Raw genomic sequence first — 57,671 nt, 5'->3', positions numbered from 1 at the left:
TCATCGTATCGGAAATCGCCGAGGCGATAAAATGAAAATCTTTTACATGATATGGGTGTGCGGTAATAGACTGTCCCTCCGTTACTTCTTTGATTACGTCAAGGGTATAAACATCTTTAATTTGAAATGTCCCCGGATCGCGATAGCGTTTCCCTTTTTTGTATGCAACGTAATAGCTCGAACCATAAATGGGGAATATGTGTGAGCGTTCACGATGAATTTGCGAACTAGGGCTGTTTTTCAAAATAGTCCCTTGCGAACAAAATACGTATTGACCTTCTAGTTCCAAAGGAAGATAGCCCCGGGTATTGTGTTCACGTTTTGTTTCAAGACGCGCGTTGCGTAAATACATCCACTGCACTCCCCAGGGAGAACCGCTGTTTTGGTGACATGTTAAGTTGTATAAGTACGCATCGCTACGCCAATTTAGACGATATCTAGTACTTGCATAATACGAATATTGTGTGTTCAGCGCCAGTGGGGAAATATTAAACGTCGTGGTATCCATGAGTGCATACTTGCGTTCACTACCTCTACGCCCTTTTTCTTCGAGAATCGTGACAAATGCCAAACGATCATTGTCTAACCCCATAACAATGTCGATAATTTTATGTGGAAAGTCTTTGTGTTTGTGAATTTTTTGCGTTAAGTAGTCATAAACGATGATTAAGTTATTGTTTTTTGAGTAGGCGATTAAGTAGCTTCCACCCGTAGCGAAAACAGATGAAACATCAGGCATCGCGATATCGTTGATAAATTTACGTTGAAGTAAACTGTATACTTTTAAACGCCGCGAATCTTGTAAACGCAGTACAACATATGCTCCACCAAAAGCAAGACGCGCATCGACGACTTCTGCGGGTAAATCAACAACTGTGCTTTTTGCCATCGCCAAATTACCCATTTGTTGTACGCGACGATAAACTTTTTTGCGTCTTTCTAAAAAGTGATCTGCGTGTAGTATGTTTACTTTACGCTTCACACTTTTTTTACCTTTGGGAGAGAATACTACCAATTCCACGAGTTGTCTACCAGAGTACGCAAATTTATAACGCACGCGTTTTCCACAACGCACATTGCCATCGGCAAATTTCCAGGTATAAAAAGTGTCGCTGAAATCTTCTGCAACACTAAATTCATAAAAGCCATTTTCTAGCTCTTTCATTTCCCATGTCACATCGACGTTCATCGTTCCTTGAACATTGTAATTACGCAGTACTTTTTCATAATAGTTGATACCATCATCGATATTGAGTTTTACAACGAATGTTCCCGGTTTGTAGTATGTGTGACTGGTATGCCACCCGGCTTTGGTTTCCCCATTGCCAAAATTCCACAATAGTTGGATGTTTTGTTGTAACTGTGGGGAAAAACTCGCTAAGAATGTGAGTTTTTTTCCAAGTTGTGCTTGCGGAGGTAGTGTGACATTAATCTGCGGAGCAGGCATATTTTTTAGTTGCGAACGATAGTGTGCTAAAAATAAATCTTGCTGTTCCTCGCCCATGCGCCAAAAAACACTGCGTAGCACTTGCCAATTTTTTTGGGCAATGGCTTTTTCTAATTGCTGCGCTTTTGAAGCAAACCTTTTGAGCATGTTGGACTTTTTGACCGGATCAAGCGCCTTTACTACCCCAGGGGAATGTTGAAAAGCTTTGAGATAAAAATCGGCCGCCTCTTCCCACTGGCGCTTTTCAATAGACTTTTGCGCCTCTTCAATATACTGCCATGCAAAACATTCCTCCATTTGGCGTTTTACATCTAGTTTGACCAATTTGTATTTGGGGTCTTCGAACATACTGCGTAAAATTACAATAGCTTGTTCCCAATTTCTTTGCTGTTTTTGGCGTAACGCTAGGTTCCATTTTTCATCTGTGGCCAAATGTATTTTTGTGAATTTGTGTTGTCGCTTGGGATCGATTTTATGGCGATTATGACGGTTTTTAGGCGTATTTTTTTTGTGAATATTTTGTGGCCGAGGATTATTTTTAACAACGATAACCTCTTTCTTTTCGTAACTGCTCGCAAGAATAAGCTTGCGATTGGCCTGTTCCTTTAATGATTTGTCTACGTCAAGTTTTTTTGCTTCGTTAAACATCGAGATTGCTTGTTCTATAGAGCCATCTTTTAGCAGCTTTTCTCCTTCGCTCATATAGGTTTCGTATATTGTCTGTTCTTTGATTTTATCTTTGCATTGTGCCAGTTGCTGATTGATAATTTCGCGTAAATGTCCCTCTAACATGTTACGCGTTTTTTCATAGATGAGCAGCGCCTGTTGTTGTTCACCGGCGATTTCTTTCTCATGTGCTGTACGCCACTGTTCGACGATGATTATTTTTTTATCAATGAGTTGGGCGTTGTTTTGGTCGAGTTGCCTTGCTTGTTCTAGAGTCCCTAAAGCTTTTCCCCACTCACGATTTGTAATATATGTATTGATGCGCTGTTCTGTGGATGACCAGTCGTATTCGGTTGGTGATGATAAAGAATTAAAAAGCAAAACGACGATAACCACGAAAATGCTCACATACGCAAATTGTTTTTTTAAACCTTGATTTTTTAGATGCCCCTCACAAATAGTTCGCAGATAGGCCACCTCGCGTTCTTCGGGAAGAACTTCTTGCATTTTATAGCAAAGGTCTATTGCTTCTTGCCAAGAATTACATTTCATTTTTTGATGGATGTCTTCAATCACTTTCTTGCGTAAAGCATCTACTTTTTCTAGGGCGGCTTTTGCAGTAGGTCTTTTCTCAAAAGCTTTTTGATATTCGAATATTGCTTCGCACAACGCGCCTTTTTTCTCTTGTTGTTGTCCATTTTTCATGTGTTGTGCAAAAAAATGATCTTCAAGGAGTACTTCGCGTTGTGTCGAACGATGAACACTGTCGAAACTTTCGTTCAGGTAAGTGCTTATTGCCGAAATGACATTTTGGGTGTCCCATCTTTTGTTGTGGTCACTTGTCAACATACCATTGACGATGGCCACCACATTGCGTGGAATTTCCGGTTTGATTTCTTCAATGGAAACCAATTGATTTTGAATATGTGCAGCTAATAGCTCCATCAAGTCGGAGCTGACAATTGGTAGCTGTCCGCTGAGCAATTGGTATAGAGTAACACCTAGCGAATAGATATCACTTTTGCCATCAACAACACCTCCTTGGATTTGCTCAGGTGACATGTAGGCGGGAGTACCAAGAATCATATTGGGTTGCGTTAATTGCACGTCATTGTTCACCGAAAGCATTTTTGCTAGACCAAAGTCCGTAACCTTTACGGTGTCACCACTGTCGATCATAATGTTACCAGGCTTAATGTCGCGATGGATAATTTGCACTTTATGGGCTTTTTGTAACGCGCGCGCCGCATCGCGAATAATGCGTAAGGCCTGTTCTACCTCAAGCACCTGCTCTTCACGTAAAATGTCGCCCAAAGTTTTTCCATCGATGTATTCCATTACCATGGCAAAATTATTTTCACCCAGTTCGACGATGTCGTAAAGACTAACAATGTTGGGATGATTTAGCTTTGCTGTTGTTTGGGCTTCGATGAGAAAACGATCGTTGTTGCTAATTCCCAATACCAATTTTATTGCCACAACGCGTTGTAGAGTATTGTCAAAAGCTTTAAATACAGCACCCATTCCTCCCATACCAATTTTTAATTGAATTTCGTAGCGTCCGATTTTGTCTCCTGGTTTGATATTTTTCCAGTCGATCGCTTCCGATGCTTTTTGGGCATAATCGCTTTGGCTGTGAATGAACTCCGTCGGATGATCTTGTCGCTCTACTTTACTATTGAGGGTAGCTTCTTCGTGTAGGATCGTTTGGTCATTACCGCTGATCACTGTTTGTGGACTGCTGTGATTTTCGACGATGGTCTGATCACTAACACCGTCCTTTTCGTTAATGGTCACAGGAGCAGAAGAACTATGTGCAGTCTTAGGAATAAACATTGTTGGATCGCTTGTTTGTTGCTGCGAAAACTCCACGGTTTTTTCATGGCTAGGTTCATCATCTTTTTTTCGTTCTTCTGTCATAGTAGACTCCCTTTTATATACAAAAGTAAATATAATGTTTTCTCATATATAAGTGTAAATAAAAGCAAATATAAAATCACCCAAAGTAGCAAAGGCAGTTTTTTCAAATTAGAGAAAGGGGTGACGCTCGCAAGGCATTGTTAAAACAAGTTGCATAGATAGGGCAGGTCGGAAGGTGTAAGTAGAATCAATAAATCTATCTTTTACAAAGTGCGTTGTCGGGACGGACACAAGGTCCGTCCCTTTCTGTTCATGGAGATGGATATTCGTTTACACAGTTATAAATCAAATGGATGATACACAGTGCATGACACGATTAATCCAAAGCCGTTTGTTGTTCAATAACACGCGAGTTGTTGAGAATGTCCTTCGGTACTTGTAGGCCAAGTTGCTTGGCACGCGTAGTATTGATCATTTGTTGTCCTTTACGAATTGTCTTAATCGCAAAGTCTCCGGCGTTTTTACTATTATCGACTATTTCTAAAGCTCTTTTGGCCGCTTGATAACCATGTTGGTAGCCAGAAACCGTAATGGCACAAAACGCTCCTTGGTTTATCGAAAAAGCCCAAAAGCTTCCTTCGGGGACTTTACTGTTTTTTAATGTCCACTCCATTACTTTTGGTGCAGGAATTGTTTCTCCTTCACTATCTTTAATCGTGTGGTAATGACCAATAATTAAACAATCACTTTGCGTTTGATATTTCTGCACCGCCTGCTGCCAAGTGGAGAAATTACTAATTCTCTCCACCGCGACAATTTCCATGGGTATGTGATCTTTTTGTTCAAGTACTCGTTGCTCTAAACCTTCTGTGGAAGGGCTCTTGTCAGCAATAAATGCAACTTTTTCAATGCGCGGATCATTTTCTTTTAATAAATTTGCTGTTTGAATAAAGTCTTCGTGTTCCAAAAAGCCCGTGACGTTTTTTGCGGGAAAACCATATTCGTGAGGTTCGCTATTTACTCCTAGAAAAACGAACTGGTATTTGCTGTTGCGCATTTGCCCGGCAATATAGTTTGTGGCGTTGTCGTCGGAGGTGATAATGATGTCGGGGTTGTTATCTTTGATTAATTCTCGCGCTTTTTGCGAAATTTCCGTTTTCCATTTATCGGTGGTTTTGCGCTTGGTGTCCATGTAAAAGTATTGCGTTTCGATGTCTGTTCCAATACGCTTACGCAGTGCTGTAGATATACCGTTGTTGATCTCTTGCACCCATTCCATTTCCTGATGATAGCTGTGAATAATGAGAATCTTTTTGGTAGCGGCATTTGAGGAGAATAGTTTTGGTTGTACGGTTTTTACAATGGTTTTTGTCTGCGCGGTGTCTTGTTTTTGTGGCGGTTCGGTGATTTCAACGCCTGCACAACCCATAAATAGTAAAGAAAATAGAAAAAAAGTTATGGCTCTCATATCTTGACTCACTTTTTTTTGTAGGACAACAATTGTAAACTATGTGGAGCGAGTTCCATAACTAGGCGAAATCCCGTCCACGGATTTTTTTTGTGGTATAGAGATTTGGAACGGTAACTACTGCGCATACCACCTTGATGATAGTTCCAACCACCACCGCGAATGGCCATGTATTTGCCTTTTTGGCGTTTGGTTTCTGTTCCATTGTATACAAAAGAATACATACTGGCGGTCCACTCCCAGACATTGCCGTGCATGTCGTGAATTCCCCATGAATTCGGAGGGTAACTGCCCACGGCCACGGTTCCATGGTCGCGCCAATTTGATACCCAGTCTTGCTCCCAGGTATAGTTTGCTAAATTTTTTGCGGCGTTCTCGCCCCACGAATAGGTGGTGTTTTGTCCCGCTTTGCACGCATACTCCCATTCTGCCTCTGAGGGAAGGCGCATGGTCATTTTGAGCTGCTTGCTTAGCCACGTACAATAATCGTGTGCGTCGTCCCAAGAAACGTTTGTGACCGGATGTTGTTTATCGGCAGTGTGTTTTTTGTAAACATTGTATTGTGCCGTGGTGACTTCATATTTGCCAATGTAAAACGCGTGGTGGATTACTACCTTGTGTGGGGTTTCTTCTTGGCGAAAATGTGGGCTTTCTTTTGCTGTTCCCATCACAAAACTTCCGCTGGGGACAAAGACAAACTCAATAATGTTGTTACCAATGGCGATTTTTTTCTTGGTAGGTAATATCTTGCTGTATAGTTCTTCGTACAACGAATTAAGTTTAGCACTAGGAAACTGTGATCTAAGTTTACCAAAACTTGTGATGGCTTGAGAATACTTCTTTTGCGCAAGGAGTTTTTTGGTTACCGCAATGCCGTTTTGCAGTTGATTTTGAATATTTTTCTGTTGTTGCAATTGACGTTCGAGCTGTTTTTTCGCTTTGCGTGCTGTAGCAGCAATAGTAGTTTGTGGGTAGCGCGAGATTAATTTTTGTAGTTGTTGTAAGGCATCTTTATAGTTCTTATTACTCATTTCGCGTTGTGCACGTGCCCAAATATTTTTTGCCGATTCGTTGTCGAGAATGTATTCGCGTATCACACGTTGCTTTTTTTGCGCTTTTTCAAGGTATAGCGGGTCGGGATATTCTTCAATGAGCTTTTTGAGAAATTTTTGGGCCTGTTGGTATTCTCGCTGATTAAATGCTTTGCTTGCACGTGCCCACAAATCTTTTGCCCATTCTCTACGCGAAAGTGTGGCGCTTATCGACTTGTAAAATCTTTGTGCTTCCTGGTTGTAGGATGACGTAGGATATTTGGTGGTAATTTCTAAAAATAAACGTTGCGCATCTTTATAGTTATTGTTTTTGTATAGTTCATTTGCCTTGTCCCATATTTGGGCAATTTTGCGTTTTTGTTGTTCTTCTTTCTTACGCCGCGCAATGATTTCCAAAACAACTTCGTTTTTTTCACATGCCTGCTGCTGGTAAGGCGAGTCAGGATAATTTTCGATGAGTTCTTGCAACTTTTGGTGCGCAAGGTCGTATTTTTGTTGTTGAACTAGAGTATTACTCTGTTCCCATAGCGCTTTAGATTTATCTTGTTTTGCGACAACATTGTTTGTGGATGGATTGTTTTTCGTTTGCTGTATGTTGTTCTTTGAATTTTTGCTGCTCTGTGGTAAAAAATGTACCACCCCCCAAACGACAATTCCCAGAGCGAAAAGTAAAATAATGGGTGAGAGGCGCTTCGTACGTCGTGGAACAAGCCACTGACTCGATCTCTTCATGGGAAAAGTATTGTCATCGATGACGTTTTCTATTTCTTCAATACGTGCAATTAACGCGTCCATATTGGCAATGCGTTTTCGCGGATCTTTTTCGCTAAGATCTTTTATCAGATTTTCCACAATTTCGGGAACGTGTTGCGCGGCATCTTGTAAAGGTGGCAAGGGTTCTGTGACGTGTTTGTAGGCAATTTGCATCGGTGTCTTACCGCGAAAGGGAATCTTACCCGACAACATTTCGTAAAATGAAATGCCAAGGGAGTAGATATCTGCACGAGTATCTATCGTTTCTTCTCCTGTAACAATCTCCGGTGCGATGTAGTAGGGTGTGCCCAAAAACTCTCCGGTTTTTGAAAGGTTGAAATCCTGATCCATGAACTTGGCCAATCCAAAATCAGTAATTTTTACCTCACCATGGTTTGTCAGCATGATATTTGCCGGCTTGATATCGCGGTGTAAAATATTCGCGTCATGTGCAAATTGCAAGCCAAATGCCACCTGTTTGAGGATGAAAAGTGCTTTGGGAACAGAAATGAACTTATCTTTTTGGATACGCTGTTTTAGGGTTTGCCCGTGAATGTACTCCATCTCCATGTAATGGTGACCATCCTGTTCTCCCACATTGCTAATAGAAACAATATTGGGATGATTTAAAACCGCTGCCGCTTTTGCTTCTTGAAAAAAGCGTTGAATGAGGTTCTTTTGATTACACAGGTCGCGATGTAGTATTTTCATCGCTACTTTTTTGTTCAAGGAGAGTTTTACGGCTTCAAATACAGTTCCCATTCCACCTTGGCCCAAAACTCTAACTAGTTTGCAACCACCTATCTCTTGACCAATTTTGATTGCATTACCCATATTTGTCACCTATAGAAGATTGTGTGAGAAGGATTGTCGAAGTTTATTATTACATACAAATTGCGTTTGTCAATATTTGTTTCACCTACAACAATTTATGACAGATTTTCGTTGTGAGAGTTAAAATATTCACACAAGGACATCGATACTAGTAGAGGAAAAACACTTTGTGGGAGGAATCCTTTTTCTAGAAATTTGTAACGAAGATAACTATCCCCATGATAAATACAAAAACAGAAAAGGCTTTTTTCAAGTGTTGTGAGGAGATAAATTTGACTAAATAAGTACTGGCGAAAATACCTATGGTGGCAAATAGTGTAAAAAGTAATGTGGCGTTCCATGAAATAGTTACTTTATCGATGTAGCCCAATACACCTGATGTGGAATTCATGCTCATGATGGCTAGAGATGTTCCTACAGCGGATTTGATAGGTAGTTTGGCAAAGAGAACTAACGTGGGCACTATCAAAAAACCTCCACCAACACCTACGAGTCCTGAGAGAGTACCTACAAATAGACCACTTACCAATAAAATGAATAGAGAACTCTTATGTTCGTCATCTGCTGGTGTTTTTCCTGTAGACATGAAGTATGAAGCGCAGAGAATGGTGATGGCGAACAGGGTAAGTTGTACGGTGTCACTCAGTAGTGCTGCCATCTTCGCCCCAGTATAAGCAGCGAGCATTGCCATCGTACCGAAAGTAAAGACGATGTGGAAGCGAATGAGGTCTAATCTCCAATAACGAATAGCACCTATGAAGCTGGTGATACCGACCACTACAAGGCTCATACATACAGCTGGTTTTACTTCAAAACCCATAATATATATAAAAACGGGAACAGCCATGATGGAGCCACCACCACCCATTAACCCAGGTAGAAACCCGATGAGAAAACCGAAGATGATACTGGAAATAACCATTGTTTGCTCCCACATTACTGCAAATAAAAAACGCAACCGTGTATGTGCATTATGGTAGAGAGAGAATGTCATCCTACAATGACGTGAGGATGACATTCTTGTGAAAATTTTACTCTCCATCAATGGCAGCGATACATCACAGTTGCGTTTAAAAATTTCCCACTTGTGGACGTGAATTAAATCGCGTCGATAATCGCATTTAGCGTTGCGCTTGGACGCATAGCGCTGCCTGCTTTTTGTGCATTTGGTAAGTAATAACCACCTAGGTCTACTGGTTGCCCTTGTGCAGCTAAAAGTTCAGAGTTGATTTGCTCTTCTTTTTCCTTTAGTTGCTTGGCAACGTCCACAAAGCGTGCTTGTATTTCCGCATCTTTGCTTTGCTCCGCGAGTGCTTCTGCCCAGTACATTGCTAGATAGAACGAACTACCACGGTTATCAATTTCATTTACCTTACGTGAAGGTGATTTACCGTTTTCTAGATACTTGCTAATCGCTTGGTCTAGAGTTTCGGCGAGAACACCTGCTTTAGCATTGCCGTCTTTTTCCGCAATGAGTTCCAATGAAGGAACTAGTGCGCAGTATTCACCCAATGAATCCCAACGTAAGTGACCTTCTTTTTCCAACTGTTCGACGTGCTTTGGAGCAGAACCACCCGCACCAGTTTCGAATAGGCCACCACCGTTCATCAGCGGTACAATAGATAGCATTCTTGCACTTGTTCCTAGTTCAAGTATGGGGAACAAGTCTGTTAGGTAATCGCGAAGAACGTTTCCTGTTACGGAAATAGTACTTTCGCCTTTGCGAATTCTCGCCAACGAAAATTCCATCGCTTTTTGAGGTTTCATGATTTGCAGATCAAGTCCTGTTGTATCGTGATCAGGAAGATACGCATTTACTTTTTTGATGATCTCGGCGTCATGAGCACGGTTTTCGTCTAACCAGAAAATCGCAGGATTTTGCGATGCTTTTGCTCTGCTTACGGCTAAACGCACCCAGTCGCGTATTGGTGCATCTTTGGTTTGACACATGCGATAAATGTCACCGGTTTCGACATTGTGCTCCAAGACAACTTCACCTTTGTCGTTGACTACGCAAATTTTACCATTCGCTGGTGCTTCAAATGTCTTGTCATGTGAACCATATTCTTCGGCTTTTTGTGCCATCAAACCAACGTTAGAAACACTTCCCATGGTCGATGGATCGAATTGGCCATGTTTTTTGCAGTCTTCAATAATTTCGCGATACATAGTTCCATAACTACGGTCAGGAACAATTGCTAAGGTGTCTTGTAGTTGGTCGTCTTTGTTCCACATTTTACCACCGTCGCGAACGACGTTTGGCATCGAGGCGTCGATAATGACATTGTTCGGAACGTGTAGATTTGTGATACCTTTGCGAGAATCTACCATTGCTAGCCCAGGGCGGCTTTCGTAAACTGCAGCGAGGTCCGCTTCAATTTCTGCTTTTTTTTCTGCAGGTAGACGGTCGAGTTTGGCATATACATCTGCGATACCATTGTTGAGGTTTGCACCAATTTCTTTTAGAGAATCAGCATGTTTTTCTAGCGCATCTTTGTAGTATACAGAGACACAGTGTCCAAACATGATTGGGTCAGAAACTTTCATCATCGTGGCTTTGAGGTGTAGAGATAGCAGAACTCCATCTTCTTTTGCCTTCTCGATTTGTTGTGCATAAAACTCACGTAGAGCTTTGACATTCATTGCCGCTGCGTCGATAACTTCGTCTTTTTGCAGAGCAACAGATTCTTTTAAAGTTGTCTTTGTGCCATCTTCAGCGACAAATTCTATTTTTACATTACATGCCTCGGGCATGGTTGCTGATTTTTCGCTGGAGAAAAAGTCTTTATCAGACATATGAGCTACAGATGCTTTTGACCCTTCACTTGGCCAATCTTTCATCATGCGGTGCGGATTTTTTTGTGCAAATTTTTTCACCGAACTCGCCGCACGTCTGTCAGAGTTTCCTTCGCGAAGTACGGGGTTTACGGCAGATCCTAGAACCTTCGCAAATCTTTGTTGTAGTTGTTTCTCTTCGTCGTTTTTTGGTTCTTCTGGATAATCAGGAATGTCGTAGCCGTGCTCTTGTAGTTCTTTTATGGCACTTTGCAACTGTGGAATGGAAGCACTAATATTTGGTAATTTGACAATGTTTGCTTCAGGAGTTTTTGCTAATTCGCCTAGTTGTGTTAAAAAATCGTCGATTTTTTGTTCATCAGTAAGGCGGTCTGGAAAATTGGCGATGATTCTACCAGCAAGGGAAATATCTTTTGTTTCTACATTTATATTACAACCTTTGGTGTATGCTTGCACAACAGGAAGGAGTGCGTAGGTTGCAAGAGCTGGTGCTTCATCAATTTTCGTCCAGATAATTTTTGATGTTGTCATGTTCTGTCCTTTTTTGAAAAGATTTATCTGAAGATGTGAAATCTTACTAGAAGTGATGGTAAAAAGCAACAAAAACGTTAGCGATATCGCAAATTACCACGAACCTTTGCTCGGCATACTTTTCCACGGTTCTTCAATAGGTAGTGCTTCGCCTTTTTGTAAAAGTTCTACCGAAACATTGTCGGGAGATTTTACAAAAGCCATACGACCATCTCGGGGAGGACGTAAGATGTCAACACCATTATCCATGAGTTTTTGACAGGTTTCGTAGATGTTGTCTACCGAATAGGCAAGATGCCCAAAGTTGCGCCCATAGCTATATTCTTCTTCCTGATCCCAGTTGTAGGTGAGTTCTAGTTCTGGTTCCCCAGGTGCAGTTGCTAAAAAGATAAGTGTAAAACGTCCGGCTTCTACCTCTTTGCGTCTTACCTCTACAAGCCCTAATTTATTGACAAAGAAGTCTAGTGCGCGGTCAATGTCTTTGACACGAACCATTGTATGTAAAAATTTCATTTTTTCCTCACGATACGAGAATTTGTTATACTGTCAGTAGTATACTGATACGTTTTGAATTTTTTTACGAGTGGTACTATGACAAAATTATTATATCAAACAGATAGCTATTTGAAAGAGTTTACCGCTACAATTACCGAAGTCACAGATGAAGGTGTTGTGTTATCGGAGTCGGGGTTTTATCCTGGTGGTGGAGGGCAACCTTGCGATTACGGTAGCATTGAAAACTCTCAAGGACAAGTTTATGCGGTAACGGGAATAAAAAAATACGATGGAAAAATGATACATGTTATCGAAGGTGATAAGCCAGGTATTGGTGAGGTAAAGAGTGCGATTGACTGGGAAAGACGTTACAAATTAATGCGTACTCATACAGCGATGCACATTCTTTGTGCTGTTATTTGGCGCGACTATGGTGCTGCGGTAACCGGAGGAAACATGGAGCCGCTACGCGGACGCATGGATTTTGAACTCGAAGGTATGCAGCGCGAAATGGTAAATGAAATAGAAAAGAAAATCAACGAAGAAGTTCAAATGGCGCGCTCTATAGTGATTAAGATACATCCACGTGAAGAGGCGTTGAAAATACCTGATTTGGTACGTACAAAAACGAATTTAATCCCTGAGGGAATTACGGAAATTCGCACCGTGGAAATTGAGGGACTGGATTTGCAAGCCGATGGTGGTACTCATGTGGCAAATACGAAAGAAGTGGGTAGCCTGAAGTTAATCAAATACAAAAGTAAGGGACGTATCAATAAAAGGTTGACGATGGCTGTGGAGGATTGATGGCCGCGAACGGTATTGATCTTAAATGTTAGATGCCCTCGATTTCGAGGGCATCTACTCTATTTTACCAATCGCCGTCTTCGAAATCACCTTCTTCTAAATCTCCGAATTCATCGTCAGATGAATCTCCAGAATCTCCAGCATCTTCAGAAGAGTCTGCGTCATCAAAAGATTCTTCGGTATCTTCAAAAGAATCTCCTGCATCGTCAAAAGTTTCCTCTTCCGAAGCAGAATCACCTGTGCCTTCATCAACGTCTTCAAAAGAATCCGATGATTCCATGTCTTCAAAAGAATCTTCTTCCGAAGCAGAGTCTCCAGAAGAGTCAACATCCTCTAAAGAGTCAGAAGAGTCAACATCTTCAAAAGAGTCCGATGATTCCATGTCTTCGAAAGAGTCTTCTTCAGAGGTAGAGTCTTCAAATGTTTCTTCCTCCGATGTGGAGTCTTCAGAGGTAGAACTCACTGTGGTTTCTTCTTCTACTTCTTCCATTACTGGTTCATTTGAAGAGGAAGCACTTGTATTGTCGGAGCTACCCATGTCTACCGTGCTATCTTCAAAGTCGTTCGCATCTTCATTCATGTCGTTGGTGTCGTTTGTTTCCCAGTTGGTGTCGTTGAGGCTTGTTGCCTCTTCGTCGTTTCCTAGTAAAGAATCGCCTTCGTTTTCAGGGGCTAATTCTTCGGATTCTTCGTTGCTATTCTCATCACTAGCATCGTTTACAGTGTTGTCATCAATAGTGCTGTTTGTATTGTTTTCTTCTTCGTTTATTTGTTGTGTATTGTTATTTTCATCGTTTGTTGGTGCTGTAGATGTGCATGAAATCATTACAGCGCACATAACGGTAAATAAAACGATTCGTATCATTTTCTATCCCTTCATTTAGATATATTTCGTAAAACCTTTGTTGCATAAGCGCGTGGGAAAAAACAAAGCATGCTTGTTTCCACGAACTAGTTATAGTAACTCGCAACACAAAATTTTGGCACAAAGTAAAAGTTACGCATAGAGTTTATCTTGATGGTAACTAGCTGTCAAACATTTTGTAAGTCATGATTGTTTATATATTATACAAAAAAAATTTCACGACCTTGTAATTGTTATGTCATCGTTTCAACATATTTTTATCATTGTTTTGCGGTGAAAAATCAAGTGTTGTATATTTTACTCTTTATGAAAATATTTAAGATTGTTTTGATAAGGCGCAAACAGACAGACGAATACAGTGATAATGTTATTTTTTATGAGTCTTGATATTTTAAAACTTTCATAGTACACTTATCGTTACGCAAGTAGCAAATCTTAGTACGAAACATTTCAATCTCGGATGAATAATATGGCAAAAATAGAACGACTAAATAAAAGAGTAAAAGAACTAGCATCGAAAATCATTTTATATCGTTTAAGTGATCCACGTATCAAGCGTATCACTGTATTAAGAGCAAAATTTTCTCCTGATCTTCGTTATTGCACGGTTTATGTGTCGATATTGGGATCTAAATCGCAAGTACGAACGGCACTACGTGGTTTACAACATGCGCGTGGTTACATACAAAGACAAATCGCTGAGCGCTTATCTTTACGCTACGCCCCGACGATTAAAATCGAGCACGACGAAGGATTAGAACAACAACAGGAAATGACAAATATTATCGACAAAGTCAGAGAAGAAGACAAAGAGTATAATCCTGATACAGAAGAAGTCGAAGAACCGATTTCCACAGAGGGAGAAAGCGAAGAGTCTCTTTCCGATGAACCTCAAGATTCTGGAGACGACCCAGAAAAAAGTTAATATTTGAACTTACATACTCTGCAACTCCAATATCTCTCTAGAGAGCATCCTTTTTCCAATAGTTTTTGCGAGTCTGTCAAATGAACACAATATTTATTCGTCGTAAGGTCGATGGTTCAATTAAAGGACCTATTGCGATAGATTTTGCTTTTGAGCAGCTAAAACAACAACAGTCTTTTTCTGCATATCAAGTTTCTGAAGATCAATCACAGTGGCATGAAGCACAGACTTTTTTCCAAATGTACATGCAGCAAATTTTGAAAGAAACAAAACGTCTTTCGATGTCGCAAAAAATGTCGGCAAATCGCATGGGAAAGTATATCTTAAAATCGGAACTGGGTCGTGGAGGGATGGGAGTTGTTTACCTCGCTTATGATCCGGAGTTTGATCGCAAGTGTGCTATTAAAGTACTTTTGAGTAGTACCAATGCTCGTGCAAATAAAAGATTCATGATAGAAGCACGCGCAATGGCGCGTTTACAGCATAAAAATATTGCCAATATCTACGATATACAAGAGCATCCAAAGCGTTACTTTGCGATGGAATATGTCGAAGGATCTACTCTAAAAGAAACATTGGAGAACAAGCACATAACCCTAAACAAAAAATTGCAAATTTTTTGTCAAATTTGCGATGGTGTGGCATACGCACATCGCAATAAGATCATTCATCGCGACTTGAAGCCCATCAACATTCTGCTTGATAAAAACAACGTCCCCAAGATTTTGGATTTTGGTATTGCGAAACAAGTGAGCAATGAAACCGAAATCACTAAAACAGGTGAGATTATCGGTACACCAAAATATTTGGCTCCCGAAGTCATAAAGGGCGGTAAAGCGTCTTTCAAAAGTGATTTGTACTCCCTAGCGGTTATTTTCTATGAAATACTAACGGGTAATAGCCCGTTTGTGGGAGACAGCGCTTTAGAAATCATGTACGCTATTTCGATCCAAACTCCCCCTGTCCCAAGTGAAGTCAATTCTAAAGTACCTATAGAACTAGATTTGTTGTGCATGAAATGTTTGGACAAAGATCCAGAACATCGTCTCCAAAGCGTTGCTTTTTTACGCAAAGAAATAGAACGCTTTCTAAACAATAAACCAATTTTGACAAAGAAGTTCTCTTATGTGTATCGTGCCAAAAAATGGGTGTTGCGTAACCCATACCAAACGGTCTTAGGTATTACTCTAATGGCGGTTTGTGTGATACTCAGTTTTGCTTGGGGTTACACGGAGATGATGTTGGGAATCGCTGAAGAAGAGCACCGACAAGCACATTACGAGTTGATGGATGCACGATTCGAAGCTGCGGAAAATCTAATTAAAAATTCGAATTTTTATGATGCGTTTCATAAACTAGGAGAAGTGTACAACGATCAACAAAAGTTTTCGCAGAGAGAATACATTCACAAGGCAAACTTTTTACTGAAATACTCTATCCTTCCGTCTTTACCTCAGGTGCGCGTGTATCCAAAATCTGAAATGCATATCCATATGTCTCCTTTAGAGATGTATTTTTATAGCTGTGTGAAAAACACTCTATATTTGTGGAAAAATGTGCGAGCAAAAACATCACTGCAAATAAACGATTGTTGGTGGAAAATACCAGTAAAAAATGCCGATGTCGTGATTTTATTCACGAGCGATGCGCGCTACTTAGTTGTTTATAACAAGAAATACATTGAGGTTTTTGACACATTTCATAAAAAAGAAATTTTTTCTTTACACCGACAACGGAATATTGGATATGTGCAAATCGCGAATAATGGTAAATACATTGCCTATGCACACACCAATACTTCAGGAACAAAAGAAGTTATTCTTTACGAAATAGAGTCGCGGAAAGCGCATGTGGTCAATAAAGGAGGCCTAAGGCCGCAAGGAGTGTTGTTTTCATCTGACAGCAAATGGCTATTGCGCCTGGGAGTTCACGAAAATGTAGGGACGAAGTATGAAATTACCATATACAATGTTAGAAATCATCGCTACGTAACAGAAGTGACATACACATCTCCCCGAATTAAATTTTCGCAAAACAATGACATTTTGTACGTAAACAATCGTAGGATCGCAGATCTTACCAAGGAAATACCCAGGATCATACCACCGGAAAAAACAGCTCTAAAACACTTGGAGACAGATAAAGATTACTTGGTTTTGGAAAATGTAAGAATTTACCAACAAAGTGGTAAGATTATCTATTATGACGAATTGAGCAATACGAAAACTCAATTTCCGTTGGAGATGCCCGAAGTACAGTTTGATTTTTCGCATTCGTTTTTGTTAGGGAAATCGCCAAAAGGTGTTGCGTTGTGGTCCACAGATAGTAATCAACTTTGCTATTACTATCGCGATGAAAAGCAACCGCACTTGAGCTTTATACCACGGTCAAATACATTTTATGTAAACTCTGGGGATCGTGTCAAAGTGTATGAGTTGTTTGGCGGCGTAAAAAATATCGATTTTCTTGAAAAAACAGTCAAGTCTCGCGACAAAACCTTGCGTATTCAGTTTGGAGAAAATAAAGAGCAACACGTTGTGGTCGATAGTTCAAATGCGGCTTTAAAACAAATAAAAAAGCAAGTGAAAAACAAGGAAAGTTTGCTATTCTCGACGATCAATATCTACAATGAACATCGGGCTTTATGTAACGAAAACTTCATCGCTGTATTGGCGAAAGGATCTATTATAATCTACGATCGCAAAACGGATAAACGGTTTTATTTCATTTTGCCAGGATCACGATTTATCACAGCAGGTATCGATGAAGAACAACTTTACTATATACGGCGCGATCATTTGGGACTACTTTTGGGAAAAATTAGTCTGCAACAACTACTAGTGAGCAGTAAAAGTGATATTGTTGGCCGGGAAAGACGTCTGGCACAAGATGGTTATACGAGTTCTAAACTCGTTTTTTATAAAGAAAACATAATTACAAACCGCAGGGATTCTTTGGTGATATTCGATAAGAATTTACAAAAGCGCAGTGAATTGAAAATGATGAGGTTTCAAGACTTCACTAGGCACAACGATCGCATATATTTAACGCGTGATAGCTCGATTCATGTTTGTCAAATTCAGGAAAATGAATTGGAGAAGGTTAAGAGTTACAATTTACCTGCTTCTGATATGAGACAAATAACAATAAGTTCTGGGGGAGATTACATTGCAATTGCAAACCGCAGGGGACAGCATATTCTACTTGGCCAAATAAAAAATGACCAAATCGTTCATCTAAAGAAAATCCATGGCGGTAATAATCGCCTTTTACTCTTTCATCCGCAAAGGCCCATTTTGGCCATATTTGATACAGATGAAATTACACTATACGACTGTGAAAAAGATTATCGTTGTCTATACCGCAAAGGATTGGCTCTTGGGAGAATTGTCACATTTGACCCTCAGTGGGAATTTCTTGTAACAGAAATGCCCCAAGGTTTGGGGGTAAATTTGTTCCCCATGAAAGCAAAGCAAGAAAATTATCAAGACTTCATAAACACATATAAAATTCCCACACAAGAAATTTTTGATTACTAGGCAAAAAACGCATGAAAAACATACGCAATAAACTTTCGGATATACCGCTGACACCGGGAGTATATCAATTTACCAACAAAGAAGGCAATACCATTTATATCGGTAAGTCTATTTGTTTACGTTCGCGCATTAATAGTTATATGCACAAATCAAAATCGCTAGATAGTGCGTATGAAAAACGTCGACAATTGCTGCGAAGAGAAATGCGCGATGTGCAAATTCATCCAACACCTACGGAATTATTGGCACTTTTACTCGAAGATAAGATGATTAAAGATTACCTGCCTCGTTACAATGTTCGCCAAAAGAAGTTTCGCAGCTACTGTTATTTGCAATTGAGTGAAGGTACTTTTCCAAAAATGGAAATTCTCGAAGATTATCGCGAAGGGTGTTTTGGTCCATTTAAAGATAAATTTTTTGTGGAAAACATCGAAAGATTTGCATGTGAACACTTTGCCTTTTGTCGTTGTGCACACACAAAACGCAAATGTTGCTATTACGATATGAAATATTGTAAAGCGCCACATAAGTATAAAACGGCAGCAAAAAAATACCCGCAAAGTATTGCCAAAACAATTCAATTTCTCCAAGGACAAGACCGCGAAATTGTCAAAAAATTGGAAAAAAACATGCACGAATATGCGCAAAATTTGCAGTTTGAAAAAGCGGAAAAAGTGAAGAACGATTATTTTCTGGCAAAGTATATGGTGGAAAGACATAAATTCTGTGGCGATTTTATGTATCGCTACTTGGTGATTTGGGAAAATAACGAATACACATATACTTTTTTCCAAGGGCACTTACTCGACTTTGCACGAAGACATATTGCACAAGAAGATCTTGTTTTTCCGAAAGCGAAACGCGCCGAACGCGATCGCTTTCATTTTGACCGCGCCGGAGTAATATTTGAGTGGATAAAACGTCAGACCAATGTCGAATATTGTTTTTTTACCGTAGAGTAACCAATGAATCTTGATCATAGCCAGAAATATATTTTTACGTTAAGTGACGTTTTCTCTGTCGAAGAGTGTAAAAAATATATTGATAAAATCAATGACAATAATCCTAAATTAGCGCCACTAAATACGCTACAGGGGAGTCGTTTTAAACCTCAGGTACGTAACAACGAACGCATTATTTTTGACGATGTACCGCTCGCCAAAGATTTGTTCGGACGTATTCAAGACAAAGTTCCCCGTGAAATTCACGGTGCAAAACTCTGTGGCGTGAACGAACGCTTTCGTGGTTATCGTTACAAAAAAGATATGCACTTCGCTCCACATGCCGATGGTGCATTTTTTCGCAATGATCACGAGCGAAGTTATTACACTTTTCTGATTTATCTCAATGAAAACTTCAAAGGCGGAAACACCACGTTTATTGTCGAACCCGAAGTTTCCATCCCACCACAAACCGGAATGGCACTGTTTTTCCAGCACCCACTCATCCACGAGGGGCAGGTAGTTGTTTCCGGTATCAAGTACGTGCTACGAAGCGATGTAATGTATTGCACTGTATAAAATCGCTACTCTTGACCATATTCTATATTTACCTCCATTTTTGTGGTTATCTTTACCTTGAGGCTTCCTTGCGGGAATTCGTCTTTTTCTAGTATGCTTAGTTTGGTAGGCAAGCCATTCTGTGTGTAGACATCACCTGTTTTGCGTGGAGCGTCGAAAGAAAAAACAGCATTTGGCGAAGGCGTGTTGTCATCCGTTCCTTCAAAAATTACTTTCGTAGGATTTTCTGCCAAAAAGATTTTGGCAATGTCAATATCAACTGGATCGCCTGTAGAAAAACTTTTTTCTGCAAGTAGTTGTTGTTTGTCTTCGGTGGCGTTAAACAAAATCCGCGGCATGGTTAAGTTACGAAGTAAACGTTGTTGACGTTGGCTCAAAGGATTGTCATTTTCATCTATCATAAGCGGTGGTTTTCTACCAAAAATGAATTTACTTTGTGGTGGAATACTATCCACTATTCTTTTTTCACCAGCACGTCGTGTGGTCGCTTCAAATTTGTGACATATTACCTGTAAATGCGTAATCACTCCCTGGTATTTACCCAGAACTACATAGGTGACATTGCCGTCGATGATTAGTTGATCGTCGTGTTCGACTTCCGGCGGAATAATGTCTATATCTGAAACTTTTTTTATTGTTTCTGTACAAGTAAAGTCTAGTTCAGGCATGGCATAGTCCATGGTGAATTGTTGTTGTGCGGTAAATGAAGTTTTCTTTTCTGGAGATGAGGTTTTCTTTTCTGGAGATGAGGTGTTCTTTTCTGGGAATGTTTGATTTTGCGTTGCGTCATACCCACTCAGTTTTTCTTCCATTTTCGAGAATGGGTCCTCAGGTGTTTCGGTAACGTTATTTTCTATTTGTTTTTGCGGCGCGGCTGTGCAGCCCAGTATCAAGATAATTATGCAAAGTGCAATGAGTTTGTTCATGAATGGATTCCTCGTTGTTGTTGATCATTGGTTATGCAAGCGCAGCAATACAATTACTACGCTTGTCTCATGAGCGCGTACCACCACCATTCCATTTGTATCTGTTATTGTTTAATGGATGGTAGTCCATGCATCGCGAAAGTTATTGTTCCGCATCGAAGATAAAATATACGAAACATCTTGTTTATCGAGCATGAATATTTTTCCGAATCGAGCGTTACTTCGACATTTCCTTCAGGATGTCGTTTGGTAAATGTAGCGTTTATTCTTCGCTAACGGCACTTTTTTCAAGGTTAGCACAGATGTTTTGTAGTGTTTTCATTTCCTGGAGAAAGTAAGAGATGATCGTGTGTGGATCACTAATAATCTTCCGATCGCTATTAATCGCTAAATTTAGCATATTGTTGTAGCTTGTAAAACTAAAAGCGAGTGAACAAAACGATATCGGGACCCAAAACGCAAATTCTTGCATGGGAATTTCCGCAACGGAGATTTGTTTTTCAAATCCCGTCATGTTGGTGATTAGGACACTGACTTTCTTTGATTGAAAAGCCTGGGTTTGACGACGTACACTTTTGGGAAACATACTCGAAACAGCGAATGCTGCTCCCATGAGCATTAACTGAGAGGAATCTTGAGGTTTGGAAATCAAGTTTTTGATTTTGTAGATTCTCTCTAAAGGGTTGGCTAAGTCGGTCGGTAAATCTATGGCAAAAAATCCAATACGATTTTTTATGCGACCATCTTGCTTTTTGCGAACATCTACCGCTTCGATGGAACGAATGGTTTTGTCCTGTATATTTTCTCCTTGTTCGAGTGAGTATTTCCGCAAAGCTCCGGCGATACAGGAAAGAGCGATGTGGTTAATGGTGCAATTGAGTAAACGCGTCATTTCTTTGGCTTCCGATAGCTGAATTGTCGGACTCCACACGCAGCATTTCTCGATACCCAATTTACCTTTTAATCGCCCGTGGTGATCTTCGGGTAAAGTCATCATATCTAGTAACGAATTGGCGAGTCCTAAACCTTTTTTCATGTAGTGAAAACTGTAAAAGGGAATATCTGCCAAGCTTTTTCCCCCACGTGTTAGATTTCCCACCGTGCTAAAAGCCTTTTGTACCAAGGTTTGTTTTAAAGATAAGTTTTTACCGGGAAGTTGCTTATGGGCTTTGTGTTTTTCGAGTTTACCAATCAGGGATAGCAATATTCTGCGTAAGGCAACACCATCGGCATAGGCATGATGAATACACGCGACAATTGCTTTCTGATTGTTGTAGTTTTCAATGAAATGAAATTTCCAGCGCGGTCGTTTTTCATCAAGAGGAGTGGCCATTACGTTACCAATATATTCTTCCAGTTCTGGCTTTAAAGCTGGTTCGGGAAGATGCGCATATTCAAAATGATTATTGAGACTGAATTCCGGGTCTTCTTCCCAGTATGCCGTGCCAACAGCATCGACAATGCGTCGTGAGAAATTACCAAAATGAATGAAGTAGTCACCTATTAGTCTTTCAAAATCTTCGAAGCGAAAGTTATCCTTGAAAACCATTAATATGACTACCTGCATAAGGCTATCGGGAAAATCGTATTTTAAAAATACGCGATCAAAGCCTTTTAATTGTTTACCTTTTTCGAATAAATTGAACATCGCTTCTCCTATCGTTTTCGAACTTTTCTAGACAAATTCCAAACGTTTTGCATCATTTTACTTATCTTATCTTGTACTTCTTTTACCATATTTGGCAATAAATTTGTATTTTGTGGAGATACATATAAACTGCTTTGCACCAGAAACTTTGCATAGGAGGTGGCAATAGCGGGATCATCGTTTTGCATTTCTTGCTTCAAGGTTTGCGCATTGCGCGTTTCACTAATAACAATAGATGAAATATGTGGGGCGTGGCGCGTTTTTTCCAGAAGGCGTACCAGTGAGAACGGGTCTCGATTGCTATCGTCAATAATAATTAAATCGGCGTTGTCGTCTATCGCTCTGTCCGTTTCTATTTCCGGAAATATTAGGTTGTGTGACGCACTAAGTAGGTGATATATTTCCTTTTGTAAGGCTGTGTCTTTCGTATAAATGTGGATATTAAATGATGGCATAAAGCCCAACAACATTTTTAAATCTTCTATGATACGAAAAAATACCGGAACATACACCAGTGTTAAAAATGTCGAAATAGCCAAGCCAAAAATAATTGCCCAGGCAAAACCTTCCCAATAAACACTACCAGAAAGTGCCAAGGGGAGTAAACTACAAATGGTAGTTATTGAGGTGGTGAATATAGGTTTTAAACGCTGCTCGGCAGCTTCGACTAAGATGGTGGTGTATTTTTCCCAATTCGATACTAGGCTTTGTTTATCTTTTCTTATTCTAGCATTGGAGAAATCCACCAAAATAATCGCATCGTTGACGACAATTCCCAGCAAGCTAATAAATCCAAGCATTGACATAAATGCTAGAGAGAAACCCATCGCCGCAAGTCCAAAAACCGCACCTGCAATGGCCAGCGGCAGAATCATGATGATGATAATCGGCTGAAATAAACTGTTGAATTCGGAAGAGAGAATGATGAATATGAGCAAAAAGGCAAATATCACCGCCAAATTGAGAGAGTTGGCGAGTTTTTCCATTTCTTTGCGTTCGCCTTCTATGGCGATTTTAATTCCTGTGGGCAATTGCCAATCCGCGATTATTTTTTCGAATTCTTTCACTATTTTCTCGGGTAAAACTCCACTTTGTGTATCGCAGAGAATGCTTGCTGACCAGCGCTGATTCCAACGATTGATGCGGCTTTTTTCCAATTTTAAGTCGATTTTGGCAATTTGATCAAAGGGAATTTTTTCGCTAGTTAAGCGCGAAGTAAAGTACAGTTCCTTGATGTTTGCGAAGTTCTTGCGATCTTCTTCTCGCAAACGAACAATGACATCTATTTCGTCGTCACCCGCGCGAAAACTCGTGGCTTTTTTCCCAGAAAAAGCGGTGTGAATATCCGTAGAGATGTCCACGTGTTTTAAGCCAATGCGATTTAAGCGATATGAGTCGGTGGATAGGCCAATTTTGTAGGTTGTGCTTCCCAAGTCGTCTCTGACACTACGTGTTCCGGGAATGTCTTCTAGTGTTTTTTTGACATCTTTGGTTACGCGCTTGATGACCGACAAGTTGTCACCTGTTACTCGAATAACAATTGGTGCAGGAAGAGGTTTTCCATAACGAAATGGTCGCACGCGCACATCGGCCTCAAAAATTTTGTCGTTAAGTTGTTGTTTGACGGCATCGATCATTTGCAGTGTAGAACGTGCTTTTCTATCTGGCAATGTGTGGTGTAAAGTAACGATGATTTCCAAAAAACTGGTGTCGGTGGGTTGTTTGTCTCCCACTTCGTTTACATAAAATTTCGGAGCACCATTGCCGAGAAATGACGAAAACTTTTCTATTTCGGGGTATTTTTGCCTGTTTAAAAGTACCTCCTCGATTCTCCGTGCGGTATTTTCACATTTTTCTAAAGTACCTCCTTCTGGGAGGTAGGCGTTGATAATGAATTGTGGACGATCAGACATGGGAAATAGTTCTTTGCCCATTTTTTCCGCAACCACCATGCTACCTGCAATTAAAACAAGTGCTAGGAAAGAGAAAAAGTAACGACTTTTTAAACAAAATTGAATAAAACTTTGGTATTTGCGCGACAAAAAGGGAGATTTGTTTGATTTTACTTTTCCCGCCTCGATATTTGCCTTTTGGCATAACCATAGATAGAGAATGGGGGTGAGAGTTAGTGCGGTAAAAAGTGAGCAAATAAGAGTGGTGATCACAACAATGGGAATAGAGCGTACGTAAGCTCCCGTGTCCCCGGGTAACAGCATTAATGGAATAAAAGCGGCGATTGTCGTTAAAGTCCCAGAGGTAATGGAGGGAGCAACTTCCGCAATTGCCGTGGCGAATGTTTCGAGCATCCCTTGGTTAGAAACTGTGAGGTGGTGGTGGATGTTTTCGATAACGACAATCGAGTTGTCGACTAGTAATCCCAATGCAATGACAAACGAAGCGATGGATATTTGTTGCAACTTTAGTCCAAAGGAGTAGATGAAAAACAATGCGACGATGACTGTGAAGGGGATAGACAACGAAACGGTAATGGATTCGCGAAAGCCAAGAAACAAAAATAAAATGACAATAACACACGCCATACCCATGAGTAAATTAACATAGAGATCATAAAGTTTAAAACGCACGTGTCGTCCTTGGTCTATGGACAAATGCATATTTATATTTTTGGGTAAATCTTTCTTGAAAGATTGCAGACTGTTTTTGATATTCTCTTGTAGTTTGAGCACGTTGTATCTATCTTTTATATTTATGGCTAAAGCGATACCAGGTGTACCGTTGTAACGCACTTTATACCTTTGGTCTTTGTGGCCGTATTTGATTTCGGCGATATCTTTCACATATATTGGATTTCCTTGTAGACTAAAGTCAATCACTACGTCCTCAATTTGGCGTATATTTTTAAATTCTCCTTGGGTTTGAATCAGAAAGTTTTCGCGGCGAATTTTGACTGTTCCGCCAGCGCCGAGATCGTTTTGTGCAGACAGCGCGTTGAACACTCTAGCTAATGGAATTTTGAATTTCGAAATTTTATCTAAGTCGAGAGAAACATACACGGCTTTGTCCAGCTCACCGCGGATTTCTGCGGAGGCAACCCCTGGTAAATCGAGGCAAATGTACTTAAATTTTTTGATAAAAATTTCCAAGTCGCGTAGGTTGTACTCATTGCTCGTTATCACCGCGACGATGGGATAGTTTTTCGCCATGTCGTCAAAAATAACGGGTTCTGTTGTTTCGGCAGGTAGTTGTGGGCGGATTTCGGCAATTTTTTCTTTAACGTCTTCAATACTTTCTGAAATATTTGAGTTATAATCAAACTGGATGTCAAACAGTGCAAAATCGTTTTTGGCAATACTGGTAACCTCTTCTACACTGTCTATTTCCAGCACCTCTTCTTCCACAACTTTGCACACCAGCTTATCTATTTTGGTAGGGTCAGCACCAGGGAAAGGAATCACCACTCTGACAAAGGCAACTTTTAGTGAGGGGTCTTCCTGACGTGGGATTTGGATAAAAGACAGTATACCCACGAGAATAACGCTGCCAAATACCAACACAAATATTTTGCGAAAAGCGAGAAGTGTTAGAAAAAAACGCATACTAGTTTTCCTCCTGTTTACGGATCGCAACGACAAGCTCGTTTTCACTGACGTAATGATGTCCGACGTGAACGAGCCAATCGTCGACAAACAGGCCATTTTCTACTTGCACTAGGTTATCACTTAAGTCACCCATTTTTATATTACGACGAATGATACGTGGGTTTTTAATGTCATCACTCACGAGAAAAACGTAATCGCCAGCCGCGTCGTGTTGAATGCACTGTGGGGGAATAAAAATACCCGTTGTTGGTTTTTCTACGTCAATGTGCGCGGTGGCGAACATTCCACCGCGAATGGACAGATCTTTGTTCGGTATGAGAATTTCCACTTGGAAAGTTTTGGCGATAACATCGGCATTTGCAGCAACGTAACTAATTTTTCCCTTGACGCTTTTGCCTACGGAAGGAATATCTACGTTGACCGTGAGTCCTTTCTTTACTTCAAGTATTTGCGTTTCTGGAACAGAAACACTCAGTTTCACTTGGTAAAAATCTTCGACAGTTACAACGCGTTTTGCGGGAACAGCGTACTCACCCGTTTCTATACCATAGTAACTAATCACACCGCGAATCGGGGAAAAAATTTGCAGGTATTTTAAATTTTGCGCAGCAATGTCTACTTCTACTTCTGCCAAAGCGACCTTGTGGCTAACGGCGATAATGTCTTCTTCGCGGGCACCTTTCTCTACGAGTTGCAGTTCTTTCTGTGCAATTTGCACATTTTCAAAAGCCACTTCAGCATCGGTTTTGTACCTCTCAAGATCGAGAGAAGAAAGTATGCTGGATCGTCCCAATTCTATTTGTTTTTCATAATAGCGCTTGGCAAAATCATACGACTTTGCTGCCGCTTTTAACCTAAATTTTGCTACCTTTAACTCTTCAGGACGTGCCTCAGCCTTAATGCGCACCAAGTTGCTGGTGGCAATGTTGAGATTTTCTTGCGCACGTTGCTTTTGTAGTTGGAAATCTTGTGGTTCTAGAGTGGCAAGTAATTGTTTCTCTTTTACCATGTCACCACGTGCCACATGGGTATTTTTTATTACCCCGGAAATGCGAAAAGCAAGATCTACGGTGGTCGCTGGTTGTGTAGTTCCTGTTGCTTTGATGGACATTTGCATTTCTTTGGCTTTGACTTGCCTACATTCTACTTTGCGAACGCGTGGGCCCGTGGATTTTTGCTGTTCTTCGCAACCCAAACAGCAAAGTATCATAAAAACTAGGTAGTGTATATTACGCATATTGCGAATCCTTAATATGCTTAAGGCTGTTTCTGAAAACACCTTGACAAATAGTTTTGGTCCAGTAAAATCCCTAACACAAACAATGAGAAGCTGTTATTAGGATTAAAAGCATGGATGAAGTAAAAAAGTATGTTTATAAGGTATTTACTGATGTTACCAAATATCCGTTAGAAATACTTGATGAAAATGCACATTTCGATGAGGATTTGGGTATCAACAGTGGCAAACAACAACAAATATTTGATTATTTTATCAACAAATATTTTCCTGGTAATAGCGATATTTTTGATGAGGTGCACACCATCAAGGATGTTATTGCTACGATTATAAAGCACAAACAGCAACCCTCTACGCAACAACCCGAGCAAAAAGTGGCCGTGGTACGAAATCGCCATAGCGTATTAGGGGAAGCTTTGTGTCAGAAACTACGAGAGAACAATATACGTATCATCACTTCTAGTGAAAAGACGACAAATGTTGACTTTTTCATTGCCAATCCATATACATATCCTGGAAAAACGCTAAGTGACTTGCAACCCAATGATTGGGAAGATGCGTTTATGCAAGAGGTAGTGAGTCTTCAACAAGAACTTATGGAAATAGCGCCGCGAATGATCCATGGTAAAATTTTAACCTTCTCCTCTATCGCGATCGATAAATTTACAGCAAACTGTAGTTTGCTGAGTGCGATTCATCGCTCTGTGGAAACCTTAACCCGTTACCTTTGTGTAGAACTAGCTTCTTACCATATACAGGTAAACTGTATTGCGACGAAAATTTTACACGAAAATGAAGCGATTGGAGAACTAGATAGTTTTGTATACGAAATGCTTAGAGACGAAACGTGGTTTATTAACGGCAGTGTAATTACTGCTGATGAAGGAGCTAGTTTATGCTGATAAACTTACATGATTCTTCCGCCAATGATCTCAAAGAAATATTGCTGCAAGTTTTTAGTGAGGTAACTAGATATCCGCGTGACATTTTAACTTTAGATGCCGATTTCGAAGAGGAACTTGGCATCGATTCTGTAAAGCTTAGTGAAGTTTTCGCGGTTCTCCAACAACGGTATCCGTCTTTGGAGGAACATCGTGTATCACAACAAAAGTTTAAGAATTTACGTGAAGTAATCAACGCGATGACTTTGACATTTACAGAAAACAATGACAAAAGCGTTGCTGTAGAGAGCACCGTGACGCATAGTCCACCAGCAGCGAAGATCGAAAAAGAAGTTCGCGAAGTCTTTAGTGCTGTGACTAGGTACCCCTTAGACATTTTAACACTTGACGCCGACTTTGAGGAAGAGTTGGGCATTGATTCTGTAAAACTGAGCGAAGTTTTTTCCATCCTACAGCAACAATTTCCCGCACTTAGTGAATTAGATATCTCAAAAAAGAAGTTCACAAACTTACGCCAAATAATATCAGAAATGCAAATTTTACAACACATACCTACCGATAAAGCTCTACCAACAATCACCGCGACACCCCCTCGCAAAACACTGCCATTCACCGAAAATAGCTCTTCTACCTTTAAAGGTCAAATTGCTTTTATTAGTGGTTCGGGAAGGGGCATTGGTAAAGAAATTGCTTTGCACCTTTTGAAAAACGGGGCGACGGTCATTATCAATAGCTTTCATTCGCGCACCGCTGGTGAAGATTTGGTAAAAGAATTAAAGCAGCAAGGCCGAAAAGTTCACCATGTATGGGGATCTTTTGCTAATCCTCAACATATAACGCGCATGTTCGCGGAAGTAGAAGCGGTGTTTGGCGGTGTTGATATCTTTATTCACAATGCTTCTAATGGAATTCTTGCACGCGTGGATCAAATTACCACAAAAGAGTGGCAGAAAGCATATCGCACAAATGTCATTGGATTTCACCAAGGAGCGATGCATGCGGCGAAGATGATGCGGCAAAATGGTGGTGGCAAAATAATGACATTGTCTTCGCCTGGAACACAAGGTTATATCGAGTACTTTTCGTGTATCGCCACGGTGAAGGCCGCGGTAGAATCTTTAGTGAAATCGATGGCTGCGGAGTGGAAACCTTGGAATATCTCTGTCAATTGTCTCTCGGTAGGGGCGGTGTACGGACACTTGCTGCACAAATTTCCCGAAAGTGAACAATTAATTCCCTTTTGGGAGTCTCTAACGACTTCTGGGAAGCTGTGCACGGCGCAAGATGTGGCAAAGATGGTTGCGTGGATACTTTGTCGTAAATCTCTGAGCGGAAGCATTGTAAATATGGACGGTGGTAGTTCTGTTTACACGTACGTGAATAGGATGGTGAAGGATGAAAAATAAGAAAATCTATGCTATCTTTGCGGTATTGACTGTTATTACTTTGCACTATAGCTTTGTTTTTTACGTGAACAACACGATATACAATCGCAGTGTTTCTTTTGCAGAAGTAAAGGCAATGGATACTTTCAGTTATCTCAAAGCCAATAAAAAAAAGTTAGAGAAAGTACTCCAGGGAAGCGAAGAAATCACACCATTTACCGAAGTGGATGCCTTTGACGAAAATGCGATGAGTTGGTCGAATATTTTTGGGCAATACATTATTGGGGCGGCGGTGTTTGATGCCAATAATGATGGTCGCCTTGATGTTTATTTTTGTCAAGATGGAGAAAACTGGACACGCGCAACAGATCAAGATGCTGTTTTGCACAACAAGCCACGTTATCAGCATAATGGGTTGTATCTCAATTTAAAAAACGATGCCGATGGTAACCCGGTATTTGCAGAAGTGAGTCAGTTGTGCAAAAACTCCTCTTATGTTGCGGAGGAATTGCTGGTGGAGAACTTTTTGTTTCCCCGACAAAGTGTTTTCGATTCTATGGAGAGAGTTGCGCGGAAGTCGTATACGGCAATTGCTGCCGATTTTAACAATGACGGCCGCACAGATTTGCTCGTGGGGAACAGCTCGCCAGGTATGCCGTGGTCCCACCCCAAAACACAACGCGTTCTTTCGCAAGTCATTCGACCCGTTGGACGCCAAGAGAAGACTTCTAAACTCCCTCTCGCGGCCCAAGGAATGTATTTTGTCCACCATGAAGCACGTGACAATACACACGACAAACGCGAAAGTAGTCGTGGAGAAGAATACTACGCGGCAAATTGCCTATTTCTCAATATGGGAGACAAGGACGGAGATGGACTTCCCGAGTGGAAAGACTATAGTCGCGAAGCCAATATTGAAGGGCAACGCGTTACCCCGTCTTTTGCCATTGCCGACATAGATCTCGATGGAGACCTGGATGTTTATGAAGCAAATGTCATGGATATCGATTTTTGGCCAGGTGGAGCGACATCATGGGCGGGAGCTGAAAATCGTTTGTACATAAATCAATTGGTTCCTACAGGAGAGTTTAAATTCTTAGAGCAAGCGGCAGCGATGGGGGTTGATGGTGTTTTTGACAGCGACTATCCGATGCCATACTACTACAAATTAAAACGTTTACCGCTTGTGGCCGACGAATATTCGATTGCTCTACAAAACTATGTACCGTACCATCCTCCGCTACTAAAAATAAATGGGCAAACCGCAGAAAACGCTGAAATATCATGGGCAAGTGTTTTTCAAGATGTCAATGGCGATGGTTATCCTGATCTGTGGGTGGCAAATGATTTAGGATATTTACGTCTATACATAAATCATGGTGGTAAACGCTTTGAGTCTGTGCAGCATGCGCGTTCGCAGCGCAGTGGTATGTGGATGACTTTTGCGCCTGGGGATTACAATGGTGACTTAAAAGAAGATTTGTTTGCCGGTAACATGGGGGGAGCCGTACTCAATATTGGTTTAACTGTGCCCAATCCCCGGGAAATGTTTACACCGATTATCTCTAACAGTCTAGCATTTATGCAAGTATTTGGCGATTCACACAATGCTTCGCATGGATTATTTAATGGCGTTGGTGCCAATAAACTATTGCAAAATACCGTGTGGCACTCCAAAGTTTTACCTCCTGACACATCGTATCCGAATAACGTACGCGCAGTGGTGACCAAATACTCAAAACATCAGTTCAAGATGAATAGTCTTGATCCTTATGAGTTTGCGTGGGGGTCGACTTGCTTCGATGTACAAAATGATGGCAAATTGGATATGTATTATCTTGGTTGTTTGTTTGGTCGTGGGGGAGGAGTTTTGTCTATATTGGGAACGGGACCCGGAAGACTACTGGTGAATGTGAGTAAAAATTCCAATAGCCTAGAATTTGCTGACTTAACCGCGGAACATCACGTTTTTAATATCGAGGAATTACAGTACGACAAGCTACAGACACAGGGCTATATTTATCGTCGTTCTCCATTGCAAAATTGGAAAAAGCGCGACTGGGTTTACAGCTATGATCGCAGTACGTGGGCGGTACAGGGACCGGATATTCAAGAAAAAGTGGCAAATCACGATATGATTCAACTCGCAGAAAACGGACGCACAGCGCTTGCCGCAGATTTTAACAATGATGGTTTTCTCGATTTGTTACTGCGTAATATAGGAGGGTACGATAGTCGACTCTCTACATCTAAAAATCTAAAATTTCGCGATGGTGACGAGGTAAAAGTATTGCCGGCCCATGACTACAATTTTCCCACATGTACGAACTTTGAACCAGGAGCTTCGCGATTATTCATAAATGGATACCGAAAGAATAATTGGCTAAAGGTGAAGCTAGTGGATGATAGTCAACAGTCTTTTAACCGCGATGCAATTGGCGCACGTGTGGTGGTAAATCGCAAGTTACTGCGCGTCAAACGAGCGGGGCAGGGAAGTTTTGCGGCAAATGCACTGCAAGATTTGCATTTTGGTTTAGGCAGTACCACCGCCACTCACATTGAGATCACATGGCCTGACCGAAAGCAAACCAAACAGCAATTGTCGCTAGCGAACCTCAAAAACGACATCGTTGTCATTTCGAAAACACGAGGAATTCTTTCAAGGTAAACGTATGAAGATAATATCTGCATTGGTGGTGTTCATCGTAGCGATGCTATGGTGGTTGTTTGTGTCTTCGTCTATCACCATAAAGGTAAATCCCAATATGGAAGATATGTTAAATAACGAACGTTATACACCTTCCACTCAATCGTTTTTGCGCGGGAAACACTGGCTCGAAGATGTCGGAGAAATAACAATTTGTGCGGATCATGACGCGACAAGTGTTGAGTTTCACAACGCGAAAGATCACAAACACCGATTGTCGTTAAAGAATATTCCATTGAGGTTACTCGTACCGAGGTTGCATTATAAAGTGGAAATAGCCGATGATTTTGACGCATTTAATTTGATGATGGCGGAATATTCACGTAATGGCATAAGTGTACCTGTGGGTAGTGGTGGTGACAGCATTGCGCATTTTGAAACCAATTTTGAATTTTCTGCGCCATGGAAATTAAAAAAAGATTATGAGTTTGAGGCCAATCCACACTTTCGACCTTTACGTATGGGCATTACCAACAATTGTCTTTCCCCTGGCCTGTGGGAGTTAAACGCCACTGATCGCGCCGGAGAGATTTATCATAGTTGGTTTAACATGCCCGAGAATGTATACATAAATACGTTAGCTTCGGTGAACGGTGTCCGTCGTGATTTTGCGAAAAAGGCGTTAGAGTGGCATACAAAAAATATTGCGCTGAAACTAGAGCGTCTGCGCAAACTTGAAAAAGACTTGGGAAAACATCCTATCAAATTTGTCGATGGTGTGATTGGATTTTCTTCGCAAGATTCGCGTCGTAAGTTACACAAAAATTACGTGAAAGTAGAGAAAGCTGGGGTAGATATTGCCCCAAAGTATCGGCGCGAATTTGTGGATTACCCGGTGAAGATGTCGGATTTTATCGCTCCTGGTAAGTATTCGTGTAAGAAAAATCAGGAATTTGATTTTGGCTTTTTGAAACAACCTATTGACGCACAAGTACAAATGGTAAAACCTCAAACTCATTATAATATGGAAACGTTCTTGACGCAAAATAGTGGCGAACCATATATTGAAATTACCATTGATTTGGGAAAAGAAAAAATTATTATTGGCAACCTACCACTCTTTTTAGTTGTGCAACAAGAAGATTTTCAAATCCACGGATTTGGAGTAGGGGTTTTAAGTAACTCTGACTTTGCGGAGCGACGAAAGATTCTTATCGAGAAAGGACCTCATCCTTCGTTTGCTTACTTGGCTGTATGGGAGTCAGAAAAACTATTTGCTCTCAATTCTCACGATCGTGGGTTGGAACAAATTTTTATTCGTGCCTATCCTTTTACCAAAAATCCTTATTGGGAGATTACGATTACCTCGTTTGAGAGAATTGTGGACATCGTCAAATACCAAATACAAATACCAAAAAGTCTACAGCAACAAGTAAAAAAATATACCACTCAATACATAACGCCGTCTTATTTTGGCTATCGCGATGATAATTTACGCTAAGGTGTACCTATGATTCGATCTTTATTGGCCGCCGCGGTCAACTCTTCACTACAAAAATTTATGAAAACGCAACCTCAGAATATCCAAGACACACTGTTTTCTTTGCAGCAAGGCATCTCAGATGGTATTCATGAATTAGATGCAGAAAAAATTCTTGCGAATCAACGACAGTTTCCATGGTATAAACAACTGTTTTATCGCGAAGGATATGCGATGGGACTGGCATTTTTACATGTGATAAAGTTGCGACCGGGAAACCCTGACAAACGCCATGATTTACCTCTGTTTCGCATTATGCATTACACCGGTTATGGTTTCTACAATGGTCTCGCCAAATTTTCGCGAAAAGTACCATTTGTCGCACCATATTGGCGCGATATCGAAGACTATGATGAGTTCTATCCGTTTTTAATCGGTGGTGAGACTTTTGGCAAGACCATCGCCCGTAAAAAATGGGACCGAAAATTTGTTGAAAAATTTGATGTGTCACACAATTATTCCTTTTATCGAGAGGCAGCGTGGCATGGTTGTGGACGCAGTTTGTGGTTTAAATTTAACCATGATATTACGGCGTTAGTAAAAGCCCTAGAGTTGTACCCTCCGGCAACGCAAGAACTTCTTCTAGGTGTGGGAGTGGCGATTACGTTTACGCAAATTGCACAACCACAAAAGGTAATCGCGGATATTTTGCGTTTTCCTGTAAAATATCACCATGCGTTAAAAGAGGGCGCTGGCATTTCTCTGGCGACGATGACTTTTGAACATCCCGTGGTTACCGAAAAGTTAAAAGAATTGTACTGTAACGAGCTTCAGCCGTACTTTTCCAATGCACTACATTGGGGAGAAACACTCCCTTTTGATAGCGACTGGTACCAGACAACTATTTATAAAATTCGTGAAGAAAATAAAAAACTACAGTGAATGGCATCCATAGCATGTAAGGATTTTTGATGAACTACTACGTTGTCCCATATCAAATTTATTTTGACGATACCATGGCCTACGGTACGCATCATTACTTAACCAACTTCAAATTTCAATGCATCGCACGCGAATCATTGTTATTTTCGGATACGCGTGGATTGCAAGCCACTACTTTGCAACAACAACTGGACAATGTGGTTCTTCTTACCCAAGAAGGGTATAGTCGCAATCTTGCTCCGGTGGCGGTGGGAAAAGCGGTGGCGATTTTAATGACGTATGAAGATTTGGGGCGTTCTTCTGTACGATTGTGTTTTCGAGTGGTTCGCTACGATGGTGTTCCCGTATGTTGTGGGTTTCAGACGATAGTTTGTTCAAGTAAACAAGGAGAGCTTGTGGCTTTTCCTCAAGAGATGTTACAACATTTTACGAAATATCCTTTGGAGGATACATTAGCACCTGACTTCAAAGATAAAGTCCTCCATGGAAAAACGACAACGCTTTTTCCCGAAGATGTCTGTGCTGTAGGTAAAGAAATGGCCAATCTTCCTCCGCAAAAATTTCACGCGCAGTTTACCCATTCGCCACAAAAAAAACAAGGCACGGTATTCGTTTTTCCTGGTAAAGATACTTGTGATTTTGCGTTGCTACGTCATATTTATGAAAACTTTCCCCGAGAAGCGAAATACATAGATTACGCAGATACTCTTGCCAAAAATTTCTTCCAGCATAGTTTTGTCGACCTAATTTATGCTGATTTACCCGAAGATATATTGAAAACGTGTCGTGACTTAGATCACATTGCCATTTACCTACAGAGCGTTATCTGCGCGCAGTGGCTAATCGCTGACGGTAAAAAACCTCAGCTACTTGTGGGACATAGTTTTGGAGAAATAGCGGCACTGACAATCTCTGGTGTTTTTCGTGTCGAAGAAGGCTTGGAAATTGTGTGTAAGAGGTTTGCGGCTTTGGCCCCTTTGCAAAATTTACCGTATACAATGGCGGCCGTGTCTAGTTCTTTGGATACGGTGAAAAACTTTCATTTACCCGTTGAAATCGCTGGATGTAATCATCGCAAACAAACCGTTGTCAATGTTGCGAACCAACAGCTAGAGTACGTGCGCCAGAATTTCCTACCAGCGAAGATTCAAGTGACACCGCTAAACACCAATTATCCATTTCACTCTAGTAAATTGCAACCAGCTGTTGCGACCTTTTACGAAACAATAAAAGACATCGATTATAAATCGCCACAAATAGACACTTTTTCTCCCATTGAACAGCAGTTTTATACAAAAGGCTGCGATTTTGCCTCTATCTTAGCGCATCATTTTGTAAAACCGTTTTATTTTGATCGGTGTATCGCGACGTTGTGTTCACAGGGGTATCAAAATTTTATCGAATGCGGCGTGGGAACGAGCATGGCGAATATTATTGTAAAAAATAATGATGCGCTCGTCGTGACAAACGCCTTTCGCTTGCAATCGCAAAAAACAACACCACGACAAAAAACGACGACAAAGCCTAGGACCATGGCAAAGCAAAAAGCGATGTACAATGATGTACCCATCGCTGTCGTTTCCATGGGATGTGTGGTTCCAGGTGCAAATAATGTAGGTGAGTTTTGGCACAACACGCGGTATGGGGTATCGGGAATTATTGATGCGCGAAAACAGGATCAACTCCTTGAGCGCGATTTTATGAGCGAAAATGGCATTGCTCCAGACAAAACGTATAGCTTGCTCACCGGAGTTGTGCAAAACTTTAAAGGTGCTAAACAGTATGCCCACTTGTCCAAAGCAGAACGTTTCTTGGCCGAAGCCCTACAGCAGTGTATTGCACCACTACAAGATGAAATGCGCGAAATTTGTTCTTCGCGTATCGCTTGTTTTTTAGGAAGTACCGCGGATGGAATCCAAGAGTACGACGAAGCGCTATTGGCAAAACAATTGCTGCAAATTTTGTCGACCTTAGAGGAAGACAGTAAAGCATTTACCGCGTTAAAGGCCTTTCTTTCTATACATTTTGAAAGCGATTTTATGCGTTTTACGCCCCACAAATGTTTTGCGAAAATAGTTGACGACATTTGTGGCAAATCTTGCACCACATACTTGATGGACGCGGCGTGTGCTTCTTCTTTGTATACGACGGATCGCGGTATAAAAGAATTGCAGGCCCACGACAAAGACTTAGTCTTGGCCGGAGGTGTATTTGCGCCTGGTCCTGCGAATAGCTGTTTGTTTTCGCAGTTTGGCGGACTTTCCACAACGCATATCCGTTCGTTGGATGGCAATGCGGATGGCGTTATTTTTGGCGAAGGGGCAGCTCTTTTGGCATTAAAGAGACTACCTGATGCATTGCGCGATGACAATGATATTCACGGTGTCATCGTTGGTTGTGGACTTTCAAGCGACGGTAAGAGTTCATCGGTAAATGTTCCCAAAGCTAAGGGGCAGGTTGTTGCTCTTGAAAATGCCTATGTGAAGAGTGGTGTTGATGTACAAACGATTCAACATCTCGAAGCGCACGCCACAGCGACGAAAGTAGGAGATGCGACAGAATTTCAGGCACTTGCGCAATTTTTTGAGAAAAGTAGCCAACAAACAATTGCTCTTACGAGCATAAAATCTCTTATTGGACATACAGGGTGGTTGGCGGGGACAGCTTCGATTATTAAGGTTTGTATGGCGCTGAGAAACAAAATCATACCCGAACAGTTCTATTACGATCCAAACAATCAGCATGAAGGTATGAATATCGAAAATTCCCCCTTCGTTATACCAACAACGTCTATGCCGTGGAAAAAAAATATAAACAAACTACCGCGAAGAGCTGCGGTAAGTGGTTTTGGATTTGGCGGAACCAACGCGCATCTAGTGATCGAGGAGTATGATCCACAGCACCACAAAAATCTGCAAAAACTACCTAAGAGGGCATACCGCGGTGACTTGGCGGTGATTGCCGTGGAGTGTCTCTTCCCAGATAAAGATGGTATGGCGCAAGCACAAGTGTCGTTGCAAGCATTGTCGTATTTTAAGAAGCAACATTTCCCCTCTCCCAAAAAAATACTTTTACCTGATGTGGTAGACCACATGGACGGTAGCCAACTACTCGCGGTGAAGCTTGTCGAAAACCTCATTGCTTCGTTACCCAAAAATTGGGAAAATTACAAAAAATCTACAGGGGTTATTCTCGGAATGGAAGGTAAAGCGGAGCACAGTGTTCCGGTATTACAGAGGTTATATGCCGATCGTTTTGCGCGTCTTCTTAAAGACGCCAGCTTTGAGTACGCGACGGATGATCTTGTGCAGAAATTATTACAGCAGGCCAAAGAGCAGCATGTTGCGACAGGACCATATACACTTCCGGGCATCATGCCGAATGTGACTTCTGGTCGTGTAGCGCATATGTACGATTTAAAAGGCGCAAATCTGGTCATCGATTGTGGAGAACGATCGTTATTCGAAGCTATTTGTCATGCACAGCGTTGCCTATATTTTGATGATTGCGACATTGTTTTTGCGGGAGGAATAAGTTATCGCGATGAAACATCGTTGTTGTTGCCTCGCCATGATCAACAGGAACCGCAAGCCGGAGGCATCGTTTTAGCACTCACGAGAAAAGAATGGGCAAAAAAACAAGGATTTGCCATTCAAGCAATTGTAAATTGCAATGCGGAGGGCGACGAAGAAACATTGTCTGTCGAAGGTTCGCTACGAGGGGCGACAGGTAGTAAGGAAATTTTGGAATTGTTGCATGGCAATACAAGGAAAACGATGGTGAAATGGAAGCAAGATCATTGCCTACAAATCTCCCCTTATGATGAGATCACACATTGGAATAGTTTGGCGTTGCCAGGCGCTACACCAATAGATATTTATAACCCTCAATTATTTTTAGCCCCTGTGGAAGTAAGTTCAGCTTCTTTAACAGCGAAAAAAATATTGTTTTTAGTGGATGACATACAGTGGTGGGAACAGCAAAGCATTGCTGTAGAAAATTACGATGTGGCGACGATGCGGCGTACTGGTGATTATTGGTGTGTGAGCGGAGAACATGTCGACGCACAATTATCGCAAAATTTACAAAGTGGTGCATACGATATGATTATTGCCACCAAACACATGGCTTCCCACAATGCTGATGAACTATTGCAAGATTTCGACCTAAGTTTTATGGATTTACTATTCTTGACGGCGCAGCAAGCATACTCTGCCATACAACAACAAAAAACATCGTTGTTTACATTAACGATAAACGCATACAACAAAGAGGGAAATGTTCATCCCTATTCGGGTTTGTTTGCGGGATTTATAAAATCTATGGCACGAGAATTACCTGACGCAATGTGCAAGTCGATCCACTGTGATGAGGTGTCACTGGCCGCAGGACTTGATTTCGTCGCCACTGAACTTTTGTGTGCAGGTATCCACCACGAGATTTTTTATGTGGGAAATAAGCGCAAAGTACACAAGCTGGTTACGGCAGAAATAGCGGCGAACAGTGAAGAGTTAAATGAAGAATCTGTGGTGTTAGCAACTGGTGGTGCTCGTGGTGTCACCGCTGTTTTAGTCGAAGAGCTGTTGCAGAAGTTTCGTTGTAAGGTAATTGCTCTTGGACGCACGAATTTACAAAAAGTTCCTGAAAAGTATCGACAAATGGATACCGAGAGCTTTACGAAATTTGAGCAGACGTTTTACCAAGAACAACTTCGCGAAACAGCCTTGAACATTAAAGAACTGAAACAGTTGTATCGTGGTTATCAGGCGGGCAATGAAATTGCGCATAATCTGCGCAGTTTTGCGCAGCTACCGGGGAGAATCGAATACCGAAGGTGCGATATCACCGTAGAGGAGGAAATGGAGAAATGTATTGGCGAAATTTACCAAAAGTACGGTAAGGTTGATTTGGTAATCCATGGAGCAGGTTTACAAGTATCAACAACATTGCCTAAGAAAAAATTGGCAGATTTCCGTAAAATTATTGCCACGAAACTCAAGGGGATACAAAATCTTTATCGCAGCTGTTGTCAGCATTTACCAACGCATCCACATTTTCATTTGTTAACGTCAACGTTTAGTTATATGGGAAACGATGGGCAACCAGACTATGGGGCGGCAAACGAAGCACTAAATCGCATCGCCCAATATATGAATAGACAAAAAGGGCGCTGGTCTTCACTGGCATGGTTGGGGTGGGAAAAAATAGGTATGACAAGAGATTCGGAGTATGCGATGATTGCGCACCAACGAAATCTACGTCCGATTCGCGCTGCAGAAGGCAAAGCCATATTTTCGAACGTGTTGTGCAGCGATAATGTGGTCAATATCTCTCTAACAGCACAAGAACAGAGTTATTACCAGGTTGATGTGGCAACAAAGGAAAATGAGGCATATCTAGAATGGTCGCTAAACGAAGAGAATGCTCCGTACATTTGCCACCATTTGGTCAATGGTGTGGCAACACTACCAGGAACATTCGAGTTGGATTTTGCCGCACGCACCGCACAAAAACTATGCCCTAGTTGGTCGTTTTTCAAGTTTGAAAATGCGCAATTCCACAAATTTGTCAAAGTTTTTCCTGGTAAGGAAGTGGTGATCAAGTGCAAGGGGAAAGTACGGCACAAAACACAAACTTCCGCAGTGATCCACGTGCAGCTATTGTCCGATTTTATTCATAAGTCAGGGATGGTTTTACAACACAACGAGTGCATGTTTGAAGTAGATATACATATGAGAGAAAGCGCTGTACCTGTACCGTGGTTCAGTGCACAAACAAATACAAAAACTATCGAGGTTGGCGATCCTTATACCAAAGAAGGTGTCGTCAAATTGAGTGACTTTTTTTGTTGTTTGTCGCAAATTACCATAGGGGAATGTAGCCGAGAGGCGTCGTTTGAATTGGATAAAACGTCGCTTTCTTGTATCGAAGATTTTTGTTTACCGTCTATACTTGTCGACGCTCTGTGGCGCTTTAGTATGATCGATGACCGCGAGACAATTTACGTCCCGCAAATGGGAGGAGAACTTTATATAAAGGCCGACATAAACGATCGCCAATTAGGGAAACTACATTTACACGGAAGTAACCCACGCATACACAATAACCACATTTTTAATAAGTGGGTACAAGCAATCGATGAAAAAGGCGATGCTGTGGTGTTAGCAAAAAATTTAGTCGCTTATAGGTATGATATATGAAAACAACAATGGATCTACCGGGACCAACAGGAAATTGGTTTAGTGGGAGTTGGCCAGAATTTCGCAAGGATATGTTGGGCTTCTTTCACAAGTATACTTCTATCTATGGTGAAATGTATCAATTTCGCCTGTTTGCTATGCGTTTTTGCGTAGTAAATTCTCCACAGCTTTTACATGAAATATTTGTCGAAAAAAACGATTCTTTTATCAAATCGTGGAATATGCGACAGCTAAAAATGGCGTTTGGCAACGGGTTGGTCACTAGTTCTGGAGAATTTTGGAAACAACAACATCGCATTGTACAACCAGCGTTTCGTCGTTCTAAGTTACACAAATACGCACAGCAAATGATCGATATTATCGATAAAGTTGTCGGAGAATGGCAAGATGGGCAAAGTCTTGATATCCACGGCGAAATGGTAAAAATGACCTTGCAGATTGTGTCGAAAACGCTGTTTAATATCGATACCGAACAAGATGTACAAAAAGTAAAAGACTCTGTTGATGTTATCGTAAAACAGTTTGCGAGTATTACCTCGAGTCGTATTCCTATCCCCTTTATTGTTCCCACGCCGCAAAATCTCAAGGTCATGAAAATATTTTTTCAATTTCCGCGTAGCGCGCGGCGCATGATTCGCGCGCGGAAAGAACGCGGTAACTTAGATGATTTGCTCAGCGACCTTTTTAGAGCACAACAAGAACTAGGCATCACTGACAAACAGGTGCTAGATGAAGTATTTACGCTTCTAGTTGTTGGTCATGAAACTACGGCAACGTCGCTTACATGGGCTTTTTATCTTATTGCGAAGCATCCTCATGTACAACAAAAAATAGAGGAAGAACTACAACGGGTGATTGGCCAGAGAAATATAGAGGTTGAAGATATTGACAAGTTAACCTATACTAGCAATGTCGTTCGAGAAACATTGCGGTTGTACCCACCGTTGTGGGCAATCGGGCGCGAATCCATTGAAGATGTACAAATTGGAAAACAACTGATTCCCAAAGGGGTACAGGTTTTGATGGTACAACATGTTGTTCATCGCGATGCACGTTATTTTGACGAACCACAAAAATTTTTACCAGAACGTTGGGAAAATGGTTTCGAGAAAAAAATACCGAAATACGCCTATTTTCCTTTTGGCGGCGGACCACGCGTATGTATAGGTAACCATTACAACATGATCGAGTCAACGTTGATTTTGGCCATGGCGATTCAAAAGTTTCGCGTTCAAATTCTCGAAGACCGTGGTACAGCATTGCTACCTTCTATTACTTTGCAACCACTTCACAAAGTGGAGATTACCGTTCAAAAGCGTTAATTATCATTGTATTTTTGTGCTTTTTTGGGTGGAAAACGACGATGGAAAATAAACCAAATATTAAAGAGTTTATGAGAGAAAAGAGTTCTTTTTTTCGTTATTTAAAAGACGAAGAGCTACAAATACTGGAAGATCTCGCCCGCAATAGAAAATTTAGTAACGAAACGGTTATGGAAGAAGAACGTTGGACTCCACGAGTGTATTTATTATATCGTGGTTATGTCGCTGTTTTACCGCAAAGTGAAGAAGAGGTAAAGTGGTATCTGCGTCCAGGTATGGTTCTTGACACAGGTATTTTCATGCCCGAGAAAAGGGGTTTGGTCACAAAAACTATTTCTGATATAGAGTTTGTTTGCTGGGACCGCGAAGCATTTGAGCAAATTTTTAAGAAATATCCACATCTCAAACAACAATTTCAGACTAGAGTAAAATTGTACTCTGACCAACAACAAATTCGTGCACTGCTATTAAAAAACAACTACTTTGCGCATGTGGGAACATCTTTGATTGAGCACCTACTCGAAATATCGACGTTGTGCTATTTTTCCAAAGGAGAGTACATCTGCCGTCAGGGAGACACCGGAAAAGCATTTTTTGTGATTGCACGTGGTTCTGTAAAGGCCTTTCGCGAAGAAGAACCAAACAAAATATTGCGTATGTTTTACGCGGGAAATGCTTTTGGGGAAATTGCCTTAGTGAAAAGAATACCGCGTATTGCCCATGTGGTCGCACAGGAAGATTGTGAACTGTTTATTGTTCCCGAGCAAGAGTTTCATGTACTATACAACCGCTCCTCTTCTTTTCGCGGAATGGTCAATACGGTTTGCCGCGAAAGAGGCATTGTCATTGATGAGAATGATCTAGCAAAGCAGGCGGAGATTTTCTTTTTGGTAAACCATAGCTCTTATGATTTACAATTATTGAGTTACCAATTGGCGCTAGCGGTGACGGAAAGTTACGTATACGAGTGCTTGGTTATCGAACTAAGCGATCAGGACGAAACGGAGTACCAAATTGGGCCGCGCGTTTTGGGACGTAAAATGTCGCCGACTAAGGCCTTAGAATTTCTGAAAAGCAATGAAGTCGCAAGAGAGTTTCACTATATATTCATTCATACTGCTGCAAAAGGTACCGAAGAATTTTTACAAAAACTTTCTCCTCTCATCGCCAATATTGTCTACATTAGTGAAAAGTTTAATCTATTGCGGCCGTTGGACAAACTGATTTCGGGGTTTGTCTATCATGCGGTGATCCAAACAAGTGCCGATAGTCGTATTCCCATTGCGAGTAAAAAAATCGCCAAGCTTTATCCTAGTCAAGGCGCATATTCGTATCAAATTTCTTCGCGTTCCATTGGACACTTGGCGAGAATCATAACCAACAAACAAGTAGGGTTAGCCCTTGGCGGAGGCTCCGCGTGGGGATTTGGACACATCGCACTTATCAAAACTTTGGAGCGACTCAATATACCCATTGATATGGTTTCTGGCACAAGTTTTGGTAGTGTTGTTGGCGCGTGTTATGCGCAGTTTGGAGCCGAAGGTTTACAGTTTTTGCTAGAGAAAAAATCAGAAATAAAAACAGCGGCGACATTGTCTTTTGTCCATGGTAAATTTTTGGAATTACTACTCGATGTGTATTTTGGCAACGATATGATGGAAGATTTACCGATACCATTTTTTGCGGCAGCAATTGATTTTTTGAGTGCACGTGAAAAGATTTTCAAAACCGGGAAAATCAAAAAAGTGGTCCGAGCAAGTAGTTCTCTACCTGGTATTTTTAGTCCTATGTGGATCGACAATAAAAAGTATATTGATGGTGCTTTTCTCAACAACGTGCCGGTAAATATTTTGGTGGAGGAAGGAGCGGATTTTATTATTTCTTCTCAAGTGATCCCCCCTGCCCCCAAACAAAAACAAAAGTCGAGTTTCGTGCCTGAGTTTATGTCCCCCGTGGCGCGAATTAAAGATTTACTGCGCGCAATTTACATTTTGTTGCAAACATCGGGAGAATCTCAGGCCTTTGAAGGTAACTTCACTTTTAATCCAAACTTGGCGCGTTTTGACGTGAACGGTTTTGAAGAAGCGAATTTGATTGTTCGCGAAGCACAGTCTCAACTGGATTTAGTCACCGATAATTTGTATGCGAGTTACAAATCTTTTTGTTCTCGTGGGTAATTGTCTTAACACGAAAAAACTCTAGTCCTCGGGTCGTTCGCCATCTTCTGCCATTTTTACAATGCGTGGTTGAAAACAAGCCAAAATTTCGACGAGATCATTGGAGTATTCCATGACCATGTCGATGTCTTTGTAAACACTTGGCGCCTCATCGAGACCTGCACTTAGTAGAGTAACGTTTTTGCTCTTAATCATTTGGTTGACATCGGTCCAATTGAACAATTGCTTGGCCTTGCGGCGTGACATGACTCTTCCTGCACCATGAGGAGCACTCGAAAGTGATGTCTCGTCTCCTTTACCACGTACGACATAGCATGAATTTACCATGGAACCAGGTATAATACCTAAGTCATCTTTTCCTGCGGGGGTTGCACCCTTACGGTGTACGATGAGTTCCCTGCCATCATGCACCTCTTTCCACGCAAAATTGTGATGGTTCTCTATTTGTAGTAGAGGTGTTGCCCCCAGGGACTTGATGATTTTTTCATGAATTATCTCATGATTTGCCGCAGCATATCTTCCCATGAGTTCCATAGCTTGCCAGTACTCTTGCCCTTCTTCACTGTCTAGAGTTAACCATGCAAGATGTTGTAACTCTTTTGGCAGACCTGGACGCAATTTCATCGCCAACTGCGAGTAGTGATTGGCCACCGCACTTCCTGCCCCACGACTACCACTATGCGAAAGTACCGCAAGATACGTGCCTGCTTGTAGACCAAGAGTGTCTTGTGATACGGTAAGCTCTCCAAACTCAACAAAGTGATTTCCCGAGCCACTCGAACCTAATTGCTTTATAGCGCGTGGTTTGATGTGTTTTGTGACTTTTGAAAATGACCAATCTTCTTGTAGTACTTCGTGGTCGTGTGGTTTACTGAATGTTTTACCAATACCAAAAAGTGTATCTTTTTGTAAGGTGTCCACAAGAAAATCTTTGTTTTTATCCACATCTTCTGCTGGAGAATCAAATACGGTCATTTTTACACGACACGCGATATCCACTCCGACGGCATAGGGAATGACGGCATTTTCTGTAGCCAAAACTCCACCGATGGGAAGACCATATCCTTGGTGAGCATCGGCCATGAGTGCTCCGCGCCACGAAATGGGTAAACGACAGGCATTTTTCATTTGTAAAACGGCCTGCTCTGGTAGATCTTCTCCCCAAATTTTCCATGGTGCTGGCTCTTTACGTTCTTTGAATCGACGGTCTTGGTAAACTTTTTGGGCAAGTTTCCCAAAATAAGGATTGGTAAAATTTGCTTCTGGCTTTTGTACCGCCAATTGCAATTGGCGATTGACTTTTTTCTTATTGAGTCCCTTCGCACGCGCATTTTCTACAAGTTCCTTAGCAAATTCAATGTCTTCAGGATCAACGCCTAAATCTAATAATTGTTTTTCTTTCATAGCTTATATGTTCCAAAAAATTTATTTATGAATCGGGATTGTGGTATTTTTCTAAACAAAAGGCGACCGTGTGATGTAAATCTGCGAGGTTTATATTGTATGTGCTAGGCATAATCATAACCGCATATTGTTTAAAAACCATTTTATCCCATTTAAAACGTTTGGCCAATTTTTTCTTTGCCTTTTGTGGATTTGACGCTGTGACCGTTTCCAAGACACTATTCATGTCGGAGACCCCTATGATAAAAGCGGGGTTGTCATAAAATTCTCCTGAGCTGTAAGAATCGATGTTATCCCAGTTTACCAAAAAACTGTATGTTCTGCGTACGAAACGGATACCTTGTGGTTGAAATATAAAGGATTCGTTTGCGGTAAGGCCCGTCAGTGTTGCCAAAAATATGAGACTACCAAATGCAATCATAATAATTCCACAAGCAAAGGGAACGTCTTGGTCTTGAGTAAAATGACAAGTCGCAGTACCTGCAATCACAATGCCCAATGCCAACATGACTGTTTTCGATTTTGACATTGCGATGGGGGTTTCAATTGGCAGGCAGATATCTGCTTCGTTATTGTTAAAAAGCTTTTGTTGCCGATGTTTGTAGATCATCGTACTGAGCCAAAATATAAAGCCTAGGCCAAAAAAAATGGCGATACTTGCTAGTTCAGTGGCCTTTTCCCCTTGCTCAAGAAAAGCGGCAATTCCACCACCAAGCGTAAAAAGTAAAAAAATAAGTAAAATAAAATAATCGGAAATTTTTAGTTTCATGTAGCATACCCCATTGTTCACAAGCGTTGTAAAAAAATCTTGTTATCTTAGACGTGCATACAACAATATCGTTGGTAATGGCTATTTTTTTGTGGCAATTTTTTTACGTGTACGTGAAATCAACGCCTTGAGTTCTTTTGTTTGTAAACCGAGCTGTTGTGCTTTTTGAAAACTGCGCAATGCTTTGGTGTACTGACGTAAATTATACTGAACGATCCCCTTTAACTCAAAAAGCTGCGGTCGATCATTTACCCATTTCTCCAAAGCTTCTATTCTTTCTAGTGCCTGCGAAAAACGTCCTTGGTAATTGAGAATACGCGGTAGATTAAGATGAAAACGAAAATTACGTGGTTCCAAAAGCACGCATATTTGTGCGTCGCGCAATGCCAAAGGATAATTTTTTGTATCGATGTAGACATTACTACGGTTGTGGTATATGTCTACGTGTAGAGGGTTGAGTTTTTGTGCCGCACTGTAATCTTCGATCGCTTTGGGGTAGTTCTGTAAACGACGATGAAGTGCTCCGCGTTGTATGAATGTCGTGGTATGGTCTCGGGCATTTTCAACAACATAGTTATAATCTTCTAGTGCCTGTTGGTACTCTCCAAGAAGTAGGTTTATGTCCGCGCGTTTTCGGATACTGTAATAGTCATGTGGATTTATTTTTATGGCTTTGTTGAAGTCTTGCAATGACAAAGTGAAATTACGTTGGGCAAAGTAAACGTCACCACGTAGTGCGTAAAATGTCGCGCTATTGGGCAATTTTTTTAGAGCTTGGTTGTATTCTGAGAGGGCTAACTCATATTTTTGTAAGTTCTTATACACTAAACCTTTTAGTCGAAAAAGGTCCGTGTATTCGGGGTTTAAAACGCTAGCGCGTTGAAAACTCTGTAGAGCTTGTTCATTTTCATTGAGAGCTTTTAGTATTTCGCCGTGAAGTACGTGTAGTTTAAATAGATTTGGTTGTTTTTCTAACGCTTGTGTGGAAGACTGTAGAGCTTTTTGGTATTTTTTCACCATATAATATATTTTGGCGTGGAGTTGGTGGCTACGGAAATCGTCTTTGGTAAAAAGAGTTTGCGACTCCTCAAACGCTTGTTGTGCTCTACCCATTTGCGCGAGCAGTAGGATTCGTTGTAATTGGTAATCGTAGTTTTTTTTGTTTAATTGACGATTTTGTAAAATCAGTACCGAAAAAAATAAACAAAATAACAATGAAATAACAATGATCGATGTGCATAGAATACGATGGCGTTGTACAAAGTTGCGTAAGGAATCCCAGTGTGTATATTTTTTGGCCGTGATGGCAAGCCCTTTACGTAAATTTTGTAAATCCTTCGCAAGTTCCTTGCAATTACGGTATCTTTTACGCGGTTGTTTTTCTAAACATTTTAAACAAATAGCTTCTAAATATGGCGAAATGGTGGGGTCTATTTCCCGCGGACGTATGGGGTAGTGATTGCTCACTTGAAATAGTACATTGTAGTCGGAGTCTCCTTGGAAAGGAGGTCTAGAGGTCAACATTTCGTATATGGTGGCTCCCAAAGAGTACACCTCGCTTTTTACGGAAGTTTTTCCCGATACTTGTTCAGGAGCTGCGTAATTCGGTGTTCCTTGAAAAAGACCTTCTATGGTTAAATTTCCTGCGTTTCGCGGACGTGCCAGTCCGAAATCGGTAATTTTAGGGACACGGTCTTTGGTGATGATAATATTTGCCGGTTTAATGTCGCGATGGAGAATGTTTTTTTTGTGCGCGTAAGAAAGTGCATCACACAGTGGGGAGAGAATATCAATAATTTGTTGTTCTTTAAACGTTTCGGAATGGATCAATAACGATAAAGGAACACCTTCCACGTATTCCATGACAAAAAATGGGCGTGGTTGGTAGTTGATTTCATAAAAACGCACAATGTTGGGGTGTTCTAACTGTGCCATACACGAAGCTTCACCAAGGAGTTTTTTCGTATTGTCGGTGTTCTTATCGAGGAGAATTTTGACGGCGACGACTCTCTTTGTTTGTTGGTCTTGTGCGCGATAAATAACGCCCATTCCACCTTTTCCGAGAAGTTCACCAAGCTTATATTTTCCGAGTTGGTAGTTGTGGGACTTTATGAAGTTTTGAACTTCAATGGAGGGAGAGATAGATTGTGCATGTTGGAGTTGTTGTGTTATGTCCATAACCGCATCTCCTTATAAGACCGAGGAAAGAGCACACGCGTAGACATGCGATGTGCTCTGGCAATTTAAATTTAAGGAAGTCCCTTTGTTATCTTGTATACGCCGAATAAGATGACAACCGTGGCGATAAATGCAAAAGTTAGCATGGTTTTGTAGCGTAAAATATCTTCTTTCTCACCTTTTTTGGCCTTTACAGAACCAACGTGCAGTAGTCCTACTGCCAGTAGCATGATGGTGGGGTGTTCCCAGCTGCGTTCGGGATCAACACCCTTCCAGCGTTCTCCAACAAACCACAATGCAAGGCCGATAAGAACTTGCATATCTACCATAATCACGAACAACAAAGAACTAACTCGTCCAAGAGGACGCCATTTTTTCTTGCTAAAAAATCCCACGAGCAAAGCTATAATAGCGATGGCAGCAAATAGGAAAATCATGTAGCGCCAGTGCTGGTGAGATTTATAAAGAATCGTGTAAAGTCTATCCATGTGTTTTCCTTTTATAAATAAAGTTATTGTATCGCAAGAATAAATGATTACATTGGACAAATCAAGAACATTGTTGAAATTGGTGAGGAATAGCTATGGAGTTATATCAATTCGCGATATCGCACTATTGCGAGAAGGTTAGGTGGGCTTTAAAATACAAGAACGTGGATCACAAAATTGTGAGTTTAGTTCCAGGTTTACATGTTTTTACGATAGGTAAAATAGCACCTAGGACGCACGTTCCCGTTTTAGTGGATGGTGAGACAGTTGTGCAAAATTCGTGCGATATACTCGACTACTTAGAAGAAAAATATCCCGAGAGACCACTTACACCACAATCATCCAAAGAAAAACATCAGGCATGTCATTGGGAAAAATACGCCGATGAAGAAATTGGCGTGCATTTGCGGCGTTATTTTTATTCACACCTGCTACATCATAAGAAAATAGTCGCACCTCTTCTTTCTACCGGGGCTTCACCGATGAAAAAAGCGCTGTTTTCGTGCATGTTTTTTAAAGTAAAGAAAATTATGCGCCAACGTATGAATATAAATGAAAAGACAGGGAAAGAATCGCGAGAGAGATTGATAAAAGCGATAGATAAAGTGGCAGACCATCTCAAAGATCGCGAATTTATGGTGGGAGATAGTTTTAGCCGCGCCGATCTCACCGTGGCAGCGCTTTTGGCACCTATTTACGAACCAGAAGGCTATGGATTGAAATGGCCCAAGGAAATTCCCGAAGACATGCGTTTATTTCGTGAGGAACACGCTGACAAGATGTTGTGGGTAAATAAGATATATGAAAATTATCGTTAGTATTTTGTGACAACAACTATAAATGGAAAAGTCGTCGCTGTAATCGTAGCCGTCGCCGTTGCCGTGACCGTGACCGTTGCCGTGACCGTAACCGTGACCTTCAATGCGATTTGACTTAATACCTAACTTTAACACAGTGCGTTGTAGGGGCGGACCTAGTGTCCGCCCGTTCTTCCAAATTCAAGATAGACAAACAGAAGTCCACCCTAAACCAATGGTAAAGATTTTCACTTCCCAATGAATTCCGCCATACGTATTGGCCAATATCCTTCACGATCTTGAAAAAGGTCGCCAAATTGTTGTAGTTTTTCCTTCATCTTCTGTTTATCGAATAAGTAAGATTGATCAAAGAGAGCAACACCATCTCTCAGTGACATACAGGCAAAGTTCCAATTGGGACTAAAAGAGCCGGTGTTCCCGTTAAAACCTTTGTATGTGGAGAATAACTTAAACGTTTTTAAGTCACAAATCTTGATTTTTTTACTGCAAAAAATGACTAAATAATCGCCATTGGGAGAGAACGAAAGATTGTGAATTTTGTAGTTTAATTTTAGTGTTTTCATTTTTGTGGTTTTACCATCTTTTAAATGTAACAAAGTCAAACGTTTATCTTGGTAACCACAAGTGATGTAGTTTTTTTGCGCTGAAATCGCCACGCGGCGGATGGCAACGCCAGGTAAAAGTTGGTGCTCTGCTATTTTTTTACCATTTCGCAGTATAGTGACATTTTTGTATGTGACAAGGGCAACGAGATTTTTATCTACCACAATGTGCTTTACAATCTCTTGCGAAGTGTGCAAAAGACGGTGTGACTTTTTGGTGATGTTATAGAGGTACGTTTGTTGCTTGATACAGTAAATAATCTCGGAAGAATTTACAAAACGGATAGCTTTTACTCCCATGTTTTTGAATGGTTTAAACGGTATCTGCTTAAAATTTTTTGTTTCATAAATAACGGGTTTGCGCCCCATAAGCATTACGACGTGTTGTTCATCTTTACTGATGCTTACCTGGTTCATATCACCGTGAGACAAAATTTGCATGGCATTGGTGTACAAAGTATCTGTGAATTTACCGTTTTCTTTTTTCCAGACGATAAAACCCAAATAAAATGGCTGTATGACCATAGTTTTAGAAACGATTACGCGATGTTGCAACCAAGTATCTGCGGATATTTTTGTTTTACGTAGAATACTATCCAATCTTTTACGGCTGCTTTTGTTTAAATTTAAGTATTGATACGGCGAAATCTGGTATTCTTTGTAACTATCTCGGGTGACTATTCCTAGTTTGCTTGTTCGACTGGCAAATTGAATATCGAATGTGTAATTTTTGTCGACAATGGAAAGTATGTCTTCCATATTTTGTGAGTTGGCGACATTTACTTTGGCATCTTGTCCACTACTAATGATAAATCGGTAGTCATTGGCGACAATCTTGCTTATGGCATCGGAGTGTTTGCGATAGTAGTTGAATGAGCTATGGTAGTTGTTTTTTTCTTTGGTAATGGAGCAGAGAACGACAGAACCGCCGCTGTTGGTTATGTGAAATGGATAACGTGAATTTGTCGATCTACATGGTGAAAAATAATCAAATAGGCCATCTTGTACCTGTGATAATTTGTGGGTATTTGTGTCAAAAGCGACAACATTTACTGGAGTAAAAATAAAAATAGTATTGCCATCTGCGGAAAAAAAAGCGACACGACTGCTCTTAAACAAGTCCTCTTCAAGAACTTTGCGTTGCTCTTTTAAATTGTAGAATATCGTTTTTCGGTTGTAGAAAATGACTAACCAGTCGTCTTTTGGCGAAAAATAAAAACCAAATTGGCTTTTCACACCAGAAATGAGAACATTCAATTTTTTTTGCTGCAAGTCGTATAAAAAAAGTTTTCCTTGTACAGGCTCTAGAAAGATGACAAATTTTTCGGTAGGGGAAAAGCTAATGTGTATAGGGTTTGCCTGGAGCTTTTTAGAAAAGACTAAGCTTTTGTCGTCCAATGTATGCAACATGAATTGGCGATTTTTTGAATAGGCAACATAAGAGTTTCGGGGAGATATAAAATCTTTTTGTTGGTTGATATAGCATTGTGGAATAGTGAAGTATGCCTTGTTGGTATCTATTTTTGATAACGACTTCAGGGGCCATATGTACGCAGTACCGCGATCGCTAAACAGACTCAAGTACCTTAGGTTGTTTGATACAAGACCATGTATGAATTTAACGCGCGACTTTGGAAAAGTGACCTTTTTTTGCTGGGGTAAAACAGGAAGAACAGTAAAACGCAAAATATCGTAAGAGTCACTGAGTATATTTGTTGTTGTGGGCGTTAGAGGGCGTTCAAAACCGTCAATCTCTTTTTTAAGACCTTGTATGTACTGAAAAAACGAGGGATTTTTGATAATATTTGACTCAATATTCGACTCGAGTTTCACCACATGTTTTTCTTCTTTTGCATGCTTTCTGCGTTTTTCTTCCTGGTCCGCTCTTTTTTTCTCTTCGTTGGCAAGATTATAGTACATTACGGCAAATATCGATGGTATGAGTAGCATTAGAGTTACTGTGGTGACTATTTTGGGATGTTTCTTACACGAGATAAAAAAACGTTGCCACAACGTAGGTGGCTTAGTATGCGTAGGTTGTTTTCGCTGAATTCTTTGAATTTCGTCGCGCATGAAAGCAACACTGGGAAAGCGCTTGCGTGGTGACTTTGCGAGTGATTTCATGCATATTAACTCTAGAGCACTATCCCTTTTTACACTTTTTCTAAGTAGCGACGGAGCGATGGGTTCTACAGTCGAAATTTGATACATAATTTCGACAACACTTGCGCCATCAAAGGGGACACGTCCGGTCAACATTTCATAAAGAATGACTCCCAAAGAATAGACATCGCTTTTTTTATGGTTTGCTTTTCCTTGAATGGCTTCAGGAGCCATATACTTTGGTGTTCCTAGTATACTGCCACTTTGAGTCAAGTTATCTTGGCAGTTGGTATTCTTTGCGAGTCCAAAGTCAAGTATAATGGGAATGTTGTCTTTACCAATGATAATATTGTCTGGTTTCAAATCACGATGAATAATACCATTTTCATGGGCATAGGCTACTCCACTGCATATATCGTGAAATATGTTGAGTAATGCCTCGTTTACATTGGTGTTGCCTTCCAGGACTTTGCGTAACGAATTCCCTTCGACGTACTCCATGGTAAAAAAATGTTGTGGGAACTCTCCGATCTCATATATTTTGATAATGTTGGGGTGCTGTAATTTCGCAACGGATTGGGCTTCGCTGATAAATCTTTTGACATCTTTTGTCGATCCGACATTACGTATGATTTTCAAAGCACACATTCTTTGCAGTTTGGTATCTTGGGCAAGATATACCGCCCCCATACCTCCTTCACCAAGTTGCTCTAAAATCTCATAGTGTGCAAACATGGTGGATGGTGTGAGACTTTGAGAAGACGGGCGCATAAAGTTATCAACACCAAGTGGCTTTTTGTCATCCATCGCTGGTTGCAAGTGAATGTTTTGCGATGAGGTATGTCGTTGATGATGCTGTTGTTGAAACCGTAGTAGATCGCCAACAAATGCTTTTACACTGGGATAGCGAAACTGTTGTTTTTTGTGCAGGGCCTTCAGGCAGATTGCTTCTAAAGTCTCAGGAATGTTTTGTTTGAGTTGGGTCGGAACAATGGGATCTTCGTGAATGATTTGGTGGACAAGAGACATCGATTCGGTATGATGAAACGGTCGTTGCCCCGTTAACATTTCATAGAGCATGACACCCAAAGAATAGACATCGCTTTGTTCATTGACTTTCCTATTGCGACCAAGAGCTTGTTCTGGAGACATGTAATGCGGCGTTCCCAAAACGGCTCCTGTTTGTGAAATTTTTGTGTCATCAGAGACAAATTTCGCCAAGCCAAAATCCGTTACTTTTAAATTTTGTTCTTGTGAAAGCATTACATTGGACGGTTTCAAGTCGCGATGAATGACTCCACAACTATGTGCGTATGTAACGGCTTGTCCTATTTTAATCATTGTTACAATTGCACGCTGTATGCTCATCTGAGATTTTTTTAAAAATTGAGCTAACGATACGCCATCGACAAACTCCATCGCCAAAAAATAATATCCTTTTTCGTTGCCCACGTCGTGAATCATGACGATATTTTCGTGTTGTAACTTTGCAAGAGATTTGGCTTCGCGCATGAACCTTCGTATCTCTTTTACATTGTTTGCTTTCTCACGCATCAATTTGAGAGCAATTGTGCGATGTAGGCGTGTATCGATTGCTTTGTATACTTCCCCCATACCACCACGCCCCACTTCGGTTACAATTTTGTAAGGACCAAAGTAAAGACCGTCTTTTATTATTTGTGGAGATATTTTTTTTGTGGTACAAGGTTGAGAAACTTCATCTGTTGTGTTTGTGAAAGAAGTGTTTATGTATTCTGTAGAGTTTTCCGTACTAGGCTCTGAAATTTGCAAGGGATTGCGTCTGTTGGGGTTTGCCATAATATCACAACTCCAATTCTGTAAAAAATTCGACCTCTTGTTTTTGATATTCGACTCCCCAGGCGAGCTCTTTTAGTCGTTCAATTATCTTGAGCTGGAATTTTTTCCATAAACCTTTATTTCTTTCTTTCCATTTTCTGGCAGCATTATTTTTGCTTTCCAACATCTCTGCTAATTGTGTAGAGTTTGGCCACGTACCGTCGTGATCCCAGATCCATTGAAGAACAACCTTTTCTTTTGTGGGGTATTCTTCTAATATTTGTTGGATAATGGTTTTGAGTAATTCCACGGAAAAAGGATAGTCATCAATACTTCCACCAACCTGATTGTCACAAAAATATTCTGTAGGTACGATCTTTTTATCTTTCCAATATTCAGATAGAGCGTCTCGAACAAGCCTTTTGATTATTGTGCGGAATTTCACCCCTTCTTGGCGACGAAAACTCCAGCGAAATCCCTTTTCATACACGCGCGATAGAATTTCTTCTGCTTGGTCCGCTTGGTGATGATTCCATTTCGCAAGATAGACAATATAATTGAGGATCGCACGGTGGTAGCGTGCGTAGAATCTTTGCCAGCACTCCTGGTATTGAGGATGTTCTGGAAGACCTAACCATTTTACATCATCGGGATTTGTCGATAAGTTTGATAGATTGATATTATCCATTGTATTTCCACATTGAGAGTCTAAACGATTGATTTTTATAATAGAATCCCTGCATATCCTTCGAAATGTGACAAAATTCTAAAATTTTTTTTCTACATTTTGCGAATATGCCTACAATTTGAGCGTTAAAATACGTCGGTGATCACTAAACACTAATTTAACAATATATACTTATAAATGAGCTACTCCGGCATAATAACCAGAATTAAAATGTAGGTCAAGGTTGTTTAAGTTATAAATGATGACATCGCAATTCTAGAAGATGATATAAAAATTTTATATGTAAAAAATAGCTAGTACTTTAGATCTTGATTTTTGCATTTCTTATGTTTTTATAATAACCACTGGAGTAAAGTACCAGCGAGAGCCTTATGGACGACTAATGGAGGAGACAACATTTGAAATGCGCGTTTCTAACCAGCAGAGATCTTCCTAACTTAATTGCGGAAGAACTTGCGGTGGTTGAATTATTACGGAAAAAAAATATTACCATTGATGTGGTGGTGTGGAACGATAAAGTCGATTGGAGTATTTACAACTGTGTAGTGATTCGCACTACATGGGACTACTATTTACATAGCGAAAAGTTTCTGGATGTTTTACAGGAAATACAGCGCTGTGGATGCCGTTTGTTCAATTCATTTGAGATTGCCAAATGGAATACAAATAAAAGATATCTACTAGAATTAGAGCAAAAGCAAGTCGCGGTTATCCCGACCAAAATTGTACAAAATGTTCGCGAGGAAAATTGGCAAGAACATTTTACTAGGTGGGATACGCAAAAGTTAGTGGTGAAGCCAGTGATTAGCGCCGGAGCGTATCATACATATGTTATTGACCATAAAGAAGCACCGCAAATTCCCAGCATTGATGTTTCGTATATGGTACAACCGTTTTTACCGAGCGTGGCGGAAGAAGGAGAGTGGTCGTTCATGTTCTTTGGCGGTCAATACAGTCATGCGGTCATAAAACGTCCCAAACAAAACGATTTTCGTGTTCAAGAAGAGCACGGGGGAAGTACGGAATTGATGGAGGTAGAGCACGATGATTTGTTGGAGGCGAAAAAAGTAATCGCTGCAATTCCGAAACAGTTATATGCTCGCGTGGATATGATACGTTATCGCGGTAAATTGCATTTGATTGAGCTGGAGTTGATAGAACCACAGTTATTTTTGGCCAATTGTACAAAAGGTGTGGAGATGTTTGCCGAGACTTTTTGCCAAATGTGTGATGACAAATAAATATAGACGGACACGTTTTGGTAACTCCTGGTTTTTTACGGCAAATTTTGCTATATATTATAAAAAAACGACACGTTGATTGTGCACCGTACCTACTACAAAACTAAGGAAGAAGTATGATAAAAATACCGTACACACGAGGAATTTTCTGTAATAGAACCCTAAATCTTCGCGCGATACCCGTTATTGGCTACGACATGGACTATACCCTTGTTCATTATAAAGTCGAGGCTTGGGAAGGTCTAGCATATCAATATATTAAGAAGTATCTCAAAAAAGATGGCTGGCCGGTGGACGATTTAGTTTTTGATCCGAGCATCTTTATTCGTGGGCTTCTCATCGATAAAGAGTTGGGAAATATCGTCAAAGTAAACCGCTTTGGTTATGTGAAAGCGGCATACCATGGAACACACCGTTTGGAATTTGAAAAAATGCGCGAGGTGTATAGTCGTACCATCGTAGACCTTGCCGATACGCGTTATGCGTTTCTCAACACGTTGTTTTCCATTTCTGAAGCATGCATGTTTTCACAACTCGTCGACTTACTCGATGCAGGAAAAATCACCGGTATCCTTGGTTACGCCGATTTAGCACATCGTATTCGCACGGTTCTTGACCATGCACATCTTGAGGGAGATCTTAAAAACGAGATTATGGCCCATCCGGAAAAGTTTGTGGAACTCGATCCCGATTTACCTTTAACCCTTTTGGACCAAAGGCACGCCAATAAAAAACTATTACTGATCACGAACTCTGGGTGGAAATATAGTAAATTTATGATGTCATATATTTGTGATCGTTACTTGCCTAAGGGAATGGATTGGCGCGACTTGTTTGATCTCATTGTCGTTTCTGCACGCAAACCGAGCTTTTTTACGGCCAAGCCACCTATGTTTGAAATCGTGGACAATGACGACGGACTACTAAAACCAGTGATTGGTGAAATCAAAAAAAATGGTTGCTATCTCGGTGGTAATGCAAGCATGATCGAGGAATATCTTGGGGTATCTGGGGAACAAATTTTGTATGTCGGAGATCACTTGTTTTGTGATGTGAGTATATCAAAGGAAGTTCTACGTTGGCGTACAGCTCTTATCATACGCGAGTTAGAGGAAGAACTTGAAGCCATCGAAAGTGCACGCAAAGATCATAAGCAAATACGCAAGATGATGCAAGAAAAGGAAGAACTTGAAGGGCAAATACGCCACAAACAGCTTATCTTACAACGCCGTGAGAAAAAATACGCGGGCAAGGTGAAGGAAAATCCTACGGACATTAAGAGTGAACTGCGTCAACTTCGCGACGATTTGCACGAGCTGGATGTGCAGATTGGGGAACTCAATGTTCGCGACAGCAAACGTTTTAATAGCAATTGGAGCTATTTGATGCGTACAGGAAACGATAAAAGTAAATTTACGCGTCAGGTAGAACGCTACGCAGATATTTATACTTCACGCGTGTCGAATATGTTATACTATACACCATTTATGTATTTTCGCTCACCGCGAGGTAGTATTCCACATGACCCGGTATTTTATCCTGAAGATTTGAAAGAGTAAAACGCATGAAAGCTTATAGTAAAGAGCAAATTCGCGAATT

Annotated in this window: 34 protein-coding genes (2 of these 34 running past the window's edge); 17 read left to right on the top strand and 17 right to left on the bottom strand. The window is 40.8% G+C overall.

The features are described 5' to 3' along the window. The 6 genes from UABAM_RS28635 to UABAM_RS28610 form a co-directional block, all read right to left on the bottom strand. Positions 1-4,033, bottom strand: partial view of a serine/threonine protein kinase gene (locus UABAM_RS28635; RefSeq protein ID WP_151971415.1) — the 5' portion only. 56 nt of this gene lie to the left of the window's left edge; 4,033 of the gene's 4,089 nt are visible here — the first part of the coding sequence; it begins with the start codon at positions 4,031-4,033; the stop codon falls past the left edge of the window. A gap of 316 nt (positions 4,034-4,349) precedes the next feature. After that, positions 4,350-5,441 carry an ABC transporter substrate-binding protein gene (locus UABAM_RS28630; RefSeq protein WP_151971414.1) on the bottom strand — a complete coding sequence of 364 codons (1,092 nt, stop codon included), beginning with the start codon at positions 5,439-5,441 and terminating at the stop codon, positions 4,350-4,352. Between the two features lie 8 nt (positions 5,442-5,449). Next, positions 5,450-8,080, bottom strand: coding sequence for a protein kinase domain-containing protein (locus UABAM_RS28625; protein ID WP_151971413.1), 2,631 nt, complete (start codon positions 8,078-8,080; stop codon positions 5,450-5,452). Between the two features lie 187 nt (positions 8,081-8,267). Then, positions 8,268-9,002 (bottom strand): sulfite exporter TauE/SafE family protein, encoded by a 735-nt coding sequence (locus UABAM_RS28620; RefSeq protein ID WP_173013633.1) that lies wholly within the window; start codon positions 9,000-9,002, stop codon positions 8,268-8,270. A 176-nt stretch (positions 9,003-9,178) separates the two neighbouring features. Beyond that, on the bottom strand, positions 9,179-11,407 hold the full coding sequence (locus UABAM_RS28615) for an NADP-dependent isocitrate dehydrogenase (RefSeq protein ID WP_151971411.1): 2,229 nt from the start codon (positions 11,405-11,407) through the stop codon (positions 9,179-9,181). A 93-nt stretch (positions 11,408-11,500) separates the two neighbouring features. Then, a complete protein-coding gene (locus tag UABAM_RS28610; RefSeq protein WP_151971410.1) occupies positions 11,501-11,920 on the bottom strand; it encodes a VOC family protein in 420 nt (139 codons plus the stop codon). Positions 11,921-11,998: 78 nt separating this feature from the next. Between UABAM_RS28610 and UABAM_RS28605 the strand changes: the two genes are divergently transcribed. Continuing rightward, complete coding sequence (locus UABAM_RS28605; RefSeq protein ID WP_151971409.1) at positions 11,999-12,709, top strand: alanyl-tRNA editing protein; 711 nt, start codon at positions 11,999-12,001, stop codon at positions 12,707-12,709. Between the two features lie 64 nt (positions 12,710-12,773). On the opposite strand, the gene UABAM_RS28600 is transcribed toward UABAM_RS28605, so the two are convergent. Continuing rightward, a complete protein-coding gene (locus tag UABAM_RS28600) occupies positions 12,774-13,574 on the bottom strand; it encodes a hypothetical protein (protein ID WP_151971408.1) in 801 nt (266 codons plus the stop codon). A 469-nt stretch (positions 13,575-14,043) separates the two neighbouring features. On the opposite strand from UABAM_RS28600, the gene rbfA reads away from it, so the two are divergent. The 4 genes from rbfA (at position 14,044) to UABAM_RS28580 (ending at position 19,558) form a co-directional block, all read left to right on the top strand. Continuing rightward, positions 14,044-14,499, top strand: coding sequence for a 30S ribosome-binding factor RbfA (rbfA, locus tag UABAM_RS28595; RefSeq protein WP_173013632.1), 456 nt, complete (start codon positions 14,044-14,046; stop codon positions 14,497-14,499). An 80-nt stretch (positions 14,500-14,579) separates the two neighbouring features. Next, complete coding sequence (locus UABAM_RS28590; protein WP_151971406.1) at positions 14,580-18,038, top strand: serine/threonine-protein kinase; 3,459 nt, start codon at positions 14,580-14,582, stop codon at positions 18,036-18,038. 11 nt (positions 18,039-18,049) lie between these two features. Next, the gene (locus tag UABAM_RS28585) at positions 18,050-19,000 is read left to right on the top strand and encodes a GIY-YIG nuclease family protein (protein ID WP_151971405.1); all 951 of its coding nucleotides are present in this window, start codon (positions 18,050-18,052) and stop codon (positions 18,998-19,000) included. Between the two features lie 3 nt (positions 19,001-19,003). Further along, complete coding sequence (locus UABAM_RS28580) at positions 19,004-19,558, top strand: 2OG-Fe(II) oxygenase (protein ID WP_151971404.1); 555 nt, start codon at positions 19,004-19,006, stop codon at positions 19,556-19,558. A gap of 5 nt (positions 19,559-19,563) precedes the next feature. Here UABAM_RS28580 and UABAM_RS28575 read toward each other — a convergent pair whose 3' ends face one another. The 4 genes from UABAM_RS28575 to UABAM_RS28560 all read right to left on the bottom strand — a co-directional run bounded on the left by UABAM_RS28575 (position 19,564) and on the right by UABAM_RS28560 (position 26,929). Continuing rightward, a complete protein-coding gene (locus UABAM_RS28575; protein ID WP_151971403.1) occupies positions 19,564-20,484 on the bottom strand; it encodes a hypothetical protein in 921 nt (306 codons plus the stop codon). A 262-nt stretch (positions 20,485-20,746) separates the two neighbouring features. Next, complete coding sequence (locus UABAM_RS28570; RefSeq protein ID WP_151971402.1) at positions 20,747-22,132, bottom strand: WS/DGAT domain-containing protein; 1,386 nt, start codon at positions 22,130-22,132, stop codon at positions 20,747-20,749. Between the two features lie 8 nt (positions 22,133-22,140). After that, positions 22,141-25,689 (bottom strand): efflux RND transporter permease subunit, encoded by a 3,549-nt coding sequence (locus UABAM_RS28565; protein WP_173013631.1) that lies wholly within the window; start codon positions 25,687-25,689, stop codon positions 22,141-22,143. A 1-nt stretch (position 25,690) separates the two neighbouring features. Further along, on the bottom strand, positions 25,691-26,929 hold the full coding sequence (locus UABAM_RS28560) for an efflux RND transporter periplasmic adaptor subunit (protein ID WP_151971400.1): 1,239 nt from the start codon (positions 26,927-26,929) through the stop codon (positions 25,691-25,693). A 113-nt stretch (positions 26,930-27,042) separates the two neighbouring features. On the opposite strand from UABAM_RS28560, the gene UABAM_RS28555 reads away from it, so the two are divergent. From UABAM_RS28555 to UABAM_RS28520, 8 genes are read left to right on the top strand one after another with little or no spacing between them, the layout of a single operon-like run. Then, on the top strand, positions 27,043-27,831 hold the full coding sequence (locus UABAM_RS28555; RefSeq protein ID WP_151971399.1) for an SDR family oxidoreductase: 789 nt from the start codon (positions 27,043-27,045) through the stop codon (positions 27,829-27,831). Continuing rightward, positions 27,825-29,237, top strand: coding sequence for an SDR family oxidoreductase (locus tag UABAM_RS28550; protein WP_151971398.1), 1,413 nt, complete (start codon positions 27,825-27,827; stop codon positions 29,235-29,237). The genes UABAM_RS28555 and UABAM_RS28550 overlap by 7 nt, the downstream gene beginning before the upstream one ends. Then, entirely contained in the window at positions 29,227-31,884 is a 2,658-nt protein-coding gene (locus UABAM_RS28545) for a CRTAC1 family protein (RefSeq protein ID WP_151971397.1), read from the top strand. The genes UABAM_RS28550 and UABAM_RS28545 overlap by 11 nt, the downstream gene beginning before the upstream one ends. A 4-nt stretch (positions 31,885-31,888) precedes the next feature. Beyond that, a complete protein-coding gene (locus UABAM_RS28540; protein ID WP_151971396.1) occupies positions 31,889-33,364 on the top strand; it encodes a hypothetical protein in 1,476 nt (491 codons plus the stop codon). Positions 33,365-33,373: 9 nt separating this feature from the next. After that, the gene (locus tag UABAM_RS28535; protein WP_151971395.1) at positions 33,374-34,285 is read left to right on the top strand and encodes a DUF1702 family protein; all 912 of its coding nucleotides are present in this window, start codon (positions 33,374-33,376) and stop codon (positions 34,283-34,285) included. A 29-nt stretch (positions 34,286-34,314) separates the two neighbouring features. Further along, entirely contained in the window at positions 34,315-40,485 is a 6,171-nt protein-coding gene (locus tag UABAM_RS28530) for a type I polyketide synthase (RefSeq protein WP_151971394.1), read from the top strand. Further along, on the top strand, positions 40,482-41,807 hold the full coding sequence (locus UABAM_RS28525) for a cytochrome P450 (RefSeq protein ID WP_151971393.1): 1,326 nt from the start codon (positions 40,482-40,484) through the stop codon (positions 41,805-41,807). The genes UABAM_RS28530 and UABAM_RS28525 overlap by 4 nt, the downstream gene beginning before the upstream one ends. 41 nt (positions 41,808-41,848) lie before the next feature. Continuing rightward, positions 41,849-43,984: a patatin-like phospholipase family protein gene (locus tag UABAM_RS28520; protein WP_151971392.1), complete on the top strand. Its 2,136-nt coding sequence runs from the start codon at positions 41,849-41,851 to the stop codon at positions 43,982-43,984. Positions 43,985-44,005: 21 nt separating this feature from the next. Here the strand turns inward: UABAM_RS28520 and UABAM_RS28515 are convergent, their stop codons facing one another. From UABAM_RS28515 to UABAM_RS28500, 4 genes are all read right to left on the bottom strand, one after another. Beyond that, positions 44,006-45,388: an RtcB family protein gene (locus UABAM_RS28515; RefSeq protein WP_151971391.1), complete on the bottom strand. Its 1,383-nt coding sequence runs from the start codon at positions 45,386-45,388 to the stop codon at positions 44,006-44,008. A gap of 25 nt (positions 45,389-45,413) precedes the next feature. Further along, on the bottom strand, positions 45,414-46,157 hold the full coding sequence (locus tag UABAM_RS28510) for a hypothetical protein (RefSeq protein ID WP_151971390.1): 744 nt from the start codon (positions 46,155-46,157) through the stop codon (positions 45,414-45,416). An 81-nt stretch (positions 46,158-46,238) separates the two neighbouring features. Then, a complete protein-coding gene (locus UABAM_RS28505; RefSeq protein WP_151971389.1) occupies positions 46,239-48,335 on the bottom strand; it encodes a serine/threonine-protein kinase in 2,097 nt (698 codons plus the stop codon). A 71-nt stretch (positions 48,336-48,406) separates the two neighbouring features. After that, positions 48,407-48,823: a hypothetical protein gene (locus tag UABAM_RS28500; RefSeq protein WP_151971388.1), complete on the bottom strand. Its 417-nt coding sequence runs from the start codon at positions 48,821-48,823 to the stop codon at positions 48,407-48,409. A 95-nt stretch (positions 48,824-48,918) separates the two neighbouring features. On the opposite strand from UABAM_RS28500, the gene UABAM_RS28495 reads away from it, so the two are divergent. Next, positions 48,919-49,641, top strand: a complete 723-nt coding sequence (locus UABAM_RS28495; RefSeq protein WP_151971387.1) for a glutathione S-transferase family protein — start codon at positions 48,919-48,921, stop codon at positions 49,639-49,641. Between the two features lie 227 nt (positions 49,642-49,868). Here the strand turns inward: UABAM_RS28495 and UABAM_RS28490 are convergent, their stop codons facing one another. Further along, a complete protein-coding gene (locus UABAM_RS28490) occupies positions 49,869-54,164 on the bottom strand; it encodes a protein kinase domain-containing protein (protein WP_151971386.1) in 4,296 nt (1,431 codons plus the stop codon). A gap of 4 nt (positions 54,165-54,168) precedes the next feature. Beyond that, positions 54,169-54,831: an RNA polymerase sigma factor gene (locus UABAM_RS28485; protein ID WP_151971385.1), complete on the bottom strand. Its 663-nt coding sequence runs from the start codon at positions 54,829-54,831 to the stop codon at positions 54,169-54,171. Positions 54,832-55,229: 398 nt separating this feature from the next. On the opposite strand from UABAM_RS28485, the gene UABAM_RS28480 reads away from it, so the two are divergent. The 3 genes from UABAM_RS28480 to UABAM_RS28470 form a co-directional block, all read left to right on the top strand. Continuing rightward, entirely contained in the window at positions 55,230-56,072 is an 843-nt protein-coding gene (locus UABAM_RS28480; protein ID WP_151971384.1) for an ATP-grasp domain-containing protein, read from the top strand. A 116-nt stretch (positions 56,073-56,188) separates the two neighbouring features. Next, positions 56,189-57,631 carry an HAD-IG family 5'-nucleotidase gene (locus UABAM_RS28475; protein ID WP_151971383.1) on the top strand — a complete coding sequence of 481 codons (1,443 nt, stop codon included), beginning with the start codon at positions 56,189-56,191 and terminating at the stop codon, positions 57,629-57,631. Positions 57,632-57,636: 5 nt separating this feature from the next. After that, on the top strand, positions 57,637-57,671 hold the 5' end (the start) of the coding sequence (locus tag UABAM_RS28470) for an NAD(P)H-hydrate epimerase (protein ID WP_151971382.1). It continues 637 nt past the right edge of the window; only the first 35 of its 672 coding nucleotides appear in the window; its start codon is at positions 57,637-57,639; the stop codon falls past the right edge of the window.

Origin of the sequence: Candidatus Uabimicrobium amorphum (genome assembly GCF_009002475.1) — a bacterium.
GTDB lineage: Bacteria > Planctomycetota > Uabimicrobiia > Uabimicrobiales > Uabimicrobiaceae > Uabimicrobium > Uabimicrobium amorphum.
Note: the sequence above shows the minus strand (reverse complement) of the source record. Positions and strands in the feature narration are given on the sequence as shown.

Bases quoted from the DNA above. Each gene is read 5' to 3' on its own strand.
- UABAM_RS28525 (WP_151971393.1), top strand. From the start codon at position 40,482: ATGAAAACAACAATGGATCTACCGGGACCAACAGGAAATTGGTTTAGT.
- UABAM_RS28490 (WP_151971386.1), bottom strand. From the start codon at position 54,164: ATGGCAAACCCCAACAGACGCAATCCCTTGCAAATTTCAGAGCCTAGT.
- UABAM_RS28540 (WP_151971396.1), top strand. From the start codon at position 31,889: ATGAAGATAATATCTGCATTGGTGGTGTTCATCGTAGCGATGCTATGG.
- UABAM_RS28555 (WP_151971399.1), top strand. From the start codon at position 27,043: ATGGATGAAGTAAAAAAGTATGTTTATAAGGTATTTACTGATGTTACC.
- UABAM_RS28495 (WP_151971387.1), top strand. From the start codon at position 48,919: ATGGAGTTATATCAATTCGCGATATCGCACTATTGCGAGAAGGTTAGG.
- UABAM_RS28520 (WP_151971392.1), top strand. From the start codon at position 41,849: ATGGAAAATAAACCAAATATTAAAGAGTTTATGAGAGAAAAGAGTTCT.
- UABAM_RS28515 (WP_151971391.1), bottom strand. From the start codon at position 45,388: ATGAAAGAAAAACAATTATTAGATTTAGGCGTTGATCCTGAAGACATT.
- UABAM_RS28620 (WP_173013633.1), bottom strand. From the start codon at position 9,002: ATGGTTATTTCCAGTATCATCTTCGGTTTTCTCATCGGGTTTCTACCT.
- UABAM_RS28600 (WP_151971408.1), bottom strand. From the start codon at position 13,574: ATGATACGAATCGTTTTATTTACCGTTATGTGCGCTGTAATGATTTCA.
- UABAM_RS28535 (WP_151971395.1), top strand. From the start codon at position 33,374: ATGATTCGATCTTTATTGGCCGCCGCGGTCAACTCTTCACTACAAAAA.
- UABAM_RS28580 (WP_151971404.1), top strand. From the start codon at position 19,004: ATGAATCTTGATCATAGCCAGAAATATATTTTTACGTTAAGTGACGTT.
- UABAM_RS28550 (WP_151971398.1), top strand. From the start codon at position 27,825: ATGCTGATAAACTTACATGATTCTTCCGCCAATGATCTCAAAGAAATA.
- UABAM_RS28625 (WP_151971413.1), bottom strand. From the start codon at position 8,080: ATGGGTAATGCAATCAAAATTGGTCAAGAGATAGGTGGTTGCAAACTA.
- UABAM_RS28585 (WP_151971405.1), top strand. From the start codon at position 18,050: ATGAAAAACATACGCAATAAACTTTCGGATATACCGCTGACACCGGGA.
- UABAM_RS28560 (WP_151971400.1), bottom strand. From the start codon at position 26,929: ATGCGTAATATACACTACCTAGTTTTTATGATACTTTGCTGTTTGGGT.
- rbfA (WP_173013632.1), top strand. From the start codon at position 14,044: ATGGCAAAAATAGAACGACTAAATAAAAGAGTAAAAGAACTAGCATCG.
- UABAM_RS28500 (WP_151971388.1), bottom strand. From the start codon at position 48,823: ATGGATAGACTTTACACGATTCTTTATAAATCTCACCAGCACTGGCGC.
- UABAM_RS28570 (WP_151971402.1), bottom strand. From the start codon at position 22,132: ATGTTCAATTTATTCGAAAAAGGTAAACAATTAAAAGGCTTTGATCGC.
- UABAM_RS28485 (WP_151971385.1), bottom strand. From the start codon at position 54,831: ATGGATAATATCAATCTATCAAACTTATCGACAAATCCCGATGATGTA.
- UABAM_RS28605 (WP_151971409.1), top strand. From the start codon at position 11,999: ATGACAAAATTATTATATCAAACAGATAGCTATTTGAAAGAGTTTACC.
- UABAM_RS28530 (WP_151971394.1), top strand. From the start codon at position 34,315: ATGAACTACTACGTTGTCCCATATCAAATTTATTTTGACGATACCATG.
- UABAM_RS28610 (WP_151971410.1), bottom strand. From the start codon at position 11,920: ATGAAATTTTTACATACAATGGTTCGTGTCAAAGACATTGACCGCGCA.
- UABAM_RS28505 (WP_151971389.1), bottom strand. From the start codon at position 48,335: ATGGACATAACACAACAACTCCAACATGCACAATCTATCTCTCCCTCC.
- UABAM_RS28510 (WP_151971390.1), bottom strand. From the start codon at position 46,157: ATGAAACTAAAAATTTCCGATTATTTTATTTTACTTATTTTTTTACTT.
- UABAM_RS28475 (WP_151971383.1), top strand. From the start codon at position 56,189: ATGATAAAAATACCGTACACACGAGGAATTTTCTGTAATAGAACCCTA.
- UABAM_RS28545 (WP_151971397.1), top strand. From the start codon at position 29,227: ATGAAAAATAAGAAAATCTATGCTATCTTTGCGGTATTGACTGTTATT.
- UABAM_RS28575 (WP_151971403.1), bottom strand. From the start codon at position 20,484: ATGAACAAACTCATTGCACTTTGCATAATTATCTTGATACTGGGCTGC.
- UABAM_RS28615 (WP_151971411.1), bottom strand. From the start codon at position 11,407: ATGACAACATCAAAAATTATCTGGACGAAAATTGATGAAGCACCAGCT.
- UABAM_RS28630 (WP_151971414.1), bottom strand. From the start codon at position 5,441: ATGAGAGCCATAACTTTTTTTCTATTTTCTTTACTATTTATGGGTTGT.
- UABAM_RS28565 (WP_173013631.1), bottom strand. From the start codon at position 25,689: ATGCGTTTTTTTCTAACACTTCTCGCTTTTCGCAAAATATTTGTGTTG.
- UABAM_RS28590 (WP_151971406.1), top strand. From the start codon at position 14,580: ATGAACACAATATTTATTCGTCGTAAGGTCGATGGTTCAATTAAAGGA.